The sequence below is a fragment of the Reichenbachiella agariperforans genome (assembly GCF_900142205.1).
GTDB lineage: Bacteria > Bacteroidota > Bacteroidia > Cytophagales > Cyclobacteriaceae > Reichenbachiella > Reichenbachiella agariperforans.
Genome location: NZ_FRAA01000001.1, coordinates 571,489 through 629,159, shown reverse-complemented (window position 1 = coordinate 629,159; position 57,671 = coordinate 571,489). Strand labels below are relative to the sequence as shown.

Annotated in this window: 45 protein-coding genes (2 of these 45 only partly in view); 30 read left to right on the top strand and 15 right to left on the bottom strand. The window is 43.1% G+C overall.

Features of this window, described 5'->3' with window-relative positions; all coding sequences use genetic code 11:
* Positions 1-1,224, bottom strand: the 5' portion of a protein-coding gene (locus tag BUB99_RS02340; protein ID WP_073119095.1) for a phytoene desaturase family protein. Its footprint begins 279 nt before the window's first position; the window shows 1,224 of its 1,503 coding nt (coding positions 1-1,224); it begins with the start codon at positions 1,222-1,224; the stop codon falls past the left edge of the window.
* Between the two features lie 47 nt (positions 1,225-1,271).
* Positions 1,272-2,150 (bottom strand): MerR family transcriptional regulator, encoded by an 879-nt coding sequence (locus BUB99_RS02335; protein WP_073119093.1) that lies wholly within the window; start codon positions 2,148-2,150, stop codon positions 1,272-1,274.
* Between the two features lie 168 nt (positions 2,151-2,318).
* Here BUB99_RS02335 and BUB99_RS02330 point away from each other — a divergent pair, with 168 nt between their 5' ends.
* From BUB99_RS02330 to BUB99_RS02305, 6 genes are all read left to right on the top strand, one after another.
* Complete coding sequence (locus BUB99_RS02330) at positions 2,319-4,742, top strand: penicillin acylase family protein (protein ID WP_073119091.1); 2,424 nt, start codon at positions 2,319-2,321, stop codon at positions 4,740-4,742.
* Positions 4,743-4,744: 2 nt separating this feature from the next.
* Positions 4,745-5,116, top strand: a complete 372-nt coding sequence (locus tag BUB99_RS02325) for a hypothetical protein (protein WP_139280863.1) — start codon at positions 4,745-4,747, stop codon at positions 5,114-5,116.
* 58 nt (positions 5,117-5,174) lie between these two features.
* Positions 5,175-5,558 (top strand): peptide-methionine (R)-S-oxide reductase MsrB, encoded by a 384-nt coding sequence (gene msrB / locus BUB99_RS02320; RefSeq protein WP_073119087.1) that lies wholly within the window; start codon positions 5,175-5,177, stop codon positions 5,556-5,558.
* A gap of 8 nt (positions 5,559-5,566) precedes the next feature.
* Complete coding sequence (locus BUB99_RS02315; RefSeq protein WP_073119086.1) at positions 5,567-6,451, top strand: AraC family transcriptional regulator; 885 nt, start codon at positions 5,567-5,569, stop codon at positions 6,449-6,451.
* An 89-nt stretch (positions 6,452-6,540) separates the two neighbouring features.
* Positions 6,541-8,022 (top strand): ketol-acid reductoisomerase, encoded by a 1,482-nt coding sequence (ilvC, locus tag BUB99_RS02310; protein WP_073119084.1) that lies wholly within the window; start codon positions 6,541-6,543, stop codon positions 8,020-8,022.
* A gap of 152 nt (positions 8,023-8,174) precedes the next feature.
* Positions 8,175-8,885 carry a hypothetical protein gene (locus tag BUB99_RS02305; protein ID WP_073119082.1) on the top strand — a complete coding sequence of 237 codons (711 nt, stop codon included), beginning with the start codon at positions 8,175-8,177 and terminating at the stop codon, positions 8,883-8,885.
* A 6-nt stretch (positions 8,886-8,891) separates the two neighbouring features.
* Here the strand turns inward: BUB99_RS02305 and BUB99_RS02300 are convergent, their stop codons facing one another.
* Both BUB99_RS02300 and BUB99_RS02295 read right to left on the bottom strand, forming a co-directional pair.
* The gene (locus tag BUB99_RS02300; RefSeq protein ID WP_073119080.1) at positions 8,892-10,205 is read right to left on the bottom strand and encodes a DEAD/DEAH box helicase; all 1,314 of its coding nucleotides are present in this window, start codon (positions 10,203-10,205) and stop codon (positions 8,892-8,894) included.
* Positions 10,206-10,926: 721 nt separating this feature from the next.
* Positions 10,927-12,345: an exonuclease domain-containing protein gene (locus tag BUB99_RS02295; protein WP_084190300.1), complete on the bottom strand. Its 1,419-nt coding sequence runs from the start codon at positions 12,343-12,345 to the stop codon at positions 10,927-10,929.
* Positions 12,346-12,600: 255 nt separating this feature from the next.
* Here BUB99_RS02295 and BUB99_RS20670 point away from each other — a divergent pair, with 255 nt between their 5' ends.
* Positions 12,601-12,723 carry a hypothetical protein gene (locus tag BUB99_RS20670; protein WP_262501859.1) on the top strand — a complete coding sequence of 41 codons (123 nt, stop codon included), beginning with the start codon at positions 12,601-12,603 and terminating at the stop codon, positions 12,721-12,723.
* Positions 12,724-12,784: 61 nt separating this feature from the next.
* A complete protein-coding gene (locus tag BUB99_RS20190; RefSeq protein ID WP_139280862.1) occupies positions 12,785-13,030 on the top strand; it encodes a hypothetical protein in 246 nt (81 codons plus the stop codon).
* A 188-nt stretch (positions 13,031-13,218) separates the two neighbouring features.
* Here the strand turns inward: BUB99_RS20190 and BUB99_RS02285 are convergent, their stop codons facing one another.
* From BUB99_RS02285 to BUB99_RS02270, 4 genes are all read right to left on the bottom strand, one after another.
* Positions 13,219-13,818 carry a hypothetical protein gene (locus tag BUB99_RS02285; protein ID WP_139280861.1) on the bottom strand — a complete coding sequence of 200 codons (600 nt, stop codon included), beginning with the start codon at positions 13,816-13,818 and terminating at the stop codon, positions 13,219-13,221.
* Positions 13,779-14,027: a hypothetical protein gene (locus tag BUB99_RS02280; RefSeq protein WP_139280860.1), complete on the bottom strand. Its 249-nt coding sequence runs from the start codon at positions 14,025-14,027 to the stop codon at positions 13,779-13,781. Before BUB99_RS02280 ends, BUB99_RS02285 begins: the two co-directional genes overlap by 40 nt.
* A 289-nt stretch (positions 14,028-14,316) precedes the next feature.
* Positions 14,317-15,087 (bottom strand): 5'/3'-nucleotidase SurE, encoded by a 771-nt coding sequence (gene surE / locus BUB99_RS02275; RefSeq protein WP_073119073.1) that lies wholly within the window; start codon positions 15,085-15,087, stop codon positions 14,317-14,319.
* Between the two features lie 107 nt (positions 15,088-15,194).
* Positions 15,195-15,878, bottom strand: a complete 684-nt coding sequence (locus BUB99_RS02270; protein WP_073119071.1) for a head GIN domain-containing protein — start codon at positions 15,876-15,878, stop codon at positions 15,195-15,197.
* Between the two features lie 113 nt (positions 15,879-15,991).
* Between BUB99_RS02270 and mtaB the strand changes: the two genes are divergently transcribed.
* Positions 15,992-17,320: a tRNA (N(6)-L-threonylcarbamoyladenosine(37)-C(2))-methylthiotransferase MtaB gene (gene mtaB / locus BUB99_RS02265; RefSeq protein WP_073119069.1), complete on the top strand. Its 1,329-nt coding sequence runs from the start codon at positions 15,992-15,994 to the stop codon at positions 17,318-17,320.
* Positions 17,321-17,972: 652 nt separating this feature from the next.
* On the opposite strand, the gene BUB99_RS02260 is transcribed toward mtaB, so the two are convergent.
* The 3 genes from BUB99_RS02260 to BUB99_RS02250 form a co-directional block, all read right to left on the bottom strand.
* Positions 17,973-18,473 (bottom strand): hypothetical protein, encoded by a 501-nt coding sequence (locus BUB99_RS02260; protein WP_073119068.1) that lies wholly within the window; start codon positions 18,471-18,473, stop codon positions 17,973-17,975.
* Positions 18,474-18,931: 458 nt separating this feature from the next.
* Positions 18,932-20,479 carry a rhomboid family intramembrane serine protease gene (locus BUB99_RS20535; RefSeq protein ID WP_073119066.1) on the bottom strand — a complete coding sequence of 516 codons (1,548 nt, stop codon included), beginning with the start codon at positions 20,477-20,479 and terminating at the stop codon, positions 18,932-18,934.
* 800 nt (positions 20,480-21,279) lie between these two features.
* Entirely contained in the window at positions 21,280-22,359 is a 1,080-nt protein-coding gene (locus BUB99_RS02250) for a LacI family DNA-binding transcriptional regulator (protein WP_245816778.1), read from the bottom strand.
* Between the two features lie 194 nt (positions 22,360-22,553).
* On the opposite strand from BUB99_RS02250, the gene BUB99_RS02245 reads away from it, so the two are divergent.
* The 7 genes from BUB99_RS02245 to BUB99_RS02210 all read left to right on the top strand — a co-directional run bounded on the left by BUB99_RS02245 (position 22,554) and on the right by BUB99_RS02210 (position 32,855).
* Positions 22,554-22,799 (top strand): hypothetical protein, encoded by a 246-nt coding sequence (locus tag BUB99_RS02245; protein ID WP_073119063.1) that lies wholly within the window; start codon positions 22,554-22,556, stop codon positions 22,797-22,799.
* A gap of 375 nt (positions 22,800-23,174) precedes the next feature.
* Positions 23,175-24,515 (top strand): BNR repeat-containing protein, encoded by a 1,341-nt coding sequence (locus BUB99_RS02235; protein WP_245816777.1) that lies wholly within the window; start codon positions 23,175-23,177, stop codon positions 24,513-24,515.
* Between the two features lie 12 nt (positions 24,516-24,527).
* Positions 24,528-25,691: a glycoside hydrolase family 88 protein gene (locus tag BUB99_RS02230; protein WP_073119059.1), complete on the top strand. Its 1,164-nt coding sequence runs from the start codon at positions 24,528-24,530 to the stop codon at positions 25,689-25,691.
* Positions 25,692-25,822: 131 nt separating this feature from the next.
* Complete coding sequence (locus BUB99_RS02225) at positions 25,823-28,210, top strand: outer membrane beta-barrel family protein (protein WP_170863714.1); 2,388 nt, start codon at positions 25,823-25,825, stop codon at positions 28,208-28,210.
* A 56-nt stretch (positions 28,211-28,266) separates the two neighbouring features.
* Positions 28,267-28,731, top strand: a complete 465-nt coding sequence (locus tag BUB99_RS02220; RefSeq protein WP_139280859.1) for a DUF4331 family protein — start codon at positions 28,267-28,269, stop codon at positions 28,729-28,731.
* Positions 28,732-29,203: 472 nt separating this feature from the next.
* A complete protein-coding gene (locus BUB99_RS02215; protein WP_073119054.1) occupies positions 29,204-31,447 on the top strand; it encodes a TonB-dependent receptor in 2,244 nt (747 codons plus the stop codon).
* Between the two features lie 64 nt (positions 31,448-31,511).
* Complete coding sequence (locus BUB99_RS02210; RefSeq protein WP_073119051.1) at positions 31,512-32,855, top strand: DEAD/DEAH box helicase; 1,344 nt, start codon at positions 31,512-31,514, stop codon at positions 32,853-32,855.
* 2 nt (positions 32,856-32,857) lie between these two features.
* Here BUB99_RS02210 and BUB99_RS02205 read toward each other — a convergent pair whose 3' ends face one another.
* The gene (locus tag BUB99_RS02205) at positions 32,858-33,499 is read right to left on the bottom strand and encodes a 2OG-Fe(II) oxygenase (protein ID WP_073119049.1); all 642 of its coding nucleotides are present in this window, start codon (positions 33,497-33,499) and stop codon (positions 32,858-32,860) included.
* 392 nt (positions 33,500-33,891) lie between these two features.
* Here BUB99_RS02205 and BUB99_RS02200 point away from each other — a divergent pair, with 392 nt between their 5' ends.
* The 3 genes from BUB99_RS02200 to BUB99_RS02190 all read left to right on the top strand — a co-directional run bounded on the left by BUB99_RS02200 (position 33,892) and on the right by BUB99_RS02190 (position 38,576).
* On the top strand, positions 33,892-36,519 hold the full coding sequence (locus BUB99_RS02200; RefSeq protein ID WP_073119048.1) for an ATP-binding protein: 2,628 nt from the start codon (positions 33,892-33,894) through the stop codon (positions 36,517-36,519).
* 14 nt (positions 36,520-36,533) lie between these two features.
* Positions 36,534-37,676, top strand: a complete 1,143-nt coding sequence (locus tag BUB99_RS02195; RefSeq protein WP_073119046.1) for a response regulator — start codon at positions 36,534-36,536, stop codon at positions 37,674-37,676.
* 81 nt (positions 37,677-37,757) lie between these two features.
* Positions 37,758-38,576, top strand: coding sequence for a hypothetical protein (locus BUB99_RS02190; protein WP_139280858.1), 819 nt, complete (start codon positions 37,758-37,760; stop codon positions 38,574-38,576).
* 109 nt (positions 38,577-38,685) lie between these two features.
* On the opposite strand, the gene BUB99_RS02185 is transcribed toward BUB99_RS02190, so the two are convergent.
* Positions 38,686-39,717, bottom strand: coding sequence for a LacI family DNA-binding transcriptional regulator (locus tag BUB99_RS02185; RefSeq protein WP_073119042.1), 1,032 nt, complete (start codon positions 39,715-39,717; stop codon positions 38,686-38,688).
* Between the two features lie 254 nt (positions 39,718-39,971).
* Between BUB99_RS02185 and BUB99_RS02180 the strand changes: the two genes are divergently transcribed.
* The 7 genes from BUB99_RS02180 to BUB99_RS02155 all read left to right on the top strand — a co-directional run bounded on the left by BUB99_RS02180 (position 39,972) and on the right by BUB99_RS02155 (position 51,824).
* Positions 39,972-43,097 (top strand): SusC/RagA family TonB-linked outer membrane protein, encoded by a 3,126-nt coding sequence (locus tag BUB99_RS02180; protein WP_073119040.1) that lies wholly within the window; start codon positions 39,972-39,974, stop codon positions 43,095-43,097.
* 11 nt (positions 43,098-43,108) lie between these two features.
* Entirely contained in the window at positions 43,109-45,040 is a 1,932-nt protein-coding gene (locus BUB99_RS02175; protein WP_073119039.1) for a RagB/SusD family nutrient uptake outer membrane protein, read from the top strand.
* A gap of 185 nt (positions 45,041-45,225) precedes the next feature.
* Positions 45,226-48,195, top strand: coding sequence for a glycosyl hydrolase 115 family protein (locus tag BUB99_RS02170; RefSeq protein WP_073119037.1), 2,970 nt, complete (start codon positions 45,226-45,228; stop codon positions 48,193-48,195).
* Between the two features lie 11 nt (positions 48,196-48,206).
* On the top strand, positions 48,207-49,511 hold the full coding sequence (locus BUB99_RS02165; protein ID WP_084190297.1) for a glycosyl hydrolase family 8: 1,305 nt from the start codon (positions 48,207-48,209) through the stop codon (positions 49,509-49,511).
* Between the two features lie 4 nt (positions 49,512-49,515).
* Entirely contained in the window at positions 49,516-51,315 is a 1,800-nt protein-coding gene (locus BUB99_RS02160) for a carbamoyltransferase family protein (protein ID WP_073119033.1), read from the top strand.
* Positions 51,316-51,465 (top strand): DUF5989 family protein, encoded by a 150-nt coding sequence (locus BUB99_RS20530; protein WP_221407478.1) that lies wholly within the window; start codon positions 51,316-51,318, stop codon positions 51,463-51,465.
* Positions 51,465-51,824 (top strand): hypothetical protein, encoded by a 360-nt coding sequence (locus BUB99_RS02155; protein ID WP_073119031.1) that lies wholly within the window; start codon positions 51,465-51,467, stop codon positions 51,822-51,824. The genes BUB99_RS20530 and BUB99_RS02155 overlap by 1 nt, the downstream gene beginning before the upstream one ends.
* Here the strand turns inward: BUB99_RS02155 and BUB99_RS02150 are convergent.
* Positions 51,797-53,470: an SGNH/GDSL hydrolase family protein gene (locus tag BUB99_RS02150; RefSeq protein ID WP_073119029.1), complete on the bottom strand. Its 1,674-nt coding sequence runs from the start codon at positions 53,468-53,470 to the stop codon at positions 51,797-51,799. The two genes, BUB99_RS02155 and BUB99_RS02150, sit on opposite strands and share 28 nt — an antisense overlap.
* 278 nt (positions 53,471-53,748) lie before the next feature.
* Here BUB99_RS02150 and BUB99_RS02145 point away from each other — a divergent pair, with 278 nt between their 5' ends.
* The 4 genes from BUB99_RS02145 to BUB99_RS02130 all read left to right on the top strand — a co-directional run bounded on the left by BUB99_RS02145 (position 53,749) and on the right by BUB99_RS02130 (position 56,811).
* Positions 53,749-54,561 (top strand): SDR family oxidoreductase, encoded by an 813-nt coding sequence (locus BUB99_RS02145; RefSeq protein WP_073119028.1) that lies wholly within the window; start codon positions 53,749-53,751, stop codon positions 54,559-54,561.
* Between the two features lie 9 nt (positions 54,562-54,570).
* Entirely contained in the window at positions 54,571-55,662 is a 1,092-nt protein-coding gene (locus tag BUB99_RS02140; RefSeq protein WP_245816776.1) for an endo-1,4-beta-xylanase, read from the top strand.
* Between the two features lie 203 nt (positions 55,663-55,865).
* Positions 55,866-56,435: an RNA polymerase sigma factor gene (locus tag BUB99_RS02135; RefSeq protein ID WP_073119026.1), complete on the top strand. Its 570-nt coding sequence runs from the start codon at positions 55,866-55,868 to the stop codon at positions 56,433-56,435.
* A 4-nt stretch (positions 56,436-56,439) separates the two neighbouring features.
* Positions 56,440-56,811, top strand: a complete 372-nt coding sequence (locus BUB99_RS02130; RefSeq protein ID WP_073119024.1) for a DUF6768 family protein — start codon at positions 56,440-56,442, stop codon at positions 56,809-56,811.
* A gap of 297 nt (positions 56,812-57,108) precedes the next feature.
* Here BUB99_RS02130 and bioB read toward each other — a convergent pair whose 3' ends face one another.
* Positions 57,109-57,671, bottom strand: the 3' portion of a protein-coding gene (gene bioB / locus BUB99_RS02125) for a biotin synthase BioB (RefSeq protein ID WP_073119022.1). Its footprint extends 445 nt past the window's final position; the window shows 563 of its 1,008 coding nt (coding positions 446-1,008); the start codon falls outside the window, past its right edge; its stop codon occupies positions 57,109-57,111.

Sequence of the window (57,671 nt, the reverse complement as noted above, 5' to 3'; positions counted from 1 at the left end):
TTTATCCCCAATGATATTTTCTAATCGCCCCATGATTTTATCAAAATACCGAGAACGAATCTCTTCGGTATCTTCTATATCTGTGGCTAGTGGCATCAGTACAAATAGGTTTTCGTCACCCGCTGGTGCGACAGTGTCGTCCGTTTTACTTGGGCAACAGACATAGAAGAGTGGCTTTTCGGGCCACTGTGGAGTTTGATAGATGTCTTTGGCGTGATGATCAAAATCTTCGTCAAAGAATAGATTGTGATGGATCAGGTTTTTTACTTTTCCCTTGACTCCTATGTAAAATATTAGTGCAGATGGAGACATGACTCGCTGACCCCAGTAGGCTTCACTATAGTTTGCTTGGTTCTTCATCAGCACCTGCTCGAAGTAGTGGTAGTCTATAGATGATACTAATCCGTCAGTAGGATAGTTTTGGCCATTGGTGACTTGGTTGATCTTTTTGTCTTGGATAGAAAGCTGTTCGACTGGAGCGTTAAAGTGAAAATTGACTCCTTGGGTTTGTGCCAGCTGGTACATGGCATCAGATAGTTGGTAGAAGCCACCCATGGGATAATAAGTGCCCTGCGATAGACAGCTGTAGTTCATTAGGCTGTAGAGTGAGGGAGTTGTTTTGGCAGTCCCACCTAAGAATAGCACAGGGAATTCCAGTAACGATAGAATGTATGGGTGCTTGAAGATGCTACGGACGTATTTGTGAATAGACTGTAGTGCATTCATCTTGATCATCTTGTAGATGGTATCAAACGACATGAACTCTAGCAGAGAATAGGCCGGCTTGTAGACCAGATCGTTGATGCCTACATCGTACTTGATCTTACATTCTGCTAGAAATTTTTCTAGTTTGACTCCACTACCAGATTCTAGGGATTCAAAAAGAGCCTTTTGTTTCTCTAGTGTATCAGGTATGTCTATAGACTCTCCTTTGCCAAAATAGATGCGAAACCCTGGGTCGAGTTTTTTAAGCTGAAAGTAGTCAGATGTAGATTTGTCAAAGCGATTGAAAAACCTTTCCATGACATCTGGCATCCAGTACCAACTTGGCCCTTTGTCAAAGGTGAACCCTGCCTCGTGGTACAAGCTGCTGCGCCCACCAGGGCCACTATTCTTCTCAAAAACATCAACATTCAAGCCATGTTTCGCTAGGCTAGAAGCTGCCGCCATCCCTGAGAAGCCAGATCCTAAAACAGTAGCGTGATATGGTGAAGTGTGTTTCATGGCTCTAATTTACTTTTTGTTTAATTAAAATGAAAAAAAGTTAAACATTAATATATGTGGGAAAGTAGTTCTTGTGTACTGTTGACCCAGCTCATAGTAGAAAAGTCCTTAAGGACTTGGCTATAGTTTTGACTGCCTCCAGCGATCACCTGTGGACTGTTTTCTAAGTGTGAGATTGCTTTAAGGTACTTTTTGATATCTTTTTCATAGTTAGGTGTGGTGATAATAGTGATCAGCTTACTGGGTTTTATGTCTGCTATGGTTTCATTCAGGTTTGCGATTGGAACTCTTCTGCCTAGGTACACCGTTGCTATACCGTTAGTGCGGAGTACGTAGTTGCAGAACAATAGCAGTATTTCATGTTCTTCCCATTCGGGTAAAAACAGTAAATAATTCTCTGAAGATGTAACAGACTGTGACGCGGGCATAGCACTGTGTAGTAGTCCCATGAGTTTGTTGGAGAGGAAGTGTTCGTGTGCGGGAGATACCTTGTTGGCGCGCCATAGGAAACCGATACGGTTGAGTAGCGGGAAGAAGAATTCAGAAAAAGCATCCTGCAAATTGGTTTGTGCTATGATCTGTTGGATTTGCTTGTCCAAGGCGACTTCATCAAAACTAATAGAAGGCTCGATCAATCGATACATGGTTAGTTCTTGAGAAGAACGAACATCTGATTTTTTTTCATTTTCTTCCAGAATACCTAACACGTCTGCGTCAGACATTTCGCTGATCTTGGATATTTTATAACCTAGGTTGATCAAGGAAGAGACATTGAGCAGTTTTTTGAGCTGACCATCACTGTAAGAGCGGATGTTCGTTTTGGATCGTGAGGGGACGATGAGTTGGTAGCGCTTCTCCCAAATCCGAATCGTATGCGCCTTGATACCCGATAATCTCTCCAGTTCTTTGATTGAATATTTGCCCAAAATCTCCTAATAGTTGCGTGTTGTCTCGAATTGAAAATGAAATTTAATCAATACTCTATAATTAGAGTAGCGAGTTCCTTCAGATTATTTGCAACTTATTGAGATCACTTTTTGTCTGCCTGTTGCATCTCACTTATCTTAGACCCTTCAATTTTATACCCATCCAATATGAAAGTATTCAGGTTTCTTGTGGCCATGATTTTGACAATCATGTTCATTTCTTATGTCAATTTTAAACAAGGAGATATTCCGCCGCTGGGAAAGTTTATTAGCCCGTTTACTGGTTTTTGGATGAATGGGGAAAAGGAAAGAATAGGTCTCCCAGAGCAACTCAAGGCAAAACAACTGAAAGAAAACGTTATTCTGAAATTCGATGAGCAGGTGATTCCTCACATATTTGCCAAGAATGACTATGACCTTTATTTTGCTCAAGGTTATATCACTGCCTATCACAGGCTGTGGCAGATGGAGTTTCAGGTGATGGCTACCGAAGGGCGTATCTCGGAAATTATTGGCGAAAAGGCCATAGATTTTGATAAGAAGAATAGACGGAAGGGACTCAAATATGGTGCTAAGCGTTCTTTGGAACTGCTCAAAGAGTATCCAAAGGTTGATAATATGATGCAGGCCTATGCCGATGGCGTCAATTATTGGATCAACTCCCTGAGCTATGAAGACTACCCGATAGAGTATAAACTGCTAGATTATAAGCCTGAGCCTTGGACCAAACTGAAATCTTGTTTGCTCCTAAAATATATGGCTGATATGCTGGCATCTGGGGAGGCTGATTTAGAAAATACTAATGCCCTGAAATTGTTTGGGAGAGAAGATTTCGAACTGCTGTTTCCTGAGTCATTTGCGACAGTAGATCCAGTGATCCCTAGCGGTACACCATGGGATTTTGAACCGATAGCGGTAGAAAAGCCTGATGTGACATTTCCACTAGTACTTACCCAAGAGACGATCGAAAAGCCAGACCCGAGCAATGGCTCGAATAATTTCGTTGTATCTCCCCAGAAAGCGGCTAATGGTAGAGCCATGTTGGCCAATGAGCCTGATTTGGCGCTGAACCTACCGTCTATTTGGTATGTCAATCAACTCAGTGCACCAGGCATCAATACTTTTGGAGCTACGATACCAGGAGCACCTGGCGTGATTGTTGGGTTTAATGACTCTATCGCATGGGGCGTGACCAATGCCAAGCGTGATGTAGTGGATTGGTATCAGATCGAGTTTAGGAATGATAGGAGAGAGGAGTACCGCTATGATCATAAATGGTTGAAAACGGAGAAGATTGTAGAGGAAATCAAAGTGAGGAACGGAGAAACCTTATACGATACCATCGTCTATACACACTACGGGCCTGTCGTTTATGATCATAACTTTATGGGCAATGGCGAAGAAGTCAACTTTGCGATGAAATGGACAGCACATGAAGAGACGGTCGAAGTGAACACCTTCTATCTGCTGAACCGTGCTAAAAACTATCAAGAATATACAGCGGCTCTGGAGTATTTCGAGTCCCCTGCACAGAATTTTGCTTTTGCATCTGCGTCGGGAGATATCGCGATGTGGATCAATGGTAAGTTTCCGGTCAAGTGGGAGGAGCAAGGTAAATTCCTGATGGATGGGCGTGATTCGCGTCAAGAGTGGGCGACCTACATTCCGCATGAGCAGAAAGCATTTGCACTTAATCCCGAACAAGGCTTTTTGAGTTCAGCCAACCAACACCCAGTAGATTCTACATATCCTTATTATGTCTATGATTACAACTATGAGTTCTATCGCAACCGACGTATCAACGACCGACTCTCACTGATGAGTGGCATAGAGGTAGGTGATATGATGAAACTTCAGAATGATAACTACAACTACCGTGCTTCGGAAAGTTTGCCACTGATGCTGGATAGTCTTGATACGGCTAATCTGTCTCTAGCTGCCAAAGGTGCTTATACGATTCTCAGGAGGTGGGATTATTTCAATGATCCCAAAGTGCAGTCGGCGAGTTATTATGAGGCATGGTGGAATGCGCTCTATCCATTGATCTGGGATGAGTTTGTGGATCGAGAGGTAGCGTTGATGAAGCCGCATGTATTCAATACCATTCATTTGATGAACACTGACCCGTACAATAAGTACTTCGATGTGCAAGAAACTGAAAAGAAGGAGTCTGCTATGGATTTGATTAATCAAACATTCGAGATAGCAGTGAACGAGATAGAGCAGTGGAAAAAAGACAACGAACTGGATCGTGCAGATTGGTACTTATATAAAGGTACGACTGCCAACCACATCTTGAAACTAGCACCATTCTCTGTTGAGAATATAGCGATCGGTGGTAATAGGAATATTGTGAACGCTGCGAGTGCTACGCATGGTCCATCATGGCGAATGGTGGTAGAGCTGGATCCTGGCCAAGTACGGGCCTGGGGTGTATATCCGGGTAGTCAGTCTGGAAACCCTGGGAACCCTGCCTATGCTGAAATGATCGAAAAATGGGCAACAGGGAAGTATTATCCTCTGAATTTTTTACGCTCTGAGAAAGAAGTGAACCCAAATGTTGTATTTACACAAACCCTAAAATCAGAATAATCATGAGGTTTTTATTAAGACTTATCTGTATTGGTACATTCAGTTTATTCTTGTCATTGATCATGCCATGGTGGTGTTTGGTTTTGGTGGCAGGTGTAGTCGCTTTCTTTTTGCCAGGGAGTAATTTTAACGCATTCCTGAGTGGTTTTTTAGGTGGAGGACTGCTTTGGATGGTCATGGCATGGAAGGAAGATGTAGAGGTTGATTCTATTATGTCGCTGAAAATCGTTGCACTATTTCCAGTCGATGATGTGAATATGCTGATTATTGCTACGGGGCTTTTAGGTGCGGTAGCAGGAGCTTTGGGTGCTTTTACAGGCAATAGCTTCAGGCAGCTGTTCATCAAGAAGAAAGAGAAGAGTTTTTATAGCTGATTGTATCTGGGATGCCTTTTGTTTCGTATCTCAAGAGGGTAACCAAAAAGAACACACCATGAAAAAAACAGAAAGTCAATGGAAGGATCAACTCACCGAGGAGCAGTTTCGCGTCTTGAGAGAGAAGGGAACGGAGCGTCCATTTACTGGGGAGTATTGGGACTTTGATAAGGATGGTAAATATGTCTGTGCAGGATGTGGAGAAGAATTGTTTGCCTCAGATACCAAATTCGATGCGGGCTGTGGATGGCCGAGCTTTTTTCAACCTGCTGATAAAACCAAGGTGACCAATCACCTCGATACCTCTCATGGCATGACACGTACTGAAGTCACGTGTACCAACTGCGGTGGACATCTGGGGCACGTCTTTACTGATGGGCCAGAGCCCACAGGTTTGAGATACTGCATCAACTCCGTGTCAATCGATTTTAAAGAACAGTAGCCCCTAGTATGGCGGAGCACAAAGGCATACCGATATACAGTTTGGATAAGTTCAAGCCCGTGGCGGGTTCAGCTTTGCCCTTTCAGGTAGAGGTGTTTGATGCCAATCGCCACTTTGAGGTGCAGTATCCGCACCGTCATGATTTTTTTGAAGTACTGTTCTTGACACAGGGCTCAGGGATTCATGTGATCGATAGCAACGAGTACGAGATCAAGCCTCCTTGTGTGTTTTTTCTGAGTCCGGGACAGACACATAAGTTGGAGTTATCCAAGGATGTCGATGGCTATATTTTTCTCTTTACCGCTGAGTTTTATCTCCTAGACCGCAGCAACAAGAACAAGCTGCTTGAGTTTCCCTTCTTTTTCAATCTCAAACAAGAGAACCCTCCCTTGCTTTTGGCAGAGGAGAGTGATACGCAGTTTCTTAAGGGGCTTTTTCGGCAAGGGGCTAAGGTCATGGAAGAGGAGAAGAGCCGGGAGTTTGCCAACTCCCTACTCGATCTGATCCTCAATACCTGCGAACGCCTCTATCCACGAGAGCAACGTGCCATCGAAAAAGGGAAAGGTCATCTCATGGTCAAGCGTTTTCGTGAGTTGATCGAGGAAAAATACCAGTTGAATCTCAGTATCAAACAGTATGCTGAGGAACTGAATGTAACAGAAAATCACCTTACACATACGGTGAAAGAGTTGACGGGTAAGACTTCTAAGGAATTGGTTTTTGACAAGCAAGTGCTTGAAATTAAGCGTCTTTTGAAGCATTCAGATTTGTCTGTCTCAGAGATATCTATGCAGTTGGGTTTCAAGGATCAGTCCTATTTTAGTAAATTTTTCAAGAAGTTTACCGGGCAGACTCCCAATGCCTACCGAGAGGAATCGTTGAAAAGTACCTAAACTTTTCTCATTATCACCATAAGGATACAAATCGGATGATACACCTTTGTGTTATCGATATTTGATAGCATTATAAAAACATTAGATAAATGGGAAATTATTTCAACACACTACCGCTTAGAGAGCAACTCAATCAGCTCGGCGTATGTGAATTCATGGATGGTTCGGAGTTCAACGATGGCGTTGAGGCTTTGAAAGGGAAGAAAATTGTCATCGTAGGTGCTGGTGCACAAGGCCTCAACCAAGGCCTCAATATGAGAGATTCTGGATTGGATATCTCTTATGCATTGCGTCAAGCAGCGATCGATGAGAAGAGAGCTTCTTTCGTCAATACTTCTGAAGCAGGATTTACAGTTGGTACGTATGATGACTTGATCCCTACGGCTGATTTGGTGATCAACTTGACACCAGACAAGCAGCACACCGCTGTGGTGAAGGCTGTGATGCCATTGATGAAAAAAGGTTCTGCGCTTTCATACTCTCACGGGTTCAACATCGTGGAAGAAGGTACAATTATCAGAGAAGATATCACCGTGATCATGGTGGCACCTAAGTCTCCTGGATCAGAAGTAAGACACGAATACCAAAGAGGATTTGGTGTACCGACATTGATCGCAGTGCACCCAGAAAACGATCCAGAAGGTAAAGGTTGGGCGTATGCCAAAGCGTATGCTGCTGCAACTGGTGGACACAGAGCGGGATGTTTGAAATCATCATTCGTCGCAGAAGTAAAATCTGATTTGATGGGCGAGCAGACGATCCTTTGTGGTCTGTTGCAGACTGGATCTATCCTATGCTTTGACAAGATGACTGAGAAAGGTGTAGACGCTGGTTGGGCATCTAAATTCATCCAATACGGATGGGAAGTGATCACCGAATCACTCAAGCACGGTGGCGTGTCTGGTATGGTAGATAGATTGTCTAACCCAGCCAAAATCAAGTGTTTTGAGATCTCTGAGGAGTTGAAAGACATCATGAGACCGCTATTCCAAAAGCACCAAGACGATATCATGTCAGGTGAGTTTTCTTCTACGATGATGAAAGATTGGTCTGAGGATGACAAGAACCTATTGAACTGGAGAGCTTTGACAGGTGAGACCAATTTCGAGAAAACCGCAGCTGCGGACGTAGAGATCACTGAGCAAGAGTTCTATGACAAAGGTCTATTGATGGTTGCTATGGTGAGAGCAGGTGTAGAGTTGGCTTATGAGACCATGACTGAAGCAGGAATCAAAGGTGAGTCTGCATACTACGAGTCACTGCATGAGACGCCATTGATCGCCAACACGATCGCTAGAAAAAAATTGTTCGAGATGAACAGAGTGATCTCTGATACTGCGGAGTATGGATGTTACCTATTCGATCACGCGTGTAAGCCACTATTGGGAGACTTCATGAAGTCAGTAGAGACGGACATCATCGGTATGGATTACAACGATACGGTAGATGGTCAAGTAGATAACGTGACTTTGATCCAGATCAATGAGAAGTTGAGATCACACGATATCGAGAAAGTAGGATCAAGATTGCGTAAAGCAATGACGTCTATGAAGCAAATTGCTTTAGGGTAATCCTTTCAGGGAAATTCTAAAAAACTTTTAGTTAAAACTTAAAAGCTCATACCGATTTGGTATGAGCTTTTTTTGGTCTTAGTGGAGTTAATTACTATCTAATGTAAGGGTAGTAGTGTTTCTTTGTGTGCATTATCCCTGTTTGTAGTCCTATGAATCTACCATTAGTCCATGAATCGTCTGACGATGCTCAGATCAGACTGCTTCAGCAGGAAATCCAATCCTTAAAGGCCGTTTTGGATGAGGTAGAAGGGAAGACGGTCAGTTTCGAAGCTATGCTGCGCCAGAGGCTGGGAGAATTACTGATCGAGGAGCAGGAGCTGACGGTGCTTTACAAGCAACAGAAGCTAGCCAAGAAAGAAAAGCGGTTGGCGCAAAAGCGGAAAGGGAAGAATTATGCTGCGCCGCAGGGGTTAGTTAGATCTGAGAATAGCAAGAAAGAAATGCTCCCTGTACAGCATCAGGAATACAAACGGCTCTATAGAGAAGCCATGCTACAGGTACATCCAGACAAGTATGCCATGCGTGAGGATGCCACAGATGTCGCGACGGAGCTTACTACGCAGTTGATAGCCATCTATCAATCAGGAGATTTGAAGGAGTTGCAGGCGTTTCATGCCTTTGTCATGGGAGGTGAAGTACCTGTCGCAGCGGAGCGAGTACCAGTTCTAAAGCAGCCTCTATCGACCTTAACCTTGTTGCAGCGCGAAAAGACCCGTCTCGAAGAGCAGCTAGATAGCGCGAAAGCTCAACATCTCTATCAGATATGGATCAGTTATACCGATCCTATGGCTTTCGTAGAAGAACTGGAGGCATACTATCGAGATCGAATCACCAAGCTGCGTAGACGAACCAGAAGCTGATAGACGCTACTCCAAAAGCGTAATGCGTACTTTCTTGGTTTTTAGTTTGGTGTTATTGAGCTGCTTGGTAAGCTGACGTACTTTGTTCCTCGGGACTGCTACGAATGCACAATCTTGTTTCAATTCTATCGTGCCCAGCTCATCCTTTTTTAGTTCTCCTTGTTTGAAGAATAATCCTGCGATATCGCCTTTGGATATTTTGTCTTTTCTCCCACCTGAGATGTAGAGTGTCTCCCACATGCTGGAGACAGGATTGGAGCGAGAAGTAATACTAAAATCTTCTGCATCCTGAACGAAATCTGGTAAGGACTCATTCTCCCATTTGAGGATGTAGGCTGTGCCGTCACTGTGCATCCGTGCCGTACGCCCATTGCGGTGGGTGAATTCCTCTTGCTTCACAGGTAGTTCGTAGTGGATGATGAAATCCAACTCTGGCACATCGATCCCTCGTGCAGCGAGATCTGTAGCTACCAATAGACGGCTCGTGCCATTTCTAAACTTGATAAGTGCGCGCTCTCTGTCGATTTGTTCTAATCCACCATAGAAGCATTCATGTCCGATATCTTGTTGATGGAGAAAGTTGCTTACGGTCTGTATGGTGTCTTTTAGGCTGCAGAACAGGATGCCATTTTTGTCTCCTACATGCCCTAGCAGTTGTAGCAGTGAGTCTAGTTTGTTTCTGCTAGGAGACGACAGCACCTTGAGGGTTAACAGGCTTTTGGATTCTCCGAGGAAGCTAATCGTTTGGGGATTTTGAAGCCCTACGAAAGCAGGTATTTCGCCTTTTTGTGTGGCGGATGTCAGTACTTTTTTGGTGAGATAGGGCAGGGCAGAAACGATCTCTGTCATTTCGCTTTCGAATCCTACCTCCAGTGACTTGTCAAACTCATCCAGTACCAGCGTCTGAATGCTATCGGTATCGATGTTTTCTCTTCGGATGTGGTCCGCCACACGTCCTGGCGTGCCTACCAGTATCGCCGGGGCATGTTTGAGCTCGATACGATCCTTCGATCCCGATCTGCCGCCATAGATGGCGTTGGTTTTGAATCCGCTACCTATCTCCCGTATCACCTGCTCGATCTGAATGGCGAGTTCTCGGGATGGAACCAAAATCAAGACTTGTATCTGGTCGCTGTTCGGGTCGAGCTGTGCAATGATCGGGAGCAAAAAGGCCAAGGTTTTGCCTGTCCCTGTAGGAGAGAGTAGTATAACCTCTGACCCAGTACTGATGGCCTCATGTGCCTGCTCCTGCATCGGGTTGAGCTGTGCGATACCGAGTTTGCTGAGGATGGCTTTTTGATCTTTGTTCGTTGCTGACATAGCCGCAAAGGTATTCTGTTTTGTTTCGTTAGAACAAGCGGAGCATCAATTTGATTTTCAACCCGAATCATGGACCGATGGCATCCCTACGGAGCAAAAGAACAAGCAGGATAGTGAATGCGATTTAGACTTCCTATGAACTAAAGGTCAGATACAGCTTAACCAAATGTAGCAGGTTTGATATAGCATATGTCTAAGGTTGGAAAAGAGTAATTTCACCTAGTATATATGAGGTCATTTATTCCCTGTCCTCAAGTGTGATTCCAAACCTGCGCAGGTTTGAGCGAAAACCCCCGCAGGTCTGGATTGAACCCCGCGCAGGTTTGGGAGGAAACCCCCGCAGGTTTGGATTGAATCCCGCGCAGGTTTAGATAGAAACTCCCGCGGGTTTTAAGTGAGTTTTATGTAGGTGTTTAATGTGTTGATCTATAGTTCGTTGGCGTTCTTTATGCTTTGGTGTTGTCGGTCAGACTGATTTAGAAAGAAATAGTATTTCGCTCTAGTGCATACCTGCCTGACTATGGCAGAGTTGTCAACCTTTATGGTTGGTTTTTTGGATTAATATCTCATCTTGAAAAGGGATAAGAAGTGTGCTAAATAGTGGAATCAATTCTTCTATCGTGCTGATGACGTCAATGTAATATTTGGGTTGGAAATGTAGCGATGTAGGACTGGATTGATAACCTGAGGTGTATACAGGATAGGTCGTCTGTTTGTGGTATTATTTGATCTCCTTTTCTGGTGTTTTGCTTTTGGACTTCTTGAGGTATCCCAAAATGATGCGCTGTGCATCGGGCGTGTTGGTCTTGGGGGTGATGAAAGTCTCGTACCCCTCGTGTGCCTCATTTTGATTAGCAGCGGGGACATAACCGTATCCGATATACTCGCCTTGTTTGATCTGTACGATTGCGATTTCGTCATCCGACCTGCCGGGTTCTTGGATGAAAAAATCTTCCTGACGTATCATAATGTCGCTGAGCATCTCTTCGACGCGAGCGTTGTAGTCTTCTATCGATTCTTTGTTGCAGCAGACGCCGTTGCATTTTTTGATGTGGGAGGCAAAACAGGGGCCATTTGTTTTTTCCAGCCCACAGTATTTGGGGCATAGCTGGTAGTTCATTACGGCGTTTTCCAAATAGGATTTTGCTTGTGATAATTTGCCGTAGGTCATGATTGCCATGCTACCGACCTGTAGTTTGCCGATGCTGAGTTGTATTAGTCCAGATTGGGTCTCGTAGGCGTAGAGCCCGTGGGTGATGCGGGTTTGTTTCAGCGCATGGTTAAACTGTGGCTGGTGCTTTTTGATTTCGTCCGACTCGTGCAGGAGTGCGATCAATTCGCTACCCGTGATCTGGTATTGGATGTCGGCGGTCACTGCGAACATCGATCGTTCTTTGCGGCTCTTGTCGTTGAAGTGGGACAGCATGCGCTGACGGATGTTGTTGGCTTTGCCCACATAGACGAGTGCCTGCTGGTCATTGTAGATGTAGTAGACTCCTGTCTCGGTCGGGAGTTTTGTGTAGGTACTCAGAGCCAGCAGCGGAGGGATTTTGGGGAGGTTGGCGAGGGACTCGGTACTCAGGTCTTCTACGCCCATCGCTTCGGCCTTGCTGAGTAGGATGTCCATGAGTTTGGCAGTAGCTTCTGCATCGCCATAGGCCCGGTGGCGGCCATTGATTGGGATCCCCAAATCCGTACATAGCTTGCCCAGACTGTACGAGGCATGCCCAGGGAGGAGCTTTCGCGACAGTTTGACCGTGCATAGTTTATTGCGCTCAAAATCACCACCGAGACTGGCAAACTCACCTTTGAGTACACCATAGTCAAAGGCGACATTGTGCGCCACGAATGTGCGCCCCTCGGTCATCTCGTAGACGCGTTTGGCAATCTCATAGAACTTAGGGGAGTGCATGACCATCTCGTCGTATATGCCTGTGAGCTGCGTGATCGAGTAGGGGATGGAGGTCTCAGGGTTGACTAGTGTCTGGTATTCGTCTATGACTTTCTCTCCATCGTGGATGATAATGGCGATCTCAGTGACCTTTTGCCCTTTGGCACTGCGACCTGTGGTCTCGATATCGATGATGGCATACTCCTGCTGCATATCGCCAAAGATAGATACATCGATGATAAATGCCACGGGCAGTCATCAGACACAGGTACCTAAATCTAGCTCGGTCGCATTCAGAAATGCGACTGCAATTTTCTGAGGCATTTGTTATGCCGTGGGTATCTCACTACCTTTCTATAAGGTCAACTGGTACAAAATCAGGGATAATGATGACAACTCTAGTGGCCCGAGCATTGCTGAAGTATTAAATGACCAGTCATTATCAGGCCGAAAGTTAGGGAAATGACAAACGACCAATAAGTAATCATAAAACCGTTGATGAAAATGATGAAACCGCTCCTTAAAATCCTAGCGCCGCATCAGAAAATCACAGCGCCGCTGAAGGGTGCTACTGTGCTGCAAGTATGGAGACGCGAATCAACGGGGCTATTAAGTGATCAGTATTAGGGAGGGATCAATCTGATGGTGTCAGGGCTGACACAACTGGCTGAAGCCAACGAACAGTTCAATGAGCTGTTCCTCAACCGTACGGAGGCAAACAGCAGTGCCTGTGAGTATGCGCGACCTGCTGCGGGTGCGCATACAGCCACTCTACTATCGCCTACGGGATTTGATCGCCAGTTACCATGTGATCAAGAATGGTGAAGAACCCTATGGCTCCACGGTCAAGCAACTTAACACCCTGATCGACAAATACAACCAGATACTCGCCAGCCGAAAAGGCAAACGAAAAGAAGAGGATGTTGCCATTTGATTATTCGCACCGGGGGTTATGCTCCGGTGTTTTTTTGAGATCGAGTGGGATTAGAGATACATTCTTTGCAAAACGAGGGTGTTTTGAGATACGACAAGAGCCCAGAATAGGGTGTGACTCACAATACAAAGCCTCGATAGATTACTCCATCGAGGCTTTGGTATTTTATTATCTGTCAAGACAATCTTCTATTCGCAGGTCGTATCCATCAAGTTGGCATCCCAACAGTGGTAGGCTGTATCATCAAAGTGTGCTTCACTCATTACCTGACCATTAACCTCTGCCTGACTCCACATGATCGTCACTTCGTTATCCATGCTGGCATCAAATATCGTTACGGTTCTATCCAACTCAGCAGTAGCATCTGCTTCGAATTTGATCCAGCTCCCTTCGTTATCACCTTCTTTCATCACAGTGAATGTAGCATCTGCCACCGTTTCGTTATCCTCATCTGTCCAGTCGCTCGTCAACCATACATTTGGATTCTCTGGGCTTTCGTATAGCATCCAGCTACCAGACTCTCCATTGACTGTTGACTCACCTTCGAACCACATGAACTCATCGATTTCAGTACCGTGTGAGATATACCCTTTCCAGTCTACATCATTTCCATCTACATCAGCCGTCAATTTGACCTGATAATCGCTTTGTGCAGGAATATCGAAATTCTTCTCCCATACCCAAAGCTCGGTTTCTTCGTCAAAATAAGCTTCTGTTCCTACGGTAGCTTTAAAAGCCGTCACTGGGATCACCAAATGCTGATAAAGTATGCTTGTATATACCCCCACATTAGTGCTGCATAGCCCCAGTTGCCTATGGCGGCTACTCGTCCCTCTTCTGAGGACTCTTCATCAAAAGCGTCTAAATCTGGAGCCATGGTAGACTCGCTAGGTACTGTCGGTGGTGTATTGTTATCCATGTCATTTGAAGACTCGTCCTCTGTACATGCACTTAGTACGACTACAGGAATTAACAATGTTGCTATTAACCTTTTCATAGTATTCATTTTTGATTTCACATTTTTATTCATGTCATCACTTTGCCAAACACTATGCCAAGAGAAATACGCGCTACACCAAATACCTATTATATGACATACATAGAAAATTTAATCAAACAGGCAATCCGCTGAAAACCAAACTTGTAAGAATGATAATGCCCCGTATCGCCCAACCTGCTGCTACTATAAGAGAGGCTAGGAGCTATGTGGTCTACCGCCACACTTCATGGCACAAAGTGTAGCGGTTGATTCTCAAAACGAGAGTTCTACTATAATAATGAGATGCTTAGATGTCCCACTGCTCGTTGAGCGTGGCGATGGCATGATAGCCCGTCAGATCAAATTGACATGGGACGACCGAAACGTAATTGTCCGAAATAGCCCACTCGTCATTGTCCTCTCCTTTATCATGGTTGATAAAGTTGCCCACCATCCAGTAATAGTTGCGACCGTGTGGATCGATACGCTTGTCGAACTCTTCCTCCCATCGAGCATTGGCCTGACGGCAAATCTTGATCCCTTTGAGGTTCTCATTCTGTTTGGGAGGGAAATTTACATTCAGTGCTATCCCTGTAGGCAAACCATGCTCAAGGACATTACGTGTGATTTTGAGCACATACTCGTCTACATGAGAAAAGTCTGCATCCGCACTAAAGTCGCATAGCGAAAAGCCTATCGCAGGCCCACCCTCTATTGCTCCTTCTATCGCTGCGGACATGGTCCCCGAGTAGAGTACACTGATACTGGTGTTCGACCCATGGTTGATACCACTGACGACCAAGTCTACTTTTCGATCTTTCAAAACTTCTCGTTTCGCTAGCTTGATACAATCTGCGGGAGTCCCCGAACATTCATAGGCTAAAATATCCCCAAACAAATCTGATTTCACCAATCTAAGTGTATCTCCTACGGTGATTGCATGCCCCATTCCAGACTGAGGTTTATCAGGTGCTACCACGACTACTTCACCTAAAGTAGACATAAGTTCGATGAGCTTTCGAATACCACTAGAGGTGATACCATCATCATTGGAGACTAAAATCAAGGGCTTGGACATATTGTTTTATTTTTGGGATAAAACTAAAACAAGCTAAGCTGTATGCCCAGTGTTTAGCCAAGAAAAGCCCAGTCTAAACTGGGCTTTTCTTGAAATTTCATTTTCTCTTAATCTCTCCTGACACTGCCACTGCTGGAGGTATCTGCTAGGACTTTATCTGGACTGCCTCGGTAGACTACTTTTCCGCTGCTACTGGCATCTGCGCGTAACTCTTTGCCTACTGATACTTCTACCTTCCCTGACGAACTCACGTCGACACGTACCCCTTCCGAGTCCACACCGAACGCATGGTACTTGCCCGATGAACTCGCATCTATGACCTGTGTCTTGGTTTGTCCCGACAAGCTGATTTTACCGCTACTCGATACATCTATTTTGAGTTGTTCCACATCCACATCCAACTCCATGCGTCCTGAACTACTCGCTTTGAGGTAGAGTTCTTTGGATCGGACAGTCCCCTTGCCAGAGATACGCCCAGACGAGCTGACTTTAATTTTATCTAAGGCTTGCGTATACGTCAGTACTACCTCTACGGTATTGTTGGTGTAGGACCCACTCTCCATGTGTATCCTCAAATCCCCTCCATTGATCTCAGTAAGTACCTTGTCTGTGTCGACATTGGTCGTCGTGATGACTGCTTCGTTTTTATCTCCTTCGATCAGTGTCACACGAATGGATTCTCCTACACTCAGGCCTTGAAAAGCATTCAACGTTCTGGTTTCTTCATCTTGTGCACAAGCGGTCGTCACGATACAAAATCCGGCGAACAGTATTGTCAATATTTTCTTCATGATTAGTTTATGTTTATTTGAGAGACAATCAACTACGACCATGGGTTGCATACTGTACTATTTTATTACAGAAGAAATGTTATTTGATTAGTTTTGCAGGAAATTTCCTAGAAATGAAAAAGGTCGCATTTTACACTTTGGGTTGCAAACTAAACTTCTCGGAGACCTCTGCTATCAGCAGACTCTTTGAAGAAGAAGGCTATGAAAAAGTAGCTTTCGAAGCACAGCCTGACATATTTGTTATCAACACTTGCTCTGTCACTGAGAATGCAGACAAGAAGTGCAAGCAGATCGTAAAAAGCGCCAAGAAAATCTCTCCCGAATCATTCGTCGTGATCATCGGTTGTTTTGCGCAGTTGAAACCACAAGAAATCGCGGAGATCAAAGGCGTAGATGCGGTACTAGGCGCTGCTGAGAAATTCAAACTACTCGAACACCTCAAAGCATTCGAAAAAAACAAAGAAACGATCGTCTGTGCTTCGGAGATTTCTAATGCAACTGAGTTCAACAATGCCTACTCTAAGGCCGACAGAACCCGAACTTTCCTCAAAGTACAAGATGGCTGCAACTATGGATGTGCCTTTTGTACCATACCACTCGCGAGAGGCAAGAGTCGTAGCGATACCATCGCCAACATCATCGAATCTGCCCAAGAAATCGCGGCATCTGGCGTCAAAGAAGTGGTACTGACAGGGGTCAATATAGGAGATTTCGGGATACAGAATGGAAAACGCAGAGAGAACTTCCTCGATCTGGTCAAAGCACTGGACGAAGTAGAAGGTATCGAACGTTTCAGAATCTCTTCGATAGAACCCAACCTGCTCAGCAACTCAATCATCGAATTTGTGGCGCAGAGCAAACGTTTCGTTCCACACTTTCATATCCCACTACAATCGGGCAGTAATAAGATACTGAAGCTGATGAATCGACGCTACTTGCGCGAGCTCTATGTAGAGCGTGTCGCCAAGATCAAAGCCCTGATGCCAGACTGCTGTATCGGTGTGGATGTCATTACAGGCTTTCCTGGAGAGACGCATGACGACTTTCTGGACACTTACAACTTCATCAACGAGCTAGAAGTTTCTTACTTGCACGTATTCACTTATTCCGAGCGTGACAACACACAGGCCATCACCATGGAGAATCCTGTTCCCTACCCAGAGCGACAGGAGCGCTCCAAGATGCTACGTGTCCTTTCAGAGAAAAAGAAAAGAGCTTTCTACCAGAGTCAGGAAGGAAAGTATGCAGAGGTACTATTAGAGGGAGATATCAAAGACGGCATGATGCATGGCTTCACCGCTAACTACATCAAAGTGGAGTACCCACATGATGAAGAGCTCGTCAATGCACTGCTTCCCGTTCATCTAGAAGCAACCACGGATCAAATCAATATGAAAATATCAGTGGTTAAACCTGAGTTCGATTTTAAAAATGAGCTATAAGTGAGCAAACAAAATCAATTGACGTTATCAATAGCATGAACACCAGTAAAGCGCAGATATTCGTCAGTATATGCGTTTGAGAGAAGATCATATTAGATGCTAAATGACGTGTAGTTTTATTCAGAAGCCTTAAAAACAATATTTCTCAATCATACTCAGGTTATAAGGTGGGAAATCAAAACCCTATTCTTTTACACTCTCCTGTATAATGATGAAGTTCACCTGAATAATAATGCAGTTCACCGAAAACAGCTTTAGCAAATCAACGAAAGCCGCTATTCTTGTATTGTAATTAATGAAAACAACATCGCGAGTAGTTAATCACAGAGCTGAAAAGCTCCACCAAAATAGAATAGTAATTTAGTCTTTCATAATCATGCTTAAGCTGCTGATCCGGACGGGATGAGCAGCTTTTCTTTTTATATGACTATCTGTATTTTTACAGCCCGTTTTACGGATCACCCTGTATTTCTGGGGGAGAGGTAGTGGATCATTTCGTTAGTCAAGATTCATTGTTCGAAACCTGCCGATTTAGCGAGGAGCCGGCCTGTAGGGTAGGGATTGAGAACCGCTTGGCCTGTCCTGACGAAGAAAGGATCTGGTGGTGTGAGAGGCGCACTGGCGGTTATTTGACCGTCAGCCGACTACTCGATTAGCCACATTGATTATTAGCTATTGCGATGAAAACTACCCCTAATATTGCGCCTATCAAAAACGTCCAAATTTGCCAATTCAATAGAATCCAAGTTATTTTACCAAGCCTATTTGCTTCAGTCTTTAACATTGCTATTGTGGATTTCACTGTTTCAATGTTAGATGACGTGTTTAAATTGTGTTCAATTTCAAATTGTTTTTTTCGATATTTTACGAGTTGAGTTGTTTTTCTGAAATCGTTAAGTCTGTTAATTACCAATAATATTCCAGTGAAAAATGAGGTTGTTAAACTTAGAAGTGCGAACACTTGCAAAGTGAATATCCAACAAACACAGCTAAAAGCCAGTCCAGATTGTGTTACAAAGAACCCTAAGAAGCCAAGGTTAAACCCCAGAACGAGATTGTTGGTAAATGAAATCTGTGCTGTTGTAAGCTGTTGCCACCTAACGAATCTATCATTGTAGGCTTTCTGTTTGTCTTCTAATCTTTCTTTGTCCATTGATTTTTTACTTGTGGCTAACGGCTAGCTAAACGCCGTAAGCTGAACCTTTTTAAACTTTACCTAATCTAATGGATTGCATTTCCTTTTGCAAATAGCTCTGTTCGCTTATGGCGTTTCAGTATTTGTGTGTGTCCAGTATGTGCATGTGTTAACAAAGTTAACACGAAAGTTCCAGAGGGTGAAAGTCCCTTATGAGCGGGTTCGTAGCCCGAATCGTTAGCAAGTCGCAAGGTTGGATGCAGTGAGGTGTTGACCGAACCCCATTCTGCAACGGGTAGGCGATTTAATCACGCCTGAATTCGTGTAGGAATCCCAATATTGGGATAGCCTTCATTTAGGAAGACAAGACAGAAAGTCTGATTGGATGAACCGCCCAGTACAGCCTGTCTCGTACTTGATACGGGAAGAACCGTACGCTGGGTGGTGTGAGAGGCGCACTGGCGGTCATTTGACCGTCAGCCGTCTACTCGATTAGCTTGTGTATTTTTATCCGAAACGTACAAGATTATTCCAAGAACTGCTCCAGAGATTAACCCACCAATATGGGCTGCATTATCAATTCCTCCAGTTAAACCGAATAGTAAGTTAATTCCAACATACGGGCCTATAAACATTAAAATCCCTTTCTTTCCATCTTTCGGAAATGCACTTGTCAGTAATAGTCCCAATATTGCGCCATACAAGCCAAAAATTGCTCCAGATGCACCAACGCTGATAGTGTTTTCATACCAATAGATGCTTGCCAAACTTCCGCATATTCCTGATACAAAATATAGGATAAAATACTTTGTTCGACCAAAAATGGGTTCGATAAATAGTGCTGCAATTACAAGTCCATAGATATTGAGAAATAAATGCATAATACCACCATGTAAAAACATGCTTGAAATAAGTCTCCACCAATCCCCACCGGTGGTTTCTGCTCTGCGATTTGCACCCCATTCAAGAAGCTCCAAGCCATTTGGAGAAATAATATGAACACCTGAAAATATCATCAACAGGAAGATCAGGATGTTTAGATCGAGAATGATTGACGTTGCGTAATGTTCATCTTTAGGGATTAAGAACTTAAGCATATCAATCAGGTCGTCCGATTGAGGTTTAATCCCTTTTAATTGGCGCTTGTGTTCGGGAGCATGATATTTAGGAAAAATTAAAGCAAACAAGAATACACTAAATCCAATACCAAAAGAGCCAAAAATCCATTCGAATTTCTTGCCATTTCTACTTGAGTAGAGTCCGTCTTTTGGTTCTATTATTATAGGTTCAGAACTTACAAACTGTTCTTGATGCATTACAGCATTTAAAAACCCTTCTCGATCATCGGAATGAGGTAGTACTTCAAAATAATCAGGTTCTGAAAACTTATATACTTCAAAATTCTTGATTGCTTGTTGAAAGAACGCTTGATACTTGCGTTCTTTTTCTTCGGGTTCAATTTTATTACTTATTTGGTCATTTATCTTAACACCATACCAGTATTTATATTTTCCATTTGAGTCTTTTGCCGTAAAGGGATAAACAAAATAGGAGTCAAAATTTAGATACTGATTGTATTTTCCACTAGCTCTGAAGTCAGTGTGAGCACTCCCCAATTCCCTATTAAGTTCAATTTTTTTAAGTTTTAAAAACCGAGTATCTAAGTTTGTTGATTGCTCAATTGAATTCAATTCCACTAATTTTCCAGTTGCGGTTTTCAAGTAACCATTAGAGACAATCATCATTGCTACCATTGTTCCCCAAGCAATCATCTGGTATAACATGCTAAGCCTATCAGGATCTTTAAATTTTAGTATCCTTAGCTTTGGTCTAAGCCATATTGTTATAGGAATCCAAGGCAGAATTAAGGGTAGCCAGATATTAAAGATGTCTTCTTTAATAGGTAAAATTTCAGAGTTTATTGTAAATACCCATCGGAATAGTAAGGTAGCAATGGTAGTTCCAAAAGCAACGTAAATGAAGGTTGGAGCTATATGTTTGAATTTTGCAGTATAATTTTCCATTTGGCAGATAATGCAAGCTAACATTTCGCTATACGCAATTGCGTATATACAATATTGGTATCAACACTATGTTAGTCATTGATATCCCCAAGAATACCCCTTAGCCCTGATAGATACAAGCAAGCGGGTTTCTAATATCAAAGTACAGCCTATATATACCTAGATACCGGGGGCTATTCAGTGAAGTGTGTCGGGATTTATTCTTGACGTCTCCGAGTCTTCGGATTTGCTCCTGATGCCATCGGGAAGGAAACCGTGATGCTAAATACTGCCCTGTAGGCTGCAGAAAGGGGCTGTTTTTGTCTTTTCAAAAACCCGTGCAGGTTCGTCTCAAAGTCTGCACGGGTTTGACCTAAAGTCTGCGCAGGTTCAGAGCAAAGTCTGCGCAGGTTTGATCTAAAGTCTGCGCGGGTTCGGAGCAAAGTCTGCACGGGTTTTCTAGCAAACCTGTACAGGTTTAGCATAAAGTCACAGCAGGTTTGTGGCAAAGTATCAGTAGTTTTTTGGTAAAGCTTCGGTAGGTTTGGGACAAAGTCTGCGCAGACAGATCAAAAGAGGTGTAACTATAGAAGTCTGAAATCCATATTATACGTAGATGCCCCTTGAGCTCAACGAATTTAACAGTGTGTATGCCGCCCCTCTGACTCCTCTGGTCGTAGCGTCCGCTAAGACCCTTTTATAAAGTAGAGCGTCTGCTCGATGATAAGTAGCTTAACACCAAGCTCCCTTCCTCACCCGCCTTATGGTAGAAGAACCTATAATGTATGATCAAGCAAACTACTTGCCTGATACAGCCCAAACTAAGCCCTAGTTGTCTCTCTGAGGATCAAGTCCTGATGAATCACGATCTTTTCAGAGGTGAGTGTGTCCTCTTGTAGGAGTATGGATAGGAGTTTTTGTGTGGCGAGAGTCGCCATTTTGGGAGCGATCTGCTGTACGGTAGAGAGCTGCGGGTGCATGTAGGAGGCGATGGGTTCGTCGGAGAAGCCAAAGACGGAGACTTCTTCTGGGATTTTCTTGCCGAGTTTTAGGAGTACGTTTACTACGTTGTTGGCGACATAGTCGTTGAATACTGTCACGCCATCCAGTTGCGGATATTTTTTCAGCGTCTTGTTCAAAAAGGTCTCTATGCTTTGCGGATTCATTTCATAGTAGTGAATCAGTTGTTCGTCTATCGTACTGCCGTGATCCTTGATCGCATCCATGTAGCCATAGAGGCGGTTGTTGCTGTTGTTGAGGTGGATGCTGGCAGTGACGTGGGCGATGCATCGGCAGCCCTTATCGAGTAGGTGTTGGGTGGTTTGGTAGGAGGCACGGTAGTCATCGGCGATGATTTTGGGCACGGGCAAAAAGTTGAGAACCCTATCGAAAAACACCAAAGGGATTTCATGTTTGAGTAGGGACTCGAAATGACTATGCTGTTTAGTCTCTACACTGATCGCAGCGAGGACACCCTCTACACGCCGTTCGATGCAGGCTTGTACGGCCTTTTGTTCCTCTGCTTCGTTCTCCTGCGTGTTGAATAGCAAAAGTGTATAGCCTGCATCTGCCAGTATGATCTGTAGGGTTTCGATGATTTTGGCATAAAAGAAGATGGTGATGTCAGGGATGATGATGCCGATGAAGCGTGACTTGCCTTGGTTCATCATTTGTGCATTAGGGTTTTGTACATAGCCCAGTTCATCGGCGAGTTGCTGTACTTTTTGTTTTGTCACTTCACTGATACGGGGGTGGTTTCGTAGCGCTCTCGATACCGTAGTGTGCGAGAGATTGAGTTGTTTGGCTAGTTGCTTTAGCGTGACGTATTTGCCCATGATCCAAAGATAGGCTGCACAGGTGTGCGCAGCAACGGTTTGTGCTTCAATTCTAAGTGCAGCCAAATAGAGATCAGGATGACATCTCTGCGTTCTAACCTGAGGTTAATCCGATATTGCTCTGATAAGACAGGAGCTGTTGGTATCAGTATCTCCGAAAGCACGACCAGTTCAGGTGTAATTCACTATTCCTAGCGATTGCCTACCCCATGACATGTATTCATTTTTGTGTTGTTTGGAATAAGTGTAAATAGCGACGAATGAAACAAATTGTCTCCCTACCATCTATCATGACCATGGCGACTCATGGCGTCAGTGCCCAAACCAAAACAAACAATCTACAAAGAACCATTAGTAACGAAAAAGGGAAACCGCTATTCGGTATCAGTGTCGGGATCAAAGAGACATCCTATGGAGCATCGGCAGACACGGAAGGTAATTGCCTGATTAGCCATGTGACCAGTTGGTCAGCATACTTTGTTGATTTCTGGAGTGGGGTTTCATAGCCAATCCAAAAAAAACGAAGTATCCGCATTTTCTACAGCAGCATATACATTCACACTAAAAGAGAAAGTGCTGGACAGCAGTTCAGAGCCATGAATGATGACATCCATGTGGGGCTGATATTGGCCTTTTTTGCGGCACGGATTTCTGCCGGTTTACCTATCACAGGGCTATGGATATGGCTGGGAAAAAAGAGGAAGGCCGGAAGAGCTACTGAGCAGAAAGCACAACATAACTCAATGCCTAAAAATAGACCTGTAGTCAGCCGAAAGGTTGAAGAACTAGTAGAGGCAGAGTAGTGTCTTTATTAAGAAATGGTATCAAGACTTATCTAAATTTATTACCAAGAAATAAACTGATAATGTAGTATTGTATACATGAAAGTGAAAGACATGGAGCGTCCCTATGTTCGACGACAAACAAGCGGGGAGAGAATGGGTATACTGACGTTAATCGTACTACTGATGCTCGTATCATGGTCGTGCGTACCCAATACGAAAATAGTGCCCGTTGGAGAAGGCTGGGCAAGTAACTCGATCAATACGCCTGTGTTTAGGAAAAATTCTCTATATAGTTTCAAGGGCTACCAATACATCAGCTACTATGATGCCGAGAGTCACATGGTGATAGGGAAGAGGCGGCTGGGAACTGATGATTGGGAACTGAAAACCACGCGTTACAAGGGCAATACATCGGATGCGCACAATTCCATCAGTCTGATCGTGGATGGTGAGGGCTATCTTCATGTGAGCTGGGATCATCATAACTCCAAACTGAGATATATCAAATCCACAGCACCTGAAAAGCTGGAGTTCGGTGATGAGTTGTCCATGTTGGATCAGAAAGAGGAGGTCGTGTCTTATCCAGAGTTTTATGCCATGCCTAGTGGGGACTTGCTTTTCTTTTACAGAGATGGAGGGTCGGGAGATGGCAATTTGATTATCAACCGTTACGTTTTGGCAGATGCCCAATGGACAAGGCTGCAAGAGAATCTGATTAGTGGAGAAGGGCAAAGAAATGCCTATTGGCAAGCATGTGTAGGGCAGGATGGGTCAATTCATGTCTCATGGGTATGGCGAGAAAGTCCTGATGTGGCGAGCAACCATGACATGAACTATGCACAATCTACAGACGGAGGGCTTACTTGGCAAAAATCAGATGGAACAGGATATGATTTGCCTATCACACAGACTAGTGCAGAGTTGATTCATCCCATTCCTCAGAATAGCGAACTGATCAATCAGACATCCATGGCTACTGACCCGCAGGGGAATCCCGCCATCGTAAGCTACTGGAGGTCGGTAGGAAGTGATGTGCCTCAGTACCATGTTGTTTATCACCGTGATGACGTCTGGTATACTCATGATTTGGGATTTAGAAATGAGACCTTTAGCTTATCTGGTACTGGGACGAAATTTATTCCGATCTCCAGACCACAAATCGTTATGGATGATGAGTATGCCACGGTTGTTTTTAGAGATGCAGAGAGAGGAAATAAAGTGTCGATTGCTCGTGCGCCTATGGCTGACCTTGGTCAATGGAAATTACAGGATTTGACCGAAAGTGGTTATCCAGCCTGGGAGCCGACTTTAGATCCCAGTTTGTGGTTGCAAAATCAAGAGTTACATTTGTTTTTGCAAGATGTGATGCAAGTAGATGGGGAAGGAATGGCAGAGGCTGCAGCACAGATGGTACAGGTATTGGAGTGGGAAATATAACTAAGAAATAGCATGAATAGATTGATACTAATATTGGCAATGGCTGCTTTAGTGGCTTGCAAGAGACAAGAGAAACAAACAACGTTAGTGGGAAGTGCCACGACCATGACACCTGCCGAATTAGCCTCTAGTCATTACAAAAACATGATGAGTACTTTGGAGAAGGAAGATTTTCCTAGATCCTTCGAAAAAGACAAGTTGACCACCAGTAATTCGGAGTGGTGGTGTAGTGGCTTTTATCCAGGTACACTGTTGTATTTGTATGAAATCGATGGAGATACTGTATTGTTCAACGAGGCAAACCGCATGCTTGGCCTTCTTGAGAAGGAACAGTTCAACACAGGTACGCATGATTTAGGGTTTATGATGTTTTGTAGTTTTGGGAATGCCAATCGGTTGAATTCTAGCGCTGACTATAAGGAGGTATTGATCAATAGTGCCAAATCCCTGTCTAGCCGTTTTTCTCCAGAGGTAGGTTGTATTCGGTCCTGGGACTCAGGGGCCGATGACTACATCGTGATCATCGACAACATGATGAATCTTGAGTTGTTGTTTTGGGCGACCGAGGAGACAGGGGATAGTAGCTATTATGACATAGCTGTGACTCATGCGAATACTACACTAGCCAATCACTTCAGAGAAGACAACAGTAGCTATCACGTGGTTAACTATGCCCCAGATGGTAGTGGAGTCCAAGAGAAGAAAACTGCACAAGGTTTGAGCGATGATTCAGCTTGGGCGAGAGGCCAGGCATGGGGTCTGTATGGTTATACTGTTATGTTTAGAGCAACTGGGGATACGATATACCTTGATCAAGCCAACAAGATTGCAAAGTTCGTGATGAACCACCCCAATCTACCAGTGGATAAGGTTCCAGTTTGGGATTTTGATGCTGCTTCTGATGCGCCGCGCGATGCTTCCTCAGCAGCGATTATGGCTTCAGCACTTTTGGAGTTAGACAGCTATTCACCTGGTCAGGGCTACAATGCGCTAGCTAATGAAATGTTGACCAGCCTGTCTACCAACTACCTAGCAGACTTGGGTGCCAATGGTAATTTCCTGATTGAGCATTGCGTGGGGCATCTACCAGCTAATAGTGAAGTAGACGTTCCGTTGACATATGCTGATTACTACTTCATTGAAGCTATGCTGCGCGCAGGAAGGGTCGGGAATTGATTTGACGGGGCAGTGTTAGGTTTGGATGCCTTACTTTTGTTGAACTATTGATTGATATTGTTGTTGGTATGTTTTAAGTCTTTTATATAGGTATGAAATTTGCTTTGCTCTGGCAAATAAAATCTGATTCTATGAAATTTTTTACGATTCTAAAATTCGGGCTAGTTGTATTCGCTTTGCTAGTCGGTAATCTCTCGTTTTCCCAAAGTAAGATACAGCTCTCAGGCCAGACTATTGATGAAGAAGGGCTAGGTGTTCCATTCTCTAATATTGCCGTATTAGCGCTAGCAGATTCTTCCATAGTCAGTGGTACTGTGTCAGACTATGACGGCAACTATAGGATGACTGTCCCTGCGGGCAAATATCATATACGGTTGTCCTATATAGGATACAAGACCATGTTGTTGAACAATCAAGATTTGAGTACTGATTTGAACCTGGGGCAGGTAGTATTGCAGTCAGATGTGAAACGAATGGAGGAGGTAGTGATCGAATCTAGAAAATATGATGTAGAGGTTAGACCAGGCGTGAAAGCGTTCAATGTAGGCGCTTCTCCAGCCTCCGAGTCCAGCAATGCCCTCGATATGCTTCAAAACATCCCTTCGACATCCGTCGGGATAGATGATGAGGTTTCTTTTAGAGGGAGGCAAGTGGCCATTTTTATAGATGGCGTGGAGTCTGATGTGGCCAATATTTTGGAGCAAATTCCAGCGAGTGAAATAGAGTCTATCGAAGTGATTAGTACTCCATCTGCCAAATACGATGTGAAGAATGGAGAGAGCGTGATCAATGTCGTGCTGAAAAAAGGAAACAGACAAGGGACTTTTGCCAACGCAGCCTTAGGAGTAGGTAATGACAACTACAAAAGAGCCAATGCGAATGGAAAGTGGAGAAACAATCAGTTTGAAATAGGGGGCGGTACTAGCCAGAAGTGGGACAGTCGTTTGGATAATGGTGATAGCTACAGAACTAGTTATAGTGAAGATACAACACAGCAAGATCAATACTACGCTGGTCGCAATGATATGTATAATCAGTACTATCATTTCAAGACTCAATACAGGATGAATGAGGATAATTTGATTCAGTTAAATGCCTCATCTGGGATTAATAATTTCAATCCTGAAAAGGAGTTCGATGTAGAGTATACTAATGATGAGGTTTTGGATAGAACACTCGACCGATCTAGAAAGGGAGAGGACCAAAGGCACTGGTTTTGGGGGAATTTCTTGTTCAAACAGGCCTTTAGAGAAGGGAAGAGCGAGCTGCGCGCTAGAGTGAAATATGGCTATAGTGACAAGGATGATGAGTTCGTGTTTTTGGACAGTACATTCAACGCTGATGGGAGTTTTAGGGAAGTCAGTCGATTGGATCAGATCAATGATAAAATGACTGGGGATATCCGTCAAAGATACTCAGTGGATTACGAACATGGTTTAGGGGATAACTATAGAGTAGAAATAGGTGCAGCGTATTGGTTACGCAATTCAGAGCGTATCTACGACTATTCTACATATCACGAAAACAACGGGTGGGAGAAAGATACCAATCGATCCAACCAATACATCTATGCTGAAAAAGTATGGACAACTTATGGTCAATTCAATGGAACAGTGGTAGGATTAGAATCGCTGAGTTATAGCCTAGGTGTGCGCGCAGAACATACCTCGCTCGATCCACAAGCGGTAGGGATAGAAGAAAGTTATTTGAATCAATATTGGCGTTTGATGCCAAGCATACAGCTGGCTTACCAAATGGATGAAAGCCAGAGTCTGTCATTCAATTACTCCACGAAGAATAAAGCGCCGAACTACTATAGACTTAACCCTTTCGTGACCTACTATAGTCCTACAGCGATTAGCTATGGAAACCCTTACCTGAAGCCACAATCTATTAACGCTTTGGAATTGAGCCATGACAAGACATGGAATGGCGATCAAGTGTACTTGAGCAATAGTGTTTATTATAAGCAGGTGAAGGATGCAGATATTCGATACCGCTTTGAAGACGAAAACGAAATTGTCAATTTTACCTACACCAATGTGGACGCAGCAGCATCTTTGGGATGGGAGTTGATTGCTAATTTTCGTCCTATTGAGCAACTGAGAATCAATACAAGCATGAACCTCTCTAATGCAGCCTATACCACCTACAACAGTATGCAAGAACAACTAAGGAGGAGAGGTACTAACTTTTCTAGTAAGTCGAGTCTGGAGTATCAATTGCCCATGGGTTTTTCGACACAGCTCACTATGAATTATTTTTCTCAACAACTCACCGCTCAAGGCTACAACGAACCCTACTATTTTGCTGACTTTGTGATGAGACAAAAACTGCTTGATGATAAATTAAGTGTGAGTATGAAGTTTGCTGATTTGCTACATAGTTGGGAACGAAACAGTGTCGTAGATCAGTCTGATACTTTTGCCTCGGCGAACACTTATCAGCGCAACTCCGTGCGGTATTATCTGACGCTTTCTTATCGTTTTAGCAAATTGAAATGGGCATCGGATTCCTAAAGAGTTAAGCTGAGTAGGTATTAGAGGGTTGTTATGCTATACATAGCACCGCTGTGATGATAAATCAAAACGATTTAATCGCTAGACAAAAGGTAAAGTCTCTTTTGTCTAAACGCTGTATGCCCTATAGCCAGATTGAGTGTCTAGTAATTCAGTACTGTAGTTTAGAGAGCGGTAGCACAGTGAGTGATATCACAGACTACTGTGCATTCGAGTGTCCTGCTTACGCAGACAGCTATGTGTTCGTATGCCATGTAGCGGGTCTAACTGCTCCAGGAACGACACCATCGTTTGATGATGATGTCATGTATGAGGTCAACATCGATTCGGATGCTGACAATGTCGAGGATCAGGTGATTCAAGTATTTTTCAGAGATGGACAGGCGATTGCCTACGGGGTAGTCACAGCAGCTCAGACGGGTCTGAACAGTGAGATTATCGCTGGAGATACACGTATCGCAGCAGACATAGCTGTAGCCGTCTCTGATGTGTTTGGAGACGGCTTTTACACACTTCACTAAAGCTAGTCACCTGCGTTCGATTTTAACTTTCATTAAAACCGTTTCTGAAATGCATCAATTGTACTTTGTCTTCAAACCAGACAGGCCATGCTTCCGGTAGGTAAACGCTTCTTTTTTCATTGCCAAAAAAGGAAGCAAAAAGGCTAGAAAATTATAAACTCGCTATCGCTCAGACAGTGTAATTTTCAAAAACCTTGAATTAAGAAGATGATTTATATCCTTCATTAATCGAACTCAGGTTCTTAGAGTCTATTTTGATGCATAGATAGCTTTGCTACAGCAGGCTTGATCTTCCATGGAACTATTATTTATAATCAAAACCCTATACCATATAGGTGTTATATATTCCGCTTATGGAAAAACTGAAGCAGAAACCTATCTAAAAGAAGCGAGAGAAGCGTCTTTTGAACTGGGGCCTCAGCTCACACATAAAATCGATAATCAAATAGCCAACCTATAGTATTTTTGCACCATGACGAAACGGACATATATCCTTCTAGTAGTAATCTATCTATTGGCTACTGTAGAGGCTTTAGCTTCTGACCAGTTGTACAATGGTACGGTTAGAGACGAGAAAGGCAAAGCACTACCAGGAGCGACAATCCTCAGTGATTTAGGTGAGGGAGTCGTCACAGACCCTTTCGGGAAGTTCAAAATCAAAATCAGTGATGAAGCGAAGTATCTGACCGTGTCATTCATAGGATATGAAATGCAGCAGGTCGCCTTAGTGGATCAGACAAACGATCCGCTCGTGATCACGATGCAGCCCAGCAGTATTAGCTTATCTAATGTTGTGATTACACCTGATGATACGGAGATTATCCATAGCCTTTCACAGTATGATCTAGCGGTGCGTCCGATCAATAATTCGCAAGAGATTTTGCGTTATGTACCAGGATTGTTCATAGGACAGCATGCCGGAGGTGGTAAGGCAGAACAGATATTTTTGAGAGGGTTCGATATAGATCATGGTACAGATATTTCTATATCGGTAGATGGTATGCCTGTCAATATGCCATCCCATGCACATGGGCAGGGCTATTCAGATTTGCATTTTCTCATTCCGGAGACAATACAGCGTGTTGATTTCAACAAAGGACCTCATTATGCAGAGTATGGTGATTTTACCACGGCGGGTTATGTGTCGTTCAAGACGCGAGATGCAGTCGATCACAACACGATCAAAGTAGAAGGAGGACAGTATGGTACATTTAGGACGGTCGGAATGTTCAATCTTTTGGGGACTCCAGAAAGTGACGAAGATGATCAATTGTTCGTAGCAGGAGAGGTGTTCGGTTCAGATGGCTATTTTGAGAGTAGTCAGGGGTTTAGGCGGTACAACGTCATGGCTAAATACAAGAGTCAGTGGAACCCAAACACTTTGTTTACAGCGACTGCATCCACTTTTTATAGCAAATGGACAGCTTCTGGTCAAATCCCAGTGAGGGCTGTGGAGAGTGGGCAAATCACTAGATATGGCGCGATAGATGATACTGAGGGGGGAGAAACCGCTAGAACTAACTTGAATCTACAGTTGGTGCAGGACTTAAAAGGAGCGACATGGAGCAATCAGCTGTACTATAGTCGATATGATTTTAATCTAGTGTCCAATTTTACCTTCTTCCTCAATGATCCCGTCAATGGAGATCAAATCACCCAAAGCGAAACGAGAGATATTATCGGATACAAAAGTGAATACAAACGAAGCGATTATCTCGGGTCTATCCAACTGCAGTCCAAAGCTGGCGCAACTATGCGCTATGATCATGTGGATGATATCCGTCTGTCACGCACCAAAGATCGTCAGGAGGTACTGTCTGATATTGCACGAGGTGATGTGAATCAGAGTAACGTGAGTGCTTACATAGGGGAGTCCATAGCACTTTTGCCACAGTTGGTACTGGATGCGGAGTTGCGCTATGATCACTTGTTTTTTAATTATGCCAATAGGTTGGATGCGACTGATCGCACAGAGGATAAGGGAACCTGGAGTCCAAAGGCTCGACTAAACTATCAGCTATCTCCTAACCTGAGCTTTTTTGTGAAGGCAGGTACAGGGTTTCACTCTAATGACACACGTGTGGTTGTGGCACAGAGTGGTGAGGAAATATTGCCGAAGGCCTATGGTCAGGATATTGGTATGTTTTATAAGCCCGCTTCGTGGCTGGCTATCAATCTGACGACTTGGAATCTGGACTTGGATCAGGAATTTGTTTATGTAGGTGACGAAGGAGTGGTCGAAGCAGGAGGAAAAACGAACCGTAAGGGGGTAGACTTATCAGTACGTGCGGAACTGACCTCATGGTTGTTTGCGGATGTGGATTTGAACTACACCAAAGCACGATCGATAGACGAACCCGAAGCTGCACAGTATATACCGTTGGCGCCAGTATTCACGAGTATAGGGGGGCTGAGTTTCGATTTTGAACAGGGATGGAATGGGAGTGTTCGCTACCGCTATCTCGGTGATCGAGCAGCCAATGAAGATCGCAGCGTGATCGCTGAGGGCTACTTCATCATGGATGCGGTTGTTAACTATACTCAGCCCAAATATCAGGTAAGTTTGACTGTAGAAAACCTCCTCAACCAAGAGTGGAAGGAGACGCAGTTCCTGACTGAGTCACGCTTAGAAGATGAACCTGCGCCAGTGGAGGAGATTCACTTTACGCCAGGTACGCCATTCTTTGCTAAACTTGGCTTTAGTTACTTTTTCTAAAAAGTACTCTATGTATGGTATTGGTGAGAGTCATGATCTCTAGTTTTGCGAAAATCCTTATTACATGAATACATTCGCAGCGCTCAATCTCAACAAAGCCATGCTTCGTGCCATCGAAGACTTGGGTTTCGATACACCTACCCCGATACAGCAGGAAGCTTTTCCGGTCATCTCATCAGGATCAGATGTGATTGGGATATCGCAGACAGGTACAGGTAAGACCTTTGCTTATATGCTGCCGCTGCTACAGCAGCTCAAATTCTCCAAGGAGAAGAATCCACGTATTTTAATATTGGTGCCTACTCGTGAACTAGTGGTGCAGGTAGTTGAGCAGGTCAAGTCTTATTCGGCCTACATGACGCTAAGGGTTTTGGGAGTATTTGGGGAGTCTAATATCAAACTACAGCGGGCAGCACTGGCCGATGGGCAGGATGTAATCGTTGCTACACCTGGTCGCCTATATGATTTGATCGTAGATCGTTCGCTACAGCCTAGGGATTTGAACAAAGTGGTGATAGACGAAGTGGATGTGATGTTGGATTTAGGATTTCGCACGCAACTCACCAACCTCTTCGAGTTGTTGCCCAACAAGCGACAGAATATCATGTTCTCAGCGACGATGACCGATGATGTGGATGACTTGATCGAAGATTATTTCACTACGCCAGAGCGCATCGCTATAGCGGTCAGTGGTACTCCGTTAGAAAATATTCAACAGACGGCCTATCCAGTCAAGAACTTTCTCACGAAAGCTAGACTGCTCAATGACCTGATTTCAGATCACCAAACCTTTCATAAAGTCTTGGTCTTTGTGTCTCACAAAAAATTGGCAGATCGGCTCTTTGATTTGGTAGAGGAAGCCTACGGGTCATCGGTATGTATCATTCATTCTAATAAGACGCAGAATTATCGTTTACGCTCGGTGCAGGAGTTTGACGAAGGTAGCAAGCGCATCCTGATTGCTACAGATGTGATTGCCAGAGGTTTGGACTTAGATAAGATATCGCATGTCATCAACTATGACGTACCGAGCTATCCCGAAAACTACATGCATCGAATTGGTAGGACAGGGCGAGCTGCAGAGCAAGGGAAGACGATACTGTTTTTTACAGAGAAGGAAGAAGCGCAAAAGGAAGCGATTGAATCATTGATGGATTACAAAATTCCGTTGCTAGATTTTCCAGAGGAGGTAGAGGTGACTGATCAGTTGATCCCTGAGGAACGTACACGGGTACGAGAGAGTAACTATAACCGCAATACCAAGCCTAAGGAGGTAGTGGAGGATGCCGAAAAGCTAGAAAAAAACCAGAAGGTAAACCTCGGAGGCTCTTACAAACGTAAGCTTGCCTCCAAGCACAAAAAGCCTCGAACCCGAGGCGACAAGAACCAAAACAAGAAAAAGAGATAGATTCAGCTCGTCTCTAGGAAACTCAAACCGACAGGTTGATAGAGCATCCATCCAGTGATGCTGTAGCGATCATGATGGGTAATCATCACCTCATGCTCTAGCACATCGCTCTTGAACATGACCATACGGCCAAAAGTCGGCATTATCGTTTCTTCTTTGCCTCCATCTAGGAAGAGTTTGAGTTGACCGCCGTATGCTGGGTGCCATTCCTCATTGAGGTATAGGATCATCGATATGAGGCGGTTGTTTCTCCCTTGAAACTGGTCTAGATGACGCTTATAGAAAGCTCCCTCAGGGTAGTGTGCAAAGTGAAATTCATAGCCTGAGAGGCTAAGGTAGCAGTACCTGTTTAAGTTTTGTTTGATTTCATCCGCGAGATCGAAAAAAGTATGGATACGCTGATCCGCCATGTCTTTATCGAGCCACAGGATTTCATCGCCACGCACACTGCGGTCGACTTGTTTTTGATTCAAAGTACCGATCGCAGCTTTACGCAACGCTTCGGCTTCTACTCTTTCGTCAAAACTTGTTTTTAGATCCAAAAGAATCTGTTTGGGCAATATATGATCGATGACCACATAATGATTTTCTGACAATGCATCGACCCAGCCGACCCAGTTGTCCTCGCTAAAAAATGAATTCAATGAACAAAATTTTGCGAATGTAGCCTATCGAAAGATAACTAGAAGAACAAATACATATTATAATCATAATTATAGGCTGAGTCCAAATTGATCATTTTATGATTCATTGCTTTATGTAGTTTTATTCATCTGTAATTACTGGTTGTTAATCGAAAAAAAGCCGATTTTGATCTAAAAGAGATGTGCTCGTGTTGATATTTTGAGCATATTGTGTATAGCTGATGTTTTTAAGAAAATATTAGAAATTTAATAAAATCAAATTGTTCAATGTTAGTATTTTCGCCCATCAATCTTGATTGATTAGGGATTGATGAGGTCATTAACAAGTTATGAGAAAACCGAGTTCAATTTTTCTTTTATTGGTTACGTTGTTATTGTCGTCTTCTATTTTAATGGCTCAGGAAGTTTCTAAAAATGAGGCAGAGTCATTGTTAGAAAAAACCAACTACAATAAGAAGAGAGGGAACTTAGAAGGTGCCTTAGGCTATGGTTTGCTTGGTCTGGATCAGGCAGAGTCCATCAACGATGAAAGCCTCATATTTGAATTCAAAACTATTCTAGGTGAGATATATCAGTCTCGTAGAGATTACAAAAAATCCATTAACTACTTCTTAAGCATTGTATTGAGTGCCAAGCGAACGGGTAATCAAGAGCATTTGGCCAAAGGTTATTATAATCTAGCGAGCACTTACTCCAGTATGGGTGCTTATAATAAGGCCAGTGATTATTACTATCAAGTATCGGTGATCTATGATAAATTGGGAGTAAAGCAAGGAAAGGCAAATGCCTTAGAGGCTCTAGGGATGAACTATGTAGAGTCAAATCAAACGACAAAGGCCATAGATACCTACGAACGCCTATTGAAAATGGCTTTGAGTGACAAGCTCTATTCTTATGTAGGCAGGGCACAGGAGCAACTCTTTAATCAGTATCAGATCTTAGGAAACACACCACAAGCACTAAAATATGGGTTGTCCTTTTATGAAAGGATAAAAGATCGCGGAAATGATAGACAAATAGCTGAAGCAGCTGATCTCTTGGCGGGGCAATATATAAAGGCTGGTGAGGTAAAAAGTGGATTGAAATATGCCAATATCGCTGTACAGAAAAATCAAAACAAGATAGAGTATTTAGATAATCAAGCCATTGCACTGGCACAAAGTAATGAGTACCAAAGAGCAATGTCTGTGGTAGATGAGGCAATTCAAAGAAGTGAAAAGTTGCGTCGTTCTGAAGATGTGGCACGCTACTATAATCTAAAGGCCAAGATCGCCAATGATAAAGGCGAATATAAGATAGCTATCAACGCCCTAACTAAAGCAGAGGAGATAGCAGTAAGTAAAAATATAAAGTCTGTCTTGTTATCAACCTATGAAATCTACGTTCAGAACTACAAAAAGCGTGGAATGGATAGCCAGTATGAAGACTATCAAAAACTATATAATGATGTAAAACTGCAAGTAGGAGAAGTGGAAAGTAGAAGGTCAAAGGTGTCTGTATCTAAAGAGAATCTAGCAGAGAGTTATGAGCAAGAGGCGCGTGCAGAAATATCGAGTTCTGAAAATCAAAAATTGGCTAAAGAAAGGGAAAGACTCAGGTCAGAGCAAAAACTCAAAGAGCTACAGTTGATAGAGCAGCGCAGTAAGTTGCAAGAGGCTGAATTACAGCAAATTGAATTAGAAGCGCAAAAGGCTCGACAAGACATGTTGCTTGTGGAACAAGCTGCTACAGCTAAACTCAATCAAGAGCAGCTGGAGCGACTACAGCTAGAAGCAGAAATGACGAGACTCGCTGAAGCCGAGCGTCAGAAAGAGCGAGATATTCTACAGAAGGAAAGCCAGATACTTCAGCAGCAGATAGAATTTGAAGCGAAGCAGTCTAAACAGGCTAAGTTGTTGCAGTATATAGTGATCATTGGCTCTGTTGTGATATTGTCCATTTTGGCAATTGCTTTTTTTAGAACTTACAATACAGGTAAGACCATTAAGGAACAGAATCGTAATTTGGCAGAGCAGCAAAAAACTATTTTGAATCGAAATATTCAACTTAAGAAGAGTTCTGAGGCGATGCTTGCGATGAATAACAAACTCAAAAAGGCACATGTGAACCTGAAGGTTTTACTGAAAAAAGAACAGTCGACGAGAGAAGAATTGGAGAAAGCCAATAAGGAGATTAAGAATACTCAGGTACATTTGGTGCAAGCAGAGAAAATGTCTTCACTGGGTCTATTGACAGCAGGGATTGCTCATGAGATTAATAACCCAATTAACTTTGTGTCCAGTGGTGCACAATCATTACTGAGGAACTTTGAAGAGATCAAAAACTATATTGAGAATTATCAGAAAGTGATAGCACTAGATAATATAGATGAGATTAAGAAATACCGTACGATCTTGCAGGAAGATGAAGAAGGGTTGATCGAACTACAAAACGGAAGTGAAGAACTCCTGGCAGACGTCAACTACGGAATATCTAGAATTACCGAAATCGTCAATGGCTTACGATCATTCTCTAGGCATGATGAGGCAGAGGTGAAAGATGCAGATATTAACGAAAGCTTTTCATCTGCATTATTGATTCTTAAAAATAAGTATAAAAATAAGGCTAAGATTGTACAAAACCTGGATGAAAATATTCCTCAAATTCAGTGTTTCCCAGGGCAGCTAAATCAGGTTTTTGTTAACCTTGTCAACAATGCACTAGATGCCTTGGAAGGCGATGATGGAGAGATAACCATCTCTACCAAAGATATAGACGAGAACGCCATCGAAATTAGTATTCAAGATAATGGGACAGGAATGACCGAAGAGGTGAGAGAAAAGATATTTGATCCATTTTTTACCACCAAAGACATTGGTAAAGGAACAGGCCTTGGTCTGTCTATCTCACATGGTATTATAGAAAAGCATAATGGTACAATCAAAGTAGAAAGTGAAGTGGGTAAGGGTACGACATTTATTATTAGATTACCAAAAAAATTAGAGCTAGGGGAGCGAGTGCTCGAAGGACAATTAAGTTAGGCTAGAGAAGAGATATGGAATTGATATTACAACGTCCGCAAAAGAAGGAGGCAGTCAAAAAATACACAGTACTGTACGTGGATGATGAACCAGTGAATCTTAGGATTTTTCAACACGCATTCAAACGTGATTATAATGTCCTTACCGTAGATAATGGGATGGAAGCGCTAGAAATGCTTAAAGAACAGAAGGTGGATTTGGTAATTACGGACCAGCAGATGCCACGTATGTCTGGAGTTGACTTGCTAGCACAGGTTGTACCTAAGTATCCTGATATTGTCAGGATGATTATGACAGGTTTTAGTGATATTGGAGCGATTATCCGTGCAGTGAATGAGTTTGGGTTGGATAAGTATCTTGTTAAGCCGTGGGATAGAGACCAGCTTAAGGCAGAGTTTGATAAAGCACTAAAAAAACGTGAAGAAGAGGCTGTTAAGCCCAAAGGTGATGATATAGCAGATTCAGTCATTCGATTGAATAATACGATTTTACCAAGTTCAGAGGATTTGAAAGCACTCATAGATGATAGTTTTATCATCTATGATAACAATGTTGAAAACCCATATGGTTTTTGGTTTGGAGAGAAAAATCAAAAAACTACAGTGGCTTTTTTTAATGCCAATGAAGCCAAAGGACTTTCTATTGCACTGAAATCTTATGTAAGCATGGTGCTTTCAGAGATTGTCTATAAAGGTACAGAAGTAGAAACATCCTTGATCCTAAAACAAGTTCTGTCCAGAGTAAAAACGAAGTTCGCCGATGCTGCAGATTTGTTGCCTTCATTTGATTTGTCAATAGCTATACTTGATACCCAAAACAAGACCGTTGAGTACAGTGGAGTCAATCAGAGTATTTACTACTTTGATGACAATCAAAAATTGAAAATGCTTAGCGGTGATAAGGAGACCTTTAACCTAGTAGATAATGGTATTCCTGATGTAAAGACTTTGGAAGTGTCTGGTGTGACGGAAGTATATTTTATTTCTAAAAACATGGTCAATCAAATCATACCATCGAACAATTCATCTACAGAAGGGGTGTCTTTTTTGCAGTTTATGCGTGGTATGATAGGCAAAAAGATGTCCGAACAGTCTGTACTAATTACTGAGCAATTGACTGGCGATAAAGCCAAGTGCATGCTGGGAATCCATTTGTAAAACATAAGTATTGTCTTTGTAGTGATTTAGAAAAAAGGCAATTATTAGTACCTTAGTAAGGTAAAAGTACAACTCGTAAATATGACCAATAACTTAACCTGTGTTCTCTTTGGTCTGCTATTTTGTGTGTTAGTATCTTTAGATTCCGTGGGGCAGATTAAAACACATGCGGAGGCTGAGATTGAAGTGGGCGAAACAATGCAGCAATACCTCATAGAGAATCATGTAGATGAAATCGAAAATATGATTCATAAACTGGCGAACTCTAAGCCATTTATAGATCAGTTCGTCGAGCAGGAGAGACGTCACGAAGTTGATGTAAGCAAAATCAAAAGAAAGGATATTGAAATTGGTAGGGATGTAGATGTGTCTGTAAAGCATATCACAGAACATCAGACGTTTACGATGGTCATGGTGCCTATTAGTATCTATAGTTTGGCGATTTATGATACATTATTATTTTCAGTCATAGAGGTGTCAGATGAGTGGATACGAAGAGAATTCCCTTATGAAGACATTGAGAATGACTCGATAAAATCTGCGCTGTTGTCTCTCAAAAACCATGAGTTATTAGCCAATCATCTGTATTCACAAGCACTCCAGCTATCGCATTCGGATTTGGGTAAAGTAAAGGTGGAATTGAAAGAATCATACATCTCTGCAAATAGTATTCAAGAGCATGTATCTAAACTCGACTCAGATGAACGCGATCAAGTGAGAAGCCACTGGGGCTTGTTAAAAAAGGCCTTTACCCATGTAGTGGACCTTAATGTAGAGTTCAATATTTATGTATTCGGCTTTAATGACATGGAGGTAGATGTTAGCAATAAACGTGGAAATTACTCTGTCAAAATCACACCTGAAAACATTTTTCAACGGCATCACTTTCAAGAAGAGTAGAGATGAGTACATCTGTTTTATTTCCTAAATGTAATTGTTTTGCCAACTTTTGATAGTCTAGTTGTCCATTCGGTGATATGATATGCACTGTTCATTAAGGTGAAATAAGTTATTTTTCGATTCTCGTACTAGAGGCTCTTTGAATCAGCTCAGTCTTGAGTTTGATGATGTTGGAGGATTCTATTATAGAATCTTTTTTGTCGCTAAGCAGTTGTCTAGCTGCTATTTCTCCCATTTCCCGAGCAGGATGATTGATGGTGGATAGTGCAGGGTCGATGATAGTAGAGATAGGGTCATTGTTGAATCCTACTACGGCGAGTTCTTCTGGGATTTTGATCCCCAGCTCTTTGGCGCACTGGATGACACTAACAGCTGTGGTATCGTTAGCTGTGAAGATTCCGTCAGGGCGAGGGTTTTGTTTGAGTAGTGTTTTGGCGGATTGATAACCCTCTTCTGCTGAGAGTTGTTTTAGTTCTATAATGCGCTTTTTCTCTACAATGAATCCGTTTTCTAAGAGTGCTTTTTCATAGCCTTTTCGTCGATTGAGGTAGACGTTTCGGTGCTGTGCTCCAGCGAGATGAGCGATGCGTTTGCAGCCTTGGTCGATGAGGTGCTGGGTTGCGATCTGAGCAGACTGCGTATTGTCTATTACGACGAGATCAGTATCTAGGCTTTCGGTGACTCTATCCACGAATACTAGTGGGATGTCTTTGTCTTTGAAGGGTAGGAAATGATCGTAATTGTTTGTTTCCATAGCGAGAGATACGATGATGCCATCTACACGGTAGTTGAAAAGTAGTTTTGCATTTTCCTTTTCTAGTTTGATTTTGTCGTGTGATTGGGTGAATATGACATGATAACCTTTCGCTTTCGCTTCTGACTCTATGCCACTGATGAGCGTAGAGATAAATGGTCGGTCTACACGAGGAACAATGACGCCTATGGTGTTCGTTTTTTGCGTACGTAGATTGGCTGCTACTCTATTAGGACGGTAGCCCATTTGTGTTGCCTTCTTTTCTACTTTTTTGATGGTTTCCTTGCCTATGCTTTTGTGTTTTTTGAGGGCTCTAGATACGGTCGAAGGAGAGACATTGAGCGCACTAGCTATGTCGTATATGGTAACCTCTTTACTTTTTTTCATTCTTAGCTGTCCTTGCTTAGTCCTTTTTATAGGCTAAAGGTAGGTTGACTTTTTATTTATCACAATTTACATTGGTTATATGAAATATTATGCAATCGATTGCGTGTAATTAAAATTCTCCATACATTTGAATATTCCCAAGGACTATGGGAGCATTGTGATGGCATGGTATGAATTAAATAGTGACTGAGTCATTTATATGGTCTTTTGGTGTGTTTTGGGTAAAACTTAAATCAAACTTTATTATATGAATCATGATTACAAGACTAAGTAACTATTCTTATCGATTGCTTAAATTTTATGCAATCAGTTGTTTGCTTGTTTTTGGCAGTCTAGTCGCTGTGGCGCAGGATGTTAAAATAAGCGGTAAAGTCGTTGAAGAGGGAAGTGGAGAACCACTACCTGGGGTGAGTATCCTAGTTAAAGGAACAGCGACAGGAGTTGTCACCGATTTTGACGGTGCGTATAGTATTAGTGTTCCTGCTGATGCTACATTAATTTATAGTTTTATTGGGTATTTGAAGCAAGAGGTCAGTGTAAATGGTCGGTCCGTTGTGGATGTAAGTTTGCCTCTAGATGTTCAGGCGCTGGAAGAGGTGGTGGTTGTAGGTTATGGTGCTGTTCAGAGGAAAGAAGCAGTAACTGGATCCGTTGCTTCTATTGGCGGAGATGAAATGAGGGAGGTTCCGTCAGCTAACATCACAGACGCCTTGCAAGGACGATTGCCGGGTGTTGACATGACGCAGACTTCTTCTAGACCAGGAGCGACGATGCAAATTAGAATTAGAGGTACAAGATCGTTGTCTGCTAGTAATGATCCATTGGTCGTATTGGATGGAATACCATTTGCTGGATCTATTAGTGATATTGACCCGAATAGTATCAAGAGTGTCGATATTCTCAAAGATGCTTCTGCTACGGCTATTTACGGCTCTAGAGGTGCTAATGGGGTGATTCTCGTAACGACCAAAAGAGGTAGGAAAGGGCAAGAAGCGGTCGTTTCATATAATGCTTTTCATGGTGTGAAAACTTTGTTCTCAGACTATCCGATGATGGATGGACCGGAGTTTGCGGCTATGAGAGCAGAGGCAATTCGCACCGTAGACGAATTAGGCAGAGGGGCAACTTATCCTAACTCTTCAGACGAATTTGATGATATCAATACAGATTGGCAGGATTTGCTATACCAAACAGGTAAAGTAATGAGCCATGATGTGAGTGTTGCCAAAGGTTCTGAAACTGGAAATTATTCCTTTGGTTTGGGCTACTACAAGGATGAAGGAGTCGTGCCGACTAATCAATATTCTCGCTTTTCGTTGCGTGCAGCTGTAGATCAGAATGTCGGTGAGTATTTTCGCTTCGGGTTAACGTCTAACAACAGTTATGGTGTAACTGAGGGGAATCAAGTAGGAGTGGCCGATGCGTTGGGTTCTTCGCCATTGTCTAGCCCCTATGATGATCAAGGAAACTTGAAAAGAGCCTCACAGGCTTCACAAGATATCTATAAAGTATGGACAAAGGAATCCATCGAAGATGCACAGGATGTGTGGTTGAGCGAAACCAAAACTTTTGGTACGTATAATAACATATATGGGGAAGTAGAGGCTCCTTGGGTGAAAGGATTGAAATATCGCTTGAACTTAGGGATGAACTATCGCAATTCACAGGGAGGAAGTTTTACGGGGATTGGTGTGACCAGTGCCTCGGACCCTAATGCGCCTTCATCTGCATCTATTAGTAGTGCAGTGACCACTAGTTGGGTTGTGGAAAATATTCTTTCTTATGATCGTACATTTGCAGAGAAGCATTCATTAAATATTCTTGCTCTGTATTCTAATCAACAAGAAAAATACAATAGCTCACGAATCGTAGCAAATGACTTACCTGCTGATCATTTTCAGTATTATAACCTTGGCTATGCTGAGGGGGAAATAATTATTAACCCTGACGAGCAAAATTACTCCGTTTGGGGGTTGAGATCATGGATGGGGCGTCTGATGTATGCCTATGATAATCGTTATATGCTTAGTGCCACTTTGAGATCAGACGGTTCGTCGAGGCTCTCGCCAGGTAATAAATGGCATACTTATCCAGCTGTCTCTGCGGGTTGGAATATTGCTAATGAGTCATTTATGCAAGGGGTTTCTCAGATCAATATGCTGAAACTAAGAGTAGGATATGGTGAAACATCTAATCAGGCGATAGACCCGTATTCTACACTTGGTAGATTAGGTACTCGGTTCTATAACTTTGGTGACAATGGTGATGAAAGTTATTCGACAGGTTATATTTTGTCTGAGTTGCCTAATACGGACTTAGGATGGGAGTACACACAAACTTGGAATTTCGGTTTAGATTTTGGATTGTTTCAGGGACGATTGAATGGTACAGTTGAATACTACAAACAACATACAAAAGATATTCTGCTAAGTGTTGATTTGCCAAGTACAGCGGGGGTAGGAAGTTTTGTGTCTAACGTAGGAGAGACAGAGAATAAAGGGATTGAACTATCTCTAAGTGGTGTAATTATCGACAACCTGGATGGTTTTACATGGGAAGCAGGTTTCAACCTTTATGCCAATCGAAATGAGCTGGTGTCTTTGACTTCTGGACAAGAAGAAAATGTAGGTAACTGGTGGTTTGTAGGTCAGCCGATCAATGTAATATATGATTACAAAAGGACAGGTCTTTGGCAAGAAGGAGATGAACATATGGATATCCTAGAGCCAGGAGGCAATCCAGGGATGGTTAAAGTTGAGTACACTGGGGAATACAATTCAGATGGCACTCCAGTGAGACCTATTGGTGCTGAAGACAGACAGGTCCTTAATTTTAATCCTGATTGGCAAGGTGGTTTTAATACACGTTTGTCTTACAAAGGGATTGACTTGAGCATCGTTGGAGCTTTTAAAAAGGGAGGTACAGTGATCTCCACGTTATACGGTACATCCAGTTATCTCAATCTATTGAGTGGTCGCCACAACAACGTGGATGTGGACTACTGGACACCTGAAAATACGGATGCTAAATATCCAAGACCTGGAGGGTTAACCGCTGGGGATAACCCCAAATATGGTAGTACTTTAGCCTACTTTGACGCATCGTATCTGAAGATTAGAACGATCTCTTTGGGTTATAATTTTGGAGGTAACTGGCTTGATAAAGCGGGTATTAGCAAATTGAGAGTGTATGCTACAGCACAGAATCCATTGGTGATGTTCTCGCCATACCATAAGGAATCAGGCATGGATCCTGAGTCTAACTCCTATGGGGACGAAAATCAAGCAGTGACGACTGATATTCAGGAGCGATTGCCAGTTATTGGTACAAATGCTCCTGCTACACGCACGTATTTACTCGGAATTAATCTGACATTTTAACGATTGTAATCATGCAAAGATTTAATAAAACAATATTAGTAGCCTTTTTAGGCTTGCTTTTGACCGCAGGGTGCAACGACATTCTGGAAGAGACTACTCGTGAACGATTTGAGCCAGGCTTTTTCAAAACAGAAGAAGGAGTTGTGGGTGGTTTGACGGGACTTTATGCTAATCTGAGAAGAGTTTACGGACAGCCATATTATTATAACGCTACCGAAACGGGTACGGATGAGTACACTTATGGTTCACAGGCCGATGGGAATTTTCAGGCGGCCGATTTGTCTGGTTTAGGGATTCCTGATGCTCAAAATAGCCGTTTTGATGTGCTATGGAACGAGTCTTATTCGGCGATCAACTCCGCCAGTGCAATCATAGCCAATGGCACAGAAGCTGCCATGCCTGATGAGTTAATTGCCGAAGCAAGGTTCTTTCGAGCTTATGGTTACGCTCTATTGGTTCAAACCTTTGGTGGTGTTCCTTTAGATTTGGGAGGTGGAGAATTGGAATTTAATACAGCTCCTAGTCTTAAATCTGTGAGAAATACAGTGCCTGAGGTTTATACCAGAGGAGTGTTTCCAGATTTGGAACAAGCAGTAGAGGATTTGCCTGATAACCCACGTGTGATAGGAGGGGTGACCAAAAACGTAGCAAGACTCATTTTGTCTAAAGCCTATTTGACCTATGCGTGGTGGTTAGAGAATCCTAATAACATCCCTACGTATCCCGAGACAGATCGAACAGATCCTGATGGTATGTCTGCTACGCAGTATTATCAATTAGCGTATGATGTAGCGACAGCAGGTATTGACAATCCTGGGCCATATTCGTTGCAACCTACATATTATGATGTCAACTTAGCTCAGAACGATCGCAATAGTGAAATCATGCTATGGGCTGATCATACAGAGTATAGTGCCAAATACAATGAGGGTAACGTAACTGGCTGGAATGGTGGTGATGCACAGAATCAGTCTGTTTGGATGGTAACATGTTATTTCCATATAACCAAAGCAAGTTCTGACCCCGCGACTTGGAGTCCTGTGGATGCATTCTTTAGAACTGTACAAGCTGGGCAGGCGTATAGCCGTCAGTGGTCACGTATGGCTCCTTCAATTGGTGTCTTTACCAATACATTTGCAGATAAGACGACTGATTCTCGATTTGATGGTACATTCACCAGTGTGTATCGTGCTACTTGGAACTACAACACTAGTCGCACTGAGACCGAACTCTATGGAGCTAATTTTTTACCAATAGCACCCAATGAGCCTGTGCTTTCATTTATTCCGAGTGATCCAGGAGGGATTCTCTATGATGACACATACAATGATGGAACAGAGGCAGGTTATTTACCTGGACGGGCTGATTTTGTGGTACCAATAGATAAGATTTCCAGAGGTGTTTTTCCTGGGCTTTGGAAATTGGGTCCCTATCGTCAAGGAAAAGATTACAATGATGACAAAGTATCCTCATCGCGTCCTTATAACATCTTGAAATTTTCTGAATTGTATTTTGTGGCTGCTGAAGCGGCTGTCAAAGGTGCATCAGGAATATACACGGCGAGACAATTGATCAATGTGATTAGAGGGCGTGCAGGTATGTGGAGATATGATGTGTCTCAGGATATGGAGAGAATCGAGGATAATAGTGCTGCTATGCAAGCTGCTACTCCAGCGACTATTGATATTAACTATATTCTGGATGAGCGTTCTCGTGAATACTTCGGGGAGGGGTATCGTTGGTTTGATCTAGCACGTACCCAGAAGTGGGAAGAGTATGCTGGAACCTATCAGATATCGCCAACTGTAGGAGATACTCCTGCAACTGTAAATCGAGAGATTGAGCCTTACATGTATTTGCGCCCAATACCACAAGGACAGCTGGACAGGATGGATGGAGATGAAGCATATAAGGATAACTACCAAAACCCTGGGTATGAATAAAATAAATAATAGTAAATAGTGTTTCACCCTCCTGATTTCTTATTTAAAGTCTCAGGAGGGTGTTTTGTTAATATTTGATAGCTGGTAAAATGATGACGTCTTATGTTTAGGAAGACAATCAAAAGTGGCATATTGTGAAGTGATAATGACTGTGGAAATAAATTACCCATTTAATTGAAAGATAAATGACTACTATTACAAAATATCAAACCTTTCTGACCAATCTCTTTTTTAGTGTATTTACGCTATTGTTAATTGTTTCTTCGGACGCTAGGGCCATTCAAATGGCAAGCAACGATGACTTTGATAAGGTGAACGTCATCCCAACTGACACACCATTTCCCGAGGCATCGTTCTTAACCACCCAAAAGGGGAAAAATCATTTTCCCCTCATCATGAAGGGAACACCAGCCACTATCCTAGTCAGTAGTTCTGATCATGCGGGTGTGTTGAAAATTGCGGGATTGTTTCAAAAAGATTTGAGTCATGTCTCTGGACAAGCAGCCGAATTGACCATTGGGGATGAGCTGACCTCAAAAAACGCTGTGATAGTAGGTACTGTAGGGAAAAGTACGCTAATTGATCAGTTGATAGCCAATGGGAAGATTGATATTTCAGACCTCAAAGGTAAATGGGAACAGTTTTTAATCCTACCTGTCAAGCAGCCTATGGAGGGAGTCGACAATGCGCTGGTGATCGTAGGTAGTGACAAGAGAGGGACGATATTCGGCATGTTTGAATTGTCCGAGTCTATGGGCGTTTCGCCTTGGTACTGGTGGGCAGATGCGCCGATCCAGTCTCGGGAGAATGTATATGTAAAAACGGGCGTACACACCACTGGCGAGCCCAAAGTGAAATATAGAGGGATATTTCTCAATGACGAAGATCCTGCATTGTCAGGGTGGGCGAGAGAGAGATTTGGAGGAATCAACCATGATTTCTATGAGAAAGTCTTTGAGTTGATCCTGAGGATGAAAGGAAACTACCTGTGGCCTGCTATGTGGGGCAAATCATTGTGGGATGATGATTCTTTGAGTGCACCATTGGCCAATGAAATGGGGATCGTGTTATCCACTTCTCACCACGAACCATTGATGCGTGCCCACGTGGAATGGAATCGCTATGGTGAGGGGGCTTGGAACTATGATGCCAACCCTGAAAATCTTCAAAAGTTTTGGAGAGATGGTATGGTACGCACCCAAGGACAAGAAAAAGTCGTGACGCTCGCTATGCGTGGGGATGGTGATGAAGCCATGGGAGAAGGGACTAACATCGAACTATTGGAAAAAATAGTCAACGACCAGCGTAAAATCATCGCAGAGGTCACAGGCAAGCCAGCTGAAGAAACACCACAAGTTTGGGCCTTGTACAAAGAAGTGCAGGAGTACTATGACAAAGGGATGCGTGTGCCAGATGATGTGACCCTATTGCTTTGTGATGACAATTGGGGACAAGTGAGAGTACTCCCAGCGTTAGATGCCAAGCCTAGAAAAGGAGGATATGGCATGTATTACCACTTTGATTTTGTAGGTGGGCCTAGGAGCTACAAGTGGCTCAATACTGTGCAGATAGAGCATGTGTGGGAGCAGATGCGACTGACTTATGAATATGGTGTAGATGAGATTTGGTTGGTCAATGTGGGGGATTTGAAACCGATGGATTTGCCGATCAACTTCTTTTTGGATTATGCTTGGGATCCTACAGCTATCAAAGCAAATGATCTACCTGGGTACTATACACAATGGGCAGATGCTCAGTTTGGTGGGCAATATGCCAAGGAAATCGGAGAAATTTTAGCACGCTATACCAAATACAATGCAAGGAGAAAACCTGAGTTGTTAGCACATGATACTTATAGCCTAACCAATTTTAGAGAAGCGGAAACCGTCGTGGAGGATTACAATGAATTGCTAATCAAAGCTCAGCGCATCAAGGCTAAACTACCAAAGGAAGCACAAGATGCTTTTTACCAACTGGTTTTGTATCCTGTAGAAGCATGCGCCAACATGAATGAGATGTATGTGGCAGCTGCCAAAAATAAACTGTATCGTACACAGAATAGAGCTTCGACCAACTATTATGCTGACCACACAAAAGCACTCTTCTTCAAAGATGCGGACCTTCTCCAGCAGCACAACGAATTTGCGAACGGTAAGTGGAACCACATCATGGAGCAAACCCACATGGGACATGTCAGTTGGTTTGACCCGAAGGTCAATAAAATGCCGGAGGTTTCTTATATCCAAGTGCCTACTCGTGCAGGATTGGGCTATGTCTTAGAGTATGGGGAAGGTAGTTCTGGACGAAATGCCAGAGGGGTGAATAGTCATAGTTTTTCGACCTTTGATCCGCTCAATGATCAGCGTTATTATTTAGAGGTTTTCAATACAGGGGCTAAAAACCTCAACTATAAACTTGAAGCGAAAAATGATTGGATAAAACTCTCCTCTACAGAGGGATCTGTTCAATATGAAGAGAAAATATTTGTCAGTGTGGATTGGGAAAAAGTCCCTGCTGGACAGACTGAAGGGGAGATTTTGCTATCAAGCACTTCTAGTCAGAGTTTTACGATCAAAGTGCCATTACGTATCAATATGCCAAATAAAGCGTCTGGATTCGTGGAAAATAGAGGGATTGTAAGCATGGAGGCAACGAGCTTTCAGCGTAAAAAAGAAGTCAAGGGTATTTCATGGGAGTTGATCCCTAATTTGGGGCGCACAGGTTCGGCCGTGACGACTCTACCTGTCACGGCATCCACGAAAGAACCCGGGAAAAATACGCCTTATTTGGAATATCAAATCGTGCTATTAGATTCAGGTACTTTCGATTTGCAAACATGGTTTTCGCCAACGCTAAATTTTCAAAAAGACGAAGGGTTGATCTATGCCATTTCCATCGACGGGGGAAAGCTACAGGTAATGAATCTTCATGAAAACGCCAAAGCGGCTGACTGGACCTATCCTGACTGGTGGAACAATGCCGTGACAGATAACCTCATGAAGCAGTCTGTCATGCAACAAAAGTTGTCAGCAGGTCAACATACGCTGAAGTATTATATGCTCGATCCAGGAATGGTATTGGAGAAAATCACTTTGTATAAGAAGGGCGTGGATACAGCTAGCTATTTAGGTGCTCCTGAATCTGTGAAGAAGTAAATAGGTAAGACATGAAAGATCTTAAAAATTATAAACTGATACTAGCCCTAGTCTTGCTGGTTGGGTGCGTGAATGCACCGAAGGATTGTGAAAAGGGAGTAAGCGATCCACGGGGGGAGATGAAGCCTTGGACCAAAGGAGCTTCGGAAACGGGTAAATACCGCAATCTCTTTTTGGAGGCGGGGTATTCGCAAGCGGAGATAGATGCCAAGTTGGAGAAGGCTTACTATGACACGTTCGAAGGGCCGAATCGTGTATATTTTGAGGTAGAGGACTCTTTGGCCTATGTGTCGGATTTGAAAAACAAGGACGCACGAACTGAAGGGCTCTCGTATGGACTCATGGTGGCCGTGCAATTGGACAAGAAGGAAGTCTTTGATAAACTGTGGCGCTGGACGACCAAATACATGCAGCATCAAGGAGGAGTCAGAGATGCTTACTTTGCGTGGAGTGTCGACCCCTTAACGGGAAAGCACAACGCAGAAGGCTCAGCCTCGGATGGAGAACTCTACTTTGTCACTGCGCTGCTTTTCGCCTCCAACCAATGGGGGAATGAAACAGGCATAGATTACTATGGAGAGGCAAGAAGAATTCTTGATGCGATGTGGAGCAAAGACGGTACAGAGGGAGTCAAAAACGTCCTCAATGTAGAGCATAAGCAAATCAATTTTGTACCTCATGAGGGTGGATATGACTGGACTGATCCTTCCTATCATCTGCCGGCGTTTTTTGAGGTGTGGGCTGAGTATGCTAACGATGGTCATGAGACGTTTTATAGCGCTTGTGCAGATACATCGCGTATTTTTCTGCACAGAGCCACGCATCCCAAAACGGGTTTGACGCCTGACTATTCCGAATTCAGTGGTGCGCCACATAGCCGTGGCAAAATGGGGGATGCATTTCGATATGATTCATGGCGCGTACCGATGAATATCGCGATGGACTACAGCTGGTATGCTAAGGATGCCGAGTGGCAACAGCTGTATGCCAATCGTATCCAAGATTTTCTGTATTGCCAAGGCTTAGAGACCTATGTCGATCAGTATAATATAGACGGGACAACTCCAGAATGGATTCTTCAGGCTGGAGGCTATGAAAAGCTAAGACATTCATTGGGATTGGTGTCTACTGCTGGAGCGGCTTCTTTGGCTGCCACGCATGGCAAAGGATGGCAGTTTGTCGATGAAGTATGGAATGCCAAACTTGAACCCTATGAAGACGGTTATTTTGATCCTTATTTCGATGGACTGCTTTACTTGTTTAGCGTGATGCATTTGAGTGGAAACTATCGAATCATCACACCGCAGGCTGAATAGTGAAATGAAAATTTTAGGCATTTCTGCGTATTATCATGATTCGGCTGCTGCTATAGTACAGGACGGAAAAGTACTGTATGCAGCTCAGGAAGAGAGGTTTTCTAGAATTAAGAATGATGCATCTTTTCCTGAGCAGGCTATAGCCTATTGTCTTCACGAAGCAGGGCTTGTTGTCGATGATATTGATCAAATCGTCTTTTATGACAAACCTTATTTGAAGTTTGAAAGACTGTTGGAAACCTACTACGCTTTTGCTCCCAGAGGTTTCAGGTCTTTTGCCATGGCAATGCCTGTATGGCTCAAGGAAAAGCTTTTCATGAAGCAGGTCATTAGAAAACGGCTTAAGGCATTGGCCCAAACCAAAACAATCAAGATACCGATTCATTTTTCGGAGCATCATCTCTCACATGCCGCTAGTGCTTTTTATACTTCTCCATTTGATCGAAGCGCCTATCTGACTGTAGATGGTGTAGGCGAATGGGTGACGACTTCCTATGGTGTCGCATGTGGAGAAAGGGGTGTTGAGGTGCGAGGAGAGCTGCATTTTCCTGATTCTGTAGGTTTGCTTTATTCTTCATTTACCTATTTCTTGGGTTTCGAGGTGAATGCTGGTGAGTACAAAATGATGGGGCTGGCTCCTTATGGAAATCCTAACTCAGAGCGTGTGTTGGATTTTATCCATCTCATTCGAGAAAATCTAGTAGATATCAAACCTGACGGCTCGATCAAATTGAATAGCGCTTATTTTGAATATTCCGTGGGTTTGCGAATGGTGAACCCGAAAAAATGGCAAAAGCTGTTCGGGGTGAAAAGAAGGTTGCCAGAAGAAGCGTTGGATCAAACCCATGCTGATTTGGCTATGGCTGCACAAAAGGTCACAGAAGAAGTGTTGCTCAAGTTGATGAAGCATGTAAAACAAGAAACAGGCGAAAGCAATCTCTGTTTGGCAGGAGGGGTAGCACTGAACTGCGTGGCTAATTCGGTTTTGTTTGCAGAGAAGGTTTTTGATGATATCTATGTGCAGCCAGCTGCTGGGGATGCTGGCGGGGCTTTGGGTGCGGCATTGGCTGCATCGTATCTCAGCAAGGATAGATGCTTTCATGGATCAGAGAAGCCTTTTGATGTCTATCTAGGGTCTCGGTATAGCAATCAGTACATCGAACGACTTTTGCGAAAGCATCAATACAAATACCAATATTTTGAGCGTACGGAAGAGCTTACCAAAGTCACCGCACAATACATCGCAGATAAGAAAGTCGTGGGTTGGTTTAGAGGTAGAACCGAATTTGGCCCTAGAGCTTTGGGCAACAGAAGTATTTTGGCAGATGCTACTGACCCAGATATGCAGTACAATCTGAATATGAAAATCAAGTTCAGAGAAGGTTTTCGACCGTTTGCCCCAGTGGTATGCGAGGAGGATTATGAGGCGTATTTTGATCTTAGCAAACACTCTTACTATATGCTTTTTACCAGCATGGTCAAAGAGTCATTGAGGGAAGTCCTGCCGAAAGATTTTTATGAATATAGTTTGGAGGAAAAGCGTAAATTGAGAAAGTCGAGCCTGCCTGCTGTCACGCATGTCGATTTTTCAGCGAGGGTTCAAGTGGTGAAAAAAGAATTAAACCCTGCGTTTTGGCGCTTGGTTCAGTCATTCAAGCAATTGACGGGCACGGGCGTACTGATCAATACGAGTTTTAATATCAAAGATGAACCCATCGTCAATTCCCCAGAGGATGCGTTTCGTTGTTTTGAGAAATCTGGTATGGATATATTGGTGTTGGAAAATTATATAATCGAAAAATAGATGGAGTTTATTAGAGAGTTCTTCCTCTTTCTCAAGGAAAGAAAAAAGTGGTGGCTAGTGCCGCTCTTTATTATTTTCTTGTTGTTCGGGGTTCTGATTTTTTTTGCCAGTGGTACTGCATTGGCGCCATTCATTTATACATTGTTTTGATGAATAGGGAAACAGCACTGGAAACTATCGTAGTACTCGCTTTAGCATCGCTTGTTGCTTCGCTGTGGTTGGAGATTGGTTGGTTGGTGTATTTGTCAATTGGTTTGTTGACTTTAGCCTTGATTTCTAAAAGATTAACCCTTGTAATTGGTAGAGTTTGGCTGATCTTCTCTCGCTATTTAGGAGTGGTCATGAACTATGTGACCATGTTTGTCATCTTTTATTTTTTTCTCGTCCCTGTATCCTTTTTTCAGAGATTGACAGGGAGCAATCATATACTGAAAAAGAAGAAAGGAAATTCTCATTTTTATACACGAAATCATCTATTCAGTCAGAAGGATATCGAAAGACCTTGGTGATCTGACAGAAAAGCATACTTCTGAAAGTAGTAATTGGCTTTGTCTGGCTGGTTGAGCTTTATACACATTTCACCCGCGGAGCGATACAATTTAGCTGTTTCAGGATATTCCAAAATCAATGATTGGGCTACTTTGAGTGCTTGTTTGTAATCACCCTTCCGCTTGTACATTTCGTAGGATTGTGTCATGGCCTCTTTCCATGTTGATCGATTGTTGATTAGATTCAGTACCATTTTCTCTTCATAAGATGCATTTTCTAAAGAATAGGGCATCAGGGCACGGGATCCCGCCATTTTTAGATTGTACGGCCATGATTTCTTTAGATTATCGGTCACGTATTTTCCCTTGATTGAGTCAATCGCTGTGATTGGGAGATCCAAAATCGCTTCATCGTAACTGATGTAGGTTGGCCAATTGTTACTCACATGATTCAACTTTTTCATTTTTTCATAGAAGGCGTCTGCCATCAGGAAGTAGCCTTGGACATTAGGATGGACATGTTCCATCATCAGTTCATCGCCGATGACTTTCTTGGGAGAATGTGTCAGAAATACTTTTTCCATATCGACTAGCGGGTAATCGTGCTTTTGTCCTAAACGAAGGATTGTACGGTTGATATCGTCAGGAGCACGAAACCTCAAAAGGTCTAATTCTTTGGCTAGGTGGAGGTACTTCTGTGCTGAATCTATATGGTATTCGAGATAATATTGCCCAAGTAAATAAGCAGCCAGTGCGTTGTTTTGTGCTTTTTTGGTGGCAGCAGATAGGCTTGAGTTTTTAAGGTCATGGATCAGCTCCTCTTCATTTTCCAGACTGTCACTAATAAAGGGTTTGATGTCTTTTTCATTGGATACGAGAGTGGAGAGGATGACAGGGATATTATTTTTCTTGTATTTGGCTAGTATCCTGTCCATGTTGCTTTCGAATTGATCTATGCCTGTTTGGTAGCTTTCGGATTGGAGTGGGATGCGCTGTTCTTTTGCCATCACTTCCATGAGGGTTGTTTCGCCTATTTTGGAAGGGTTGGCTTCATGGTTTATGAGGCTTGACATGGTATTCTCTAGTAACTGAAAAAAGCGAAAATCTTTCAGGTATAGATAAGTTCTGACCAAGGTAGGTTGGCGACCCAGTGATCTGGATGATCCAGTTCCTAAAGCGCCGTAGTATTCATTGTGACCAGCATAGATGATGATCAAGTCTGGCTTTTGATCTATGATTCGATCGGTTAGATCCCACAGTGTATAGGAGTTTACAGCAGTGATGCCCGTATTGACGACTTCTATGTTCTTTTCAGGAAAGGTCTGAGACAATCTATGTTTGAGCATTCTAGGAAATGCCCCTCCGTGATAATAAGGGAATCCTACAGTCGTCGAAGCACCCTGTACAAATACCCTGTATGTACTGTCTGTTTTAGTTTTGAGAAATAAGTCAAATTGATTGTCTGAGTGAAAGCCTTTGTCTTTAAAGTATTTTTTGGCAATTGCAGGATTCATCTCTAGGTAGTCAGGTCTTCCTTCTATACTCACTTGGTTGAATAGTGCATAATTCTGACCATATCCAGTAATTCTTAAAGCTCCTTCTAGTAGGAGTAGGAGTACAATGGGAAGTGAAACAGTGATGAGTTTATAAAGTGCTTCTTTAGTCAATGCTGCGTATTTGAATGTGTTGTTCTTGTATTTACGTCAAAGTGGAAATATAGTAATTAATCTACGCAATCGGTTGCGTGAGTTGGTGATAAGTGCTTTCTTTGTTGAGATTTAAGTAGGTAAAAAGTTATAGGGAGCGATATTGGGTTACTTCTGAATTAGAGACTAGTGCGGTGTTCATTTTATTATCACCACTATTGACTGATTATGTTAGAAAATAAGCGGGTTAACAATAGGGGAATATGGCATCCGATAACCCAACTCATAATTAATATTCAATGACAAATTTTAGTGTACAAGACAAAGTGGTGGTCATTACCGGAGGCTCGGGAGTGCTAGGAGGTAGTATGGCGCAGCATTTTGCTCAAGAGGGAGCCAAGGTGGTACTCATTAGTAGGAGTCAGGATAAATTGGAGGCGCAGGTGGCGCAACTTACCCCTATAAACTCAGATGTAGTAGGTATCTCCTGTGATGTCATGAATACGGAAAGTCTTCAATCCGCCAAGCAGCAGATCATGGATCAGTTTGGTCGGATAGATGTACTCATCAATGCAGCTGGGGGTAATGTCCCCGGAGCGACCCAAAAGGAGGATCAGCAGATCTTTGATCTAGACTTGGGCGAAATCGACTATGCGATGGACGTCAATCTCAAGGGCTCAATCTATCCAAGTTTGATCTTTGGAGAAGCTATCGCGGCGCAAGGCGCTGGTTCGATCATCAATATCTCATCCATGGCGACTTATACGGCTATCACGCGAGTGATGAGCTACTCGGTAGCCAAGACAGGTGTCAATTCCTTCACCCAATGGATGGCTGCTGAGATGGCGAGACGCTATGGAGACAAAGTACGTGTCAACGCCATCGCACCAGGCTTTTTTATCGGGGATCAAAATAGAAAATTGCTGCTCAACGAAGACGGAAGCCTCACAGACCGCAGCGAAAAAGTGATAGCCAAGACGCCTATGGGACGGTTTGGTGAGATTACAGAATTGAACGGGGCAGTTCAGTTTTTGTGCTCCGAGTCTGCTACTTTTGTGACTGGAGTGGTGTTGCCAGTAGATGGTGGTTTTAGTGCATTTAGTGGGGTGTAACAATAGAATATGATGAAAGTAGATTTGAAAATACTAGTAGTGTCGGCACTGCTGTTGGCGTGTAGTCCGAGTCAGGACAAACAATCGGAAGTAAGTGAAGATTTGGGGTTGAGTACCTATTACAAGGACTATTTCCCGATAGGGGTAGCCGTGTCTCCTAGGGCACTCAAGGGCAAACAAGCGCAGTTGATCAAGGACAACTTCGTGAGCATGACACCTGAGAACGTGATGAAGTCAGGGCCGATCCACCCGAAGGAAGATAAGTACAATTGGGCACCTGCTGATGAGATAGCAGCATTTGCTAAGGCCAATAATATGAAGCTACGTGGACACGCTTTGCTCTGGCACAATCAAGCACCAGACTGGTTGTTCGTGGATTCGCTGGGCAATGACGTGAGTAAAGAGGTGTTGTACGAGCGACTGGAGCGACACATCACCGACGTGGTGACGCGCTACAAGGACGTGATCTATGCATGGGATGTGGTCAATGAAGCCATCTCTGATCAGTCTGATGTGTTTTACAGAGACTCCAAATGGTACCAGATCTGTGGAGAGGAGTTCATCGCTAAGGCATTCGAGTTCGCTAGAGCGGCAGATCCAGATGTACAGTTGTTTTACAACGACTATGAGGTGATCAACCCAGTCAAACGAGAGAAGATTTATAAGATGGTCAAGGGATTGCAAGAAGCAGGTGTGCCGATCGATGGGGTAGGTATTCAGGGACACTGGTCGGTGTACGAACCAAGTGAGTCTACTTTGAGAGCGACTATTGATCGTTTTACAGGTATGGGATTGCAAGTGCAAATCACGGAGCTAGATGTATCAATTTACCCTAAAGAGCACGCTCCACGTGACAAACGTGCCGATGATGATGATACCTTTACGGACGAATTGAAACAAAAACAGATCGTTCAATACGATATGATATTTCGTGTCTTTAGAGAGAACAAAGAGAAGCTGTCCTCTGTGACTTTCTGGAATGTATCAGATCAGTACAGTTGGTTGGATCACTTTCCAGTACCAGATCGCAAAGACTATCCTTTGCTTTTCGATCAAAACAACGAACCGAAAGAGGTATATTGGGAAGTAGTGAAGTTCTAGAACCAAGACTCCAGAACCAAGACTCCAGAACCAAGACTCCAGAACCAAGACTTAGGATGTAGAACGCAAGCCCTGATGTAGAGATAGACTCTAGGTCAGGGCTTGCGTTTTTTGTGATCGTATGGTTTTGATTAAATGAGAATCTTTAAAATATTTCTTTAAAATCATTGAACCATAGAGATATTACTACGACTTAATAGCAAATGATCAAAAGAAAGGCTCAAATACTGGATGAATTGTTGGTGATGCAAGTACGAAACGGAGACCAGGAGGCTTTTGAACAATTGGTTGTCAGGTGGCATGAGAATTTGATCTATCAGTCCTTTATCCGAACTGGCAACCGTGAGCAGTCTCAAGACATCGTGCAGGATGTATGGCAGTGGTTGATTGGTCATCTGCACAAGTTGGAGGATGTCTCCAATTTTGGATCGTGGATTAGAACCATCGTGGATAGACGATCTATCGATTGGTTGAGAAAACAAAAGGTGAATATAGAATTAAACAATCGAGAGACAGATGGATGTTATAGAAATCATGATTCTGATACTGCTGACAGTGTTGGCAGTTTTGAAGACACTACTGAGCAATCACTGTGTCGCCTAGAGCAGATGATGGCGACACTACCTGCAGAGAGCAAACTGATTATGACGCTGTATTATATGGAGTCTCATTCCATCCAAAGTATTTCAAACATTTTGGGGATACCCAAGGGGACGGTTAAGTCGAGGCTTTATCACACTAGAGAAAAATTAAAAGAACTTCTAAAACATTAATGCGATGAAAGATCAAAATAAAGAAATTGATGACATGATTAAAAAAGCACTTTCGAAAGAAGAGACTGCTTATTACGACAACCTGCATGAGCAATCCTTGCCTGAGATGTTGTCAGGCTTGTATATCGGCAAACTACGTTGGTTGAACATTTTGTTTATGGTTGTGACATTTCTTTTTACTACTCTTATGTTTTATTCCATTTATCAGTTCGTCAATACAGATGATATCCGAGAGATGATACGGTGGGGGGCTGCTATGTTCGGCTCGGGAATTATGGCCTCCATGATTAAGGTTTGGAACTGGAATCAGCTAGATAAGAACGCCCTGATGAGAGAAATCAAACGTCTAGAACTACTGTTAGTCAGTAAGTCATAATCGATGAAGAAAGGGATCAGTAGGTATTTCTGGGGATAAGAATCAATATTCGACATTGAGCATTCGAGATTCGTTATTCCAATCATTTAAATATTACCTCAAAGACTCATAATAGGTGATTATTTTATAAAAAAGCAATAGCGAATTTCGAACAATGAATTTTGAATAACGAAGTGATTTACTACCTCTCCTAGAAATACAGGGTGGCCCGAAGAAAGTAAGAGAGGAAGCAATACAAAACCAAAAAAGGTCAGCAAACGCTGACCTTTTTTGGTTTTGTATGTAGTACAAGAGGTCTTATGCCTCTTGTTGCTCAGGAATTTGCTTGAATTCTACTGCTGGTTCTTGATCTTTGAATGAAGCTCTTGGCTTTAAATTCAGTGTTTGGAACATCTGCTTGTCTAAGTCCTCTTCTGGGTTTGGCGTAGTGAGTAGTTTGTCTCCAGCGAAGATAGAATTAGCTCCTGCAAGGAAGCACATTGCTTGCTCTTCGACAGTCATACGTACACGTCCTGCAGATAATCGTACCATGGCGTTTGGCATGATGATGCGTGCCGTAGCGATCATTCGAATCATCTCCCAGATCGATACTCTCGGCTGATCTTCGAGTGGAGTTCCTTCTACAGGTACCAGTGCATTGACAGGGACAGATTCAGGATGCTCGACGAGTGTTGCGAGGGTGTGTAGCATACCGACTCTGTCGTCGTGGTTTTCTCCCAATCCGATGATCCCGCCAGAACAAACTGATATTTTGGCCTTTCTCACGTTGTTGAGGGTATCTAACCTGTCGTCATAGGTACGGGTAGAGATGATCTCTTCGTAGTGTTCCTCTGAGGTATCTAGGTTGTGATTGTAGGCAT

Bases quoted from the DNA above. Each gene is read 5' to 3' on its own strand.
- BUB99_RS02330 (WP_073119091.1), top strand. From the start codon at position 2,319: ATGAAAGTATTCAGGTTTCTTGTGGCCATGATTTTGACAATCATGTTC.
- BUB99_RS02325 (WP_139280863.1), top strand. From the start codon at position 4,745: ATGAGGTTTTTATTAAGACTTATCTGTATTGGTACATTCAGTTTATTC.
- msrB (WP_073119087.1), top strand. From the start codon at position 5,175: ATGAAAAAAACAGAAAGTCAATGGAAGGATCAACTCACCGAGGAGCAG.
- BUB99_RS02315 (WP_073119086.1), top strand. From the start codon at position 5,567: ATGGCGGAGCACAAAGGCATACCGATATACAGTTTGGATAAGTTCAAG.
- ilvC (WP_073119084.1), top strand. From the start codon at position 6,541: ATGGGAAATTATTTCAACACACTACCGCTTAGAGAGCAACTCAATCAG.
- BUB99_RS02305 (WP_073119082.1), top strand. From the start codon at position 8,175: ATGAATCTACCATTAGTCCATGAATCGTCTGACGATGCTCAGATCAGA.
- BUB99_RS02300 (WP_073119080.1), bottom strand. From the start codon at position 10,205: ATGTCAGCAACGAACAAAGATCAAAAAGCCATCCTCAGCAAACTCGGT.
- BUB99_RS20670 (WP_262501859.1), top strand. From the start codon at position 12,601: ATGATGAAACCGCTCCTTAAAATCCTAGCGCCGCATCAGAAAATCACA.
- BUB99_RS20190 (WP_139280862.1), top strand. From the start codon at position 12,785: ATGAGCTGTTCCTCAACCGTACGGAGGCAAACAGCAGTGCCTGTGAGT.
- BUB99_RS02280 (WP_139280860.1), bottom strand. From the start codon at position 14,027: ATGAAAAGGTTAATAGCAACATTGTTAATTCCTGTAGTCGTACTAAGT.
- surE (WP_073119073.1), bottom strand. From the start codon at position 15,087: ATGTCCAAGCCCTTGATTTTAGTCTCCAATGATGATGGTATCACCTCT.
- BUB99_RS02270 (WP_073119071.1), bottom strand. From the start codon at position 15,878: ATGAAGAAAATATTGACAATACTGTTCGCCGGATTTTGTATCGTGACG.
- mtaB (WP_073119069.1), top strand. From the start codon at position 15,992: ATGAAAAAGGTCGCATTTTACACTTTGGGTTGCAAACTAAACTTCTCG.
- BUB99_RS02260 (WP_073119068.1), bottom strand. From the start codon at position 18,473: ATGGACAAAGAAAGATTAGAAGACAAACAGAAAGCCTACAATGATAGA.
- BUB99_RS20535 (WP_073119066.1), bottom strand. From the start codon at position 20,479: ATGGAAAATTATACTGCAAAATTCAAACATATAGCTCCAACCTTCATT.
- BUB99_RS02245 (WP_073119063.1), top strand. From the start codon at position 22,554: ATGAAACAAATTGTCTCCCTACCATCTATCATGACCATGGCGACTCAT.
- BUB99_RS02235 (WP_245816777.1), top strand. From the start codon at position 23,175: ATGAAAGTGAAAGACATGGAGCGTCCCTATGTTCGACGACAAACAAGC.
- BUB99_RS02230 (WP_073119059.1), top strand. From the start codon at position 24,528: ATGAATAGATTGATACTAATATTGGCAATGGCTGCTTTAGTGGCTTGC.
- BUB99_RS02225 (WP_170863714.1), top strand. From the start codon at position 25,823: ATGAAATTTTTTACGATTCTAAAATTCGGGCTAGTTGTATTCGCTTTG.
- BUB99_RS02220 (WP_139280859.1), top strand. From the start codon at position 28,267: ATGATAAATCAAAACGATTTAATCGCTAGACAAAAGGTAAAGTCTCTT.
- BUB99_RS02215 (WP_073119054.1), top strand. From the start codon at position 29,204: ATGACGAAACGGACATATATCCTTCTAGTAGTAATCTATCTATTGGCT.
- BUB99_RS02210 (WP_073119051.1), top strand. From the start codon at position 31,512: ATGAATACATTCGCAGCGCTCAATCTCAACAAAGCCATGCTTCGTGCC.
- BUB99_RS02200 (WP_073119048.1), top strand. From the start codon at position 33,892: ATGGCTCAGGAAGTTTCTAAAAATGAGGCAGAGTCATTGTTAGAAAAA.
- BUB99_RS02195 (WP_073119046.1), top strand. From the start codon at position 36,534: ATGGAATTGATATTACAACGTCCGCAAAAGAAGGAGGCAGTCAAAAAA.
- BUB99_RS02190 (WP_139280858.1), top strand. From the start codon at position 37,758: ATGACCAATAACTTAACCTGTGTTCTCTTTGGTCTGCTATTTTGTGTG.
- BUB99_RS02185 (WP_073119042.1), bottom strand. From the start codon at position 39,717: ATGAAAAAAAGTAAAGAGGTTACCATATACGACATAGCTAGTGCGCTC.
- BUB99_RS02180 (WP_073119040.1), top strand. From the start codon at position 39,972: ATGATTACAAGACTAAGTAACTATTCTTATCGATTGCTTAAATTTTAT.
- BUB99_RS02175 (WP_073119039.1), top strand. From the start codon at position 43,109: ATGCAAAGATTTAATAAAACAATATTAGTAGCCTTTTTAGGCTTGCTT.
- BUB99_RS02170 (WP_073119037.1), top strand. From the start codon at position 45,226: ATGACTACTATTACAAAATATCAAACCTTTCTGACCAATCTCTTTTTT.
- BUB99_RS02165 (WP_084190297.1), top strand. From the start codon at position 48,207: ATGAAAGATCTTAAAAATTATAAACTGATACTAGCCCTAGTCTTGCTG.
- BUB99_RS02160 (WP_073119033.1), top strand. From the start codon at position 49,516: ATGAAAATTTTAGGCATTTCTGCGTATTATCATGATTCGGCTGCTGCT.
- BUB99_RS20530 (WP_221407478.1), top strand. From the start codon at position 51,316: ATGGAGTTTATTAGAGAGTTCTTCCTCTTTCTCAAGGAAAGAAAAAAG.
- BUB99_RS02155 (WP_073119031.1), top strand. From the start codon at position 51,465: ATGAATAGGGAAACAGCACTGGAAACTATCGTAGTACTCGCTTTAGCA.
- BUB99_RS02145 (WP_073119028.1), top strand. From the start codon at position 53,749: ATGACAAATTTTAGTGTACAAGACAAAGTGGTGGTCATTACCGGAGGC.
- BUB99_RS02140 (WP_245816776.1), top strand. From the start codon at position 54,571: ATGATGAAAGTAGATTTGAAAATACTAGTAGTGTCGGCACTGCTGTTG.
- BUB99_RS02135 (WP_073119026.1), top strand. From the start codon at position 55,866: ATGATCAAAAGAAAGGCTCAAATACTGGATGAATTGTTGGTGATGCAA.
- BUB99_RS02130 (WP_073119024.1), top strand. From the start codon at position 56,440: ATGAAAGATCAAAATAAAGAAATTGATGACATGATTAAAAAAGCACTT.